The sequence below is a fragment of the Spirillospora sp. NPDC047418 genome (assembly GCF_040643275.1).
GTDB lineage: Bacteria > Actinomycetota > Actinomycetes > Streptosporangiales > Streptosporangiaceae > Spirillospora.
This window is the reverse complement of sequence record NZ_JBEYTW010000014.1, coordinates 54,814-110,758: the sequence shown is the minus strand read 5'-3', so window position 1 is coordinate 110,758 and position 55,945 is coordinate 54,814. Positions and strand designations below refer to the sequence as shown.

Annotated in this window: 55 protein-coding genes, 3 tRNA genes and 3 pseudogenes (2 of these 61 running past the window's edge); 12 read left to right on the top strand and 49 right to left on the bottom strand. The window is 72.5% G+C overall.

The annotated features are described in order from the left end of the window. Positions 1-142: the 3' portion of a type II toxin -antitoxin system TacA 1-like antitoxin gene (locus ABZ806_RS11975; protein WP_500216888.1), read on the top strand. It extends 113 nt beyond the left edge of the window; 142 of the gene's 255 nt are visible here — the last part of the coding sequence; its start codon lies off the left edge, out of view; it ends in the stop codon at positions 140-142. Positions 143-316: 174 nt separating this feature from the next. Here the strand turns inward: ABZ806_RS11975 and ABZ806_RS11970 are convergent, their stop codons facing one another. Beyond that, positions 317-754: an HIT family protein gene (locus ABZ806_RS11970; protein WP_500216887.1), complete on the bottom strand. Its 438-nt coding sequence runs from the start codon at positions 752-754 to the stop codon at positions 317-319. Positions 755-1,166: 412 nt separating this feature from the next. On the opposite strand from ABZ806_RS11970, the gene ABZ806_RS11965 reads away from it, so the two are divergent. Together ABZ806_RS11965 and ABZ806_RS11960 are read left to right on the top strand one after the other, a co-directional pair. Further along, positions 1,167-1,886 (top strand): ATP-binding cassette domain-containing protein, encoded by a 720-nt coding sequence (locus ABZ806_RS11965; protein WP_500216886.1) that lies wholly within the window; start codon positions 1,167-1,169, stop codon positions 1,884-1,886. Beyond that, positions 1,883-2,572 carry a hypothetical protein gene (locus tag ABZ806_RS11960; protein WP_500216885.1) on the top strand — a complete coding sequence of 230 codons (690 nt, stop codon included), beginning with the start codon at positions 1,883-1,885 and terminating at the stop codon, positions 2,570-2,572. The genes ABZ806_RS11965 and ABZ806_RS11960 overlap by 4 nt, the downstream gene beginning before the upstream one ends. A 195-nt stretch (positions 2,573-2,767) precedes the next feature. On the opposite strand, the gene ABZ806_RS11955 is transcribed toward ABZ806_RS11960, so the two are convergent. Genes ABZ806_RS11955 through rlmN form a run of 3 tightly spaced genes read right to left on the bottom strand, consistent with a single transcriptional unit; the run spans position 2,768 to position 5,369 of the window. Continuing rightward, positions 2,768-3,586, bottom strand: a complete 819-nt coding sequence (locus ABZ806_RS11955) for a DUF1963 domain-containing protein (RefSeq protein WP_500216884.1) — start codon at positions 3,584-3,586, stop codon at positions 2,768-2,770. Between the two features lie 59 nt (positions 3,587-3,645). Next, positions 3,646-4,149 carry a DivIVA domain-containing protein gene (locus ABZ806_RS11950; protein WP_500216883.1) on the bottom strand — a complete coding sequence of 168 codons (504 nt, stop codon included), beginning with the start codon at positions 4,147-4,149 and terminating at the stop codon, positions 3,646-3,648. A gap of 59 nt (positions 4,150-4,208) precedes the next feature. Then, positions 4,209-5,369 carry a dual-specificity RNA methyltransferase RlmN gene (rlmN, locus tag ABZ806_RS11945; protein ID WP_500216882.1) on the bottom strand — a complete coding sequence of 387 codons (1,161 nt, stop codon included), beginning with the start codon at positions 5,367-5,369 and terminating at the stop codon, positions 4,209-4,211. A gap of 114 nt (positions 5,370-5,483) precedes the next feature. Here rlmN and ABZ806_RS11940 point away from each other — a divergent pair, with 114 nt between their 5' ends. Then, on the top strand, positions 5,484-6,629 hold the full coding sequence (locus ABZ806_RS11940) for a suppressor of fused domain protein (protein ID WP_500216881.1): 1,146 nt from the start codon (positions 5,484-5,486) through the stop codon (positions 6,627-6,629). On the opposite strand, the gene ABZ806_RS11935 is transcribed toward ABZ806_RS11940, so the two are convergent. The 5 genes from ABZ806_RS11935 to rpsB form a co-directional block, all read right to left on the bottom strand. After that, positions 6,626-7,645, bottom strand: a complete 1,020-nt coding sequence (locus tag ABZ806_RS11935; RefSeq protein ID WP_500216880.1) for a phosphatidate cytidylyltransferase — start codon at positions 7,643-7,645, stop codon at positions 6,626-6,628. The two genes, ABZ806_RS11940 and ABZ806_RS11935, sit on opposite strands and share 4 nt — an antisense overlap. After that, on the bottom strand, positions 7,645-8,202 hold the full coding sequence (gene frr, locus ABZ806_RS11930; protein WP_500216879.1) for a ribosome recycling factor: 558 nt from the start codon (positions 8,200-8,202) through the stop codon (positions 7,645-7,647). Before frr ends, ABZ806_RS11935 begins: the two co-directional genes overlap by 1 nt. A gap of 74 nt (positions 8,203-8,276) precedes the next feature. Next, complete coding sequence (gene pyrH / locus ABZ806_RS11925) at positions 8,277-9,083, bottom strand: UMP kinase (RefSeq protein ID WP_500216878.1); 807 nt, start codon at positions 9,081-9,083, stop codon at positions 8,277-8,279. 55 nt (positions 9,084-9,138) lie between these two features. Further along, on the bottom strand, positions 9,139-9,975 hold the full coding sequence (gene tsf, locus ABZ806_RS11920; RefSeq protein WP_500216877.1) for a translation elongation factor Ts: 837 nt from the start codon (positions 9,973-9,975) through the stop codon (positions 9,139-9,141). A gap of 82 nt (positions 9,976-10,057) precedes the next feature. Beyond that, a complete protein-coding gene (rpsB, locus tag ABZ806_RS11915) occupies positions 10,058-11,071 on the bottom strand; it encodes a 30S ribosomal protein S2 (protein ID WP_500216876.1) in 1,014 nt (337 codons plus the stop codon). Between the two features lie 387 nt (positions 11,072-11,458). On the opposite strand from rpsB, the gene ABZ806_RS11910 reads away from it, so the two are divergent. After that, complete coding sequence (locus tag ABZ806_RS11910) at positions 11,459-12,166, top strand: murein hydrolase activator EnvC family protein (protein ID WP_500216875.1); 708 nt, start codon at positions 11,459-11,461, stop codon at positions 12,164-12,166. A 256-nt stretch (positions 12,167-12,422) separates the two neighbouring features. Here ABZ806_RS11910 and ABZ806_RS11905 read toward each other — a convergent pair whose 3' ends face one another. Beyond that, entirely contained in the window at positions 12,423-13,340 is a 918-nt protein-coding gene (locus tag ABZ806_RS11905; RefSeq protein WP_500216874.1) for a tyrosine recombinase XerC, read from the bottom strand. Between the two features lie 157 nt (positions 13,341-13,497). On the opposite strand from ABZ806_RS11905, the gene ABZ806_RS11900 reads away from it, so the two are divergent. Genes ABZ806_RS11900 through dprA form a run of 3 tightly spaced genes read left to right on the top strand, consistent with a single transcriptional unit; the run spans position 13,498 to position 16,600 of the window. Continuing rightward, positions 13,498-13,851: a YraN family protein gene (locus tag ABZ806_RS11900; RefSeq protein ID WP_500216873.1), complete on the top strand. Its 354-nt coding sequence runs from the start codon at positions 13,498-13,500 to the stop codon at positions 13,849-13,851. Continuing rightward, positions 13,851-15,404, top strand: coding sequence for a YifB family Mg chelatase-like AAA ATPase (locus ABZ806_RS11895; RefSeq protein ID WP_500216872.1), 1,554 nt, complete (start codon positions 13,851-13,853; stop codon positions 15,402-15,404). Before ABZ806_RS11900 ends, ABZ806_RS11895 begins: the two co-directional genes overlap by 1 nt. Continuing rightward, the gene (gene dprA, locus ABZ806_RS11890) at positions 15,401-16,600 is read left to right on the top strand and encodes a DNA-processing protein DprA (protein WP_500216871.1); all 1,200 of its coding nucleotides are present in this window, start codon (positions 15,401-15,403) and stop codon (positions 16,598-16,600) included. Before ABZ806_RS11895 ends, dprA begins: the two co-directional genes overlap by 4 nt. Before the next feature lie 100 nt (positions 16,601-16,700). Here the strand turns inward: dprA and ABZ806_RS11885 are convergent, their stop codons facing one another. From ABZ806_RS11885 to ABZ806_RS11755, 27 genes and pseudogenes are all read right to left on the bottom strand, one after another. Next, positions 16,701-17,015, bottom strand: a complete 315-nt coding sequence (locus ABZ806_RS11885; RefSeq protein ID WP_500216870.1) for a DUF2469 domain-containing protein — start codon at positions 17,013-17,015, stop codon at positions 16,701-16,703. Continuing rightward, on the bottom strand, positions 17,012-17,737 hold the full coding sequence (locus ABZ806_RS11880; RefSeq protein ID WP_500216869.1) for a ribonuclease HII: 726 nt from the start codon (positions 17,735-17,737) through the stop codon (positions 17,012-17,014). Before ABZ806_RS11880 ends, ABZ806_RS11885 begins: the two co-directional genes overlap by 4 nt. Before the next feature lie 548 nt (positions 17,738-18,285). Next, entirely contained in the window at positions 18,286-19,173 is an 888-nt protein-coding gene (gene lepB, locus ABZ806_RS11875) for a signal peptidase I (protein WP_500216868.1), read from the bottom strand. A gap of 168 nt (positions 19,174-19,341) precedes the next feature. After that, positions 19,342-19,692, bottom strand: coding sequence for a 50S ribosomal protein L19 (gene rplS / locus ABZ806_RS11870; protein ID WP_067632127.1), 351 nt, complete (start codon positions 19,690-19,692; stop codon positions 19,342-19,344). A gap of 118 nt (positions 19,693-19,810) precedes the next feature. Beyond that, a pseudogene (gene trmD, locus ABZ806_RS11865) lies at positions 19,811-20,473 on the bottom strand (tRNA (guanine(37)-N(1))-methyltransferase); the annotation flags it as partial. Positions 20,474-21,154: 681 nt separating this feature from the next. Continuing rightward, positions 21,155-21,409: pseudogene (locus ABZ806_RS11860) on the bottom strand (tRNA (guanosine(37)-N1)-methyltransferase TrmD); the annotation flags it as partial. Next, positions 21,406-21,918 carry a ribosome maturation factor RimM gene (gene rimM, locus ABZ806_RS11855; protein WP_500216867.1) on the bottom strand — a complete coding sequence of 171 codons (513 nt, stop codon included), beginning with the start codon at positions 21,916-21,918 and terminating at the stop codon, positions 21,406-21,408. The gene rimM and the pseudogene ABZ806_RS11860, both read right to left, overlap by 4 nt. 11 nt (positions 21,919-21,929) lie before the next feature. After that, the gene (locus ABZ806_RS11850) at positions 21,930-22,172 is read right to left on the bottom strand and encodes an RNA-binding protein (RefSeq protein WP_067632131.1); all 243 of its coding nucleotides are present in this window, start codon (positions 22,170-22,172) and stop codon (positions 21,930-21,932) included. 2 nt (positions 22,173-22,174) lie between these two features. Beyond that, positions 22,175-22,624 carry a 30S ribosomal protein S16 gene (gene rpsP / locus ABZ806_RS11845; protein WP_500216866.1) on the bottom strand — a complete coding sequence of 150 codons (450 nt, stop codon included), beginning with the start codon at positions 22,622-22,624 and terminating at the stop codon, positions 22,175-22,177. A gap of 244 nt (positions 22,625-22,868) precedes the next feature. Continuing rightward, the gene (ffh, locus tag ABZ806_RS11840; protein ID WP_500216865.1) at positions 22,869-24,437 is read right to left on the bottom strand and encodes a signal recognition particle protein; all 1,569 of its coding nucleotides are present in this window, start codon (positions 24,435-24,437) and stop codon (positions 22,869-22,871) included. 152 nt (positions 24,438-24,589) lie between these two features. Then, positions 24,590-27,103, bottom strand: coding sequence for a [protein-PII] uridylyltransferase (locus ABZ806_RS11835; protein ID WP_500216864.1), 2,514 nt, complete (start codon positions 27,101-27,103; stop codon positions 24,590-24,592). Between the two features lie 8 nt (positions 27,104-27,111). Continuing rightward, positions 27,112-27,450: a P-II family nitrogen regulator gene (locus ABZ806_RS11830; protein WP_500216863.1), complete on the bottom strand. Its 339-nt coding sequence runs from the start codon at positions 27,448-27,450 to the stop codon at positions 27,112-27,114. A gap of 2 nt (positions 27,451-27,452) precedes the next feature. Then, a complete protein-coding gene (locus tag ABZ806_RS11825; protein ID WP_500216862.1) occupies positions 27,453-28,784 on the bottom strand; it encodes an ammonium transporter in 1,332 nt (443 codons plus the stop codon). Positions 28,785-28,954: 170 nt separating this feature from the next. After that, positions 28,955-30,109, bottom strand: coding sequence for a signal recognition particle-docking protein FtsY (gene ftsY / locus ABZ806_RS11820; protein ID WP_500216861.1), 1,155 nt, complete (start codon positions 30,107-30,109; stop codon positions 28,955-28,957). 104 nt (positions 30,110-30,213) lie between these two features. After that, positions 30,214-33,867 (bottom strand): chromosome segregation protein SMC, encoded by a 3,654-nt coding sequence (gene smc / locus ABZ806_RS11815; RefSeq protein ID WP_500216860.1) that lies wholly within the window; start codon positions 33,865-33,867, stop codon positions 30,214-30,216. A gap of 493 nt (positions 33,868-34,360) precedes the next feature. Continuing rightward, positions 34,361-34,558 carry a hypothetical protein gene (locus ABZ806_RS11810; protein WP_083946295.1) on the bottom strand — a complete coding sequence of 66 codons (198 nt, stop codon included), beginning with the start codon at positions 34,556-34,558 and terminating at the stop codon, positions 34,361-34,363. 178 nt (positions 34,559-34,736) lie between these two features. After that, the gene (locus ABZ806_RS11805; RefSeq protein WP_500216859.1) at positions 34,737-35,042 is read right to left on the bottom strand and encodes an acylphosphatase; all 306 of its coding nucleotides are present in this window, start codon (positions 35,040-35,042) and stop codon (positions 34,737-34,739) included. Positions 35,043-35,053: 11 nt separating this feature from the next. After that, on the bottom strand, positions 35,054-35,932 hold the full coding sequence (gene mutM / locus ABZ806_RS11800; protein ID WP_500216858.1) for a bifunctional DNA-formamidopyrimidine glycosylase/DNA-(apurinic or apyrimidinic site) lyase: 879 nt from the start codon (positions 35,930-35,932) through the stop codon (positions 35,054-35,056). Further along, positions 35,925-36,737 (bottom strand): ribonuclease III, encoded by an 813-nt coding sequence (rnc, locus tag ABZ806_RS11795; RefSeq protein ID WP_500216922.1) that lies wholly within the window; start codon positions 36,735-36,737, stop codon positions 35,925-35,927. The genes mutM and rnc overlap by 8 nt, the downstream gene beginning before the upstream one ends. Before the next feature lie 326 nt (positions 36,738-37,063). Next, a complete protein-coding gene (gene rpmF / locus ABZ806_RS11790) occupies positions 37,064-37,243 on the bottom strand; it encodes a 50S ribosomal protein L32 (protein ID WP_067632153.1) in 180 nt (59 codons plus the stop codon). Position 37,244: 1 nt separating this feature from the next. Then, positions 37,245-37,889: a YceD family protein gene (locus ABZ806_RS11785; RefSeq protein WP_500216857.1), complete on the bottom strand. Its 645-nt coding sequence runs from the start codon at positions 37,887-37,889 to the stop codon at positions 37,245-37,247. Positions 37,890-38,047: 158 nt separating this feature from the next. After that, positions 38,048-38,530, bottom strand: a complete 483-nt coding sequence (coaD, locus tag ABZ806_RS11780) for a pantetheine-phosphate adenylyltransferase (RefSeq protein ID WP_500216856.1) — start codon at positions 38,528-38,530, stop codon at positions 38,048-38,050. A gap of 119 nt (positions 38,531-38,649) precedes the next feature. Beyond that, on the bottom strand, positions 38,650-40,107 hold the full coding sequence (locus ABZ806_RS11775; RefSeq protein ID WP_500216855.1) for a peptidoglycan D,D-transpeptidase FtsI family protein: 1,458 nt from the start codon (positions 40,105-40,107) through the stop codon (positions 38,650-38,652). A gap of 24 nt (positions 40,108-40,131) precedes the next feature. Then, positions 40,132-40,698: a 16S rRNA (guanine(966)-N(2))-methyltransferase RsmD gene (gene rsmD, locus ABZ806_RS11770; protein ID WP_500216854.1), complete on the bottom strand. Its 567-nt coding sequence runs from the start codon at positions 40,696-40,698 to the stop codon at positions 40,132-40,134. Then, a complete protein-coding gene (locus tag ABZ806_RS11765; RefSeq protein WP_500216921.1) occupies positions 40,695-42,347 on the bottom strand; it encodes a helicase-related protein in 1,653 nt (550 codons plus the stop codon). Before ABZ806_RS11765 ends, rsmD begins: the two co-directional genes overlap by 4 nt. 1,065 nt (positions 42,348-43,412) lie before the next feature. After that, positions 43,413-44,015: pseudogene (locus ABZ806_RS11760) on the bottom strand (OB-fold nucleic acid binding domain-containing protein); the annotation flags it as partial. Continuing rightward, on the bottom strand, positions 43,951-45,555 hold the full coding sequence (locus ABZ806_RS11755; protein WP_500216920.1) for a DAK2 domain-containing protein: 1,605 nt from the start codon (positions 45,553-45,555) through the stop codon (positions 43,951-43,953). The pseudogene ABZ806_RS11760 and the gene ABZ806_RS11755, both read right to left, overlap by 65 nt. Positions 45,556-45,744: 189 nt before the next feature. Between ABZ806_RS11755 and rpmB the strand changes: the two genes are divergently transcribed. Further along, entirely contained in the window at positions 45,745-45,939 is a 195-nt protein-coding gene (gene rpmB / locus ABZ806_RS11750) for a 50S ribosomal protein L28 (protein WP_395985714.1), read from the top strand. 175 nt (positions 45,940-46,114) lie between these two features. Here the strand turns inward: rpmB and thiD are convergent, their stop codons facing one another. The 3 genes from thiD to ABZ806_RS11735 all read right to left on the bottom strand — a co-directional run bounded on the left by thiD (position 46,115) and on the right by ABZ806_RS11735 (position 48,895). Further along, the gene (gene thiD, locus ABZ806_RS11745) at positions 46,115-46,927 is read right to left on the bottom strand and encodes a bifunctional hydroxymethylpyrimidine kinase/phosphomethylpyrimidine kinase (RefSeq protein ID WP_500216853.1); all 813 of its coding nucleotides are present in this window, start codon (positions 46,925-46,927) and stop codon (positions 46,115-46,117) included. 40 nt (positions 46,928-46,967) lie between these two features. Next, on the bottom strand, positions 46,968-47,879 hold the full coding sequence (locus tag ABZ806_RS11740) for a cellulose binding domain-containing protein (RefSeq protein WP_500216852.1): 912 nt from the start codon (positions 47,877-47,879) through the stop codon (positions 46,968-46,970). Positions 47,880-47,980: 101 nt separating this feature from the next. Further along, positions 47,981-48,895, bottom strand: coding sequence for a thiamine-phosphate kinase (locus ABZ806_RS11735; protein WP_500216851.1), 915 nt, complete (start codon positions 48,893-48,895; stop codon positions 47,981-47,983). 133 nt (positions 48,896-49,028) lie between these two features. On the opposite strand from ABZ806_RS11735, the gene ABZ806_RS11730 reads away from it, so the two are divergent. Beyond that, the gene (locus tag ABZ806_RS11730) at positions 49,029-49,262 is read left to right on the top strand and encodes an Lrp/AsnC ligand binding domain-containing protein (RefSeq protein WP_500216919.1); all 234 of its coding nucleotides are present in this window, start codon (positions 49,029-49,031) and stop codon (positions 49,260-49,262) included. Continuing rightward, positions 49,249-49,713, top strand: coding sequence for a DUF3515 domain-containing protein (locus tag ABZ806_RS11725; RefSeq protein ID WP_500216850.1), 465 nt, complete (start codon positions 49,249-49,251; stop codon positions 49,711-49,713). The genes ABZ806_RS11730 and ABZ806_RS11725 overlap by 14 nt, the downstream gene beginning before the upstream one ends. Here ABZ806_RS11725 and ABZ806_RS11720 read toward each other — a convergent pair whose 3' ends face one another. The 9 genes from ABZ806_RS11720 to ABZ806_RS11680 form a co-directional block, all read right to left on the bottom strand. Beyond that, positions 49,714-50,265, bottom strand: a complete 552-nt coding sequence (locus tag ABZ806_RS11720) for a hypothetical protein (RefSeq protein ID WP_500216849.1) — start codon at positions 50,263-50,265, stop codon at positions 49,714-49,716. It abuts the gene before it with no gap. Beyond that, positions 50,265-50,459, bottom strand: a complete 195-nt coding sequence (locus ABZ806_RS11715; RefSeq protein ID WP_500216848.1) for a ferredoxin — start codon at positions 50,457-50,459, stop codon at positions 50,265-50,267. The genes ABZ806_RS11720 and ABZ806_RS11715 overlap by 1 nt, the downstream gene beginning before the upstream one ends. Next, positions 50,456-51,796, bottom strand: coding sequence for a lanosterol 14-alpha demethylase (gene cyp51 / locus ABZ806_RS11710; protein ID WP_500216847.1), 1,341 nt, complete (start codon positions 51,794-51,796; stop codon positions 50,456-50,458). Before cyp51 ends, ABZ806_RS11715 begins: the two co-directional genes overlap by 4 nt. Further along, complete coding sequence (locus ABZ806_RS11705; protein ID WP_500216846.1) at positions 51,793-52,572, bottom strand: SDR family oxidoreductase; 780 nt, start codon at positions 52,570-52,572, stop codon at positions 51,793-51,795. Before ABZ806_RS11705 ends, cyp51 begins: the two co-directional genes overlap by 4 nt. Beyond that, positions 52,573-53,769 carry a cytochrome P450 gene (locus ABZ806_RS11700; RefSeq protein WP_500216845.1) on the bottom strand — a complete coding sequence of 399 codons (1,197 nt, stop codon included), beginning with the start codon at positions 53,767-53,769 and terminating at the stop codon, positions 52,573-52,575. 10 nt (positions 53,770-53,779) lie between these two features. Next, positions 53,780-54,367 (bottom strand): TetR/AcrR family transcriptional regulator, encoded by a 588-nt coding sequence (locus ABZ806_RS11695; protein WP_500216844.1) that lies wholly within the window; start codon positions 54,365-54,367, stop codon positions 53,780-53,782. 97 nt (positions 54,368-54,464) lie between these two features. Further along, positions 54,465-54,548: transfer RNA gene (locus ABZ806_RS11690), tRNA-Tyr, on the bottom strand. 38 nt (positions 54,549-54,586) lie between these two features. Then, positions 54,587-54,659, bottom strand: a tRNA-Leu gene (locus ABZ806_RS11685). Between the two features lie 5 nt (positions 54,660-54,664). Continuing rightward, positions 54,665-54,738: transfer RNA gene (locus tag ABZ806_RS11680), tRNA-Leu, on the bottom strand. 301 nt (positions 54,739-55,039) lie between these two features. On the opposite strand from ABZ806_RS11680, the gene ABZ806_RS11675 reads away from it, so the two are divergent. Then, positions 55,040-55,945, top strand: partial view of an aldehyde dehydrogenase gene (locus tag ABZ806_RS11675; protein ID WP_500216843.1) — the 5' portion only. The gene runs 534 nt beyond the window's last position; only the first 906 of its 1,440 coding nucleotides appear in the window; its start codon is at positions 55,040-55,042; its stop codon lies beyond the right edge, outside the window.

The following is a 55,945-nucleotide window of genomic DNA, read 5'->3' as shown; positions in this document are numbered from 1 at the left end:
CACCGAGTACGTCCTGTCCGCCGCCCTGGACCGCGCCGAACGCGACCTCTACGAGCACGCCGCCGCCACGGAGCCCGCCGCCGCCCCCACGGCCCCCGACCCATCCGCCCCTTTCGTCGCCCTACTAACAGCCCTGGCCTGACCGCCCCGTCAACCGCCTCGGCCACCAACCAACAGCCCCGCCCCCGCCCACCTCTTTCGCCGCCTTACTGGGGCCCCGGCCCGACCTCCCCATTCACCCCTTTCGCCGCCTTACTGGGGCCCTGGCCTGACCTCCCCGCCCACCCCTTTCGCCGCCTTACTGGGGGCCGTGGCCTTACCTCCCCGGTGGAACCGCCTCGGACAGGCGCGCGGCGTACGCGGCGGCCTCCGCGTCGGACTCGTACTTCTGCCGCGGCCAGAAGAAGCCGCGGAGCCCGTCCTTGCGGTTGCGCGGAACCACATGGACATGCAGGTGCGGGACGCTCTGGCTGATCCGGTTGTTCATGGCGACGAACGATCCGGCCGCGCCGAGCGCCGACTCCATCGCCCCGGCGAGCCGCTGAGCGTGCCCGAAGAAAGGGCCCAGGACATCGGCGGGGAGATCCGTGAGCGTCTCGTAGTGCGCCCGGGGCACCAGCAACGTATGCCCCTTGAACAACGGCCGCGCATCGAGGAAGGCCATGACATCCGGCGCATCCAGCACAACATGCGCATCCCGCTTCCCCTCGATGATCTCGCAGAACACACAAGCCCGGCCCACTGACTCACCCATCCCCTCATCCTCCCGCAACCCAACCCGACAACGAGCGCCCCCGGCCCCCTCCCCCAGCCCAACCCCGACAACGAGCCCCTCCCCCGACCCAACCCAACGACGAGCGCCCCCGGGGCTCCTCCTCCAGCCCAACCCGAGCAACGAGCCTCTCCCGGCCCCTCCCGCACCCGAGCCCCTTCCCGGCCCCTCCCGCAGCCTGGCCCGACAATGAGGCGCCGCCGGCGCGCGTCACGCTGCCGCCACGACCGATCGGCGCCGGCCGGGCGCCTCGTCGGCCTCGGTCACGGCTGGCTGCCCCCGGCGGGGTTGAAGGGCATCCCTCGGTGTAGGCCGTCTTCGCCCCAGCTTGGACACAGGCGGGTGTGGCGGATTAACGCCGGTCTTACGCCGTGGCGCTTATCGTGTGGTTTTCATGCGGCTGGAGAATGTCGCCTTCCGTTACCGGCGGCGGGATCCCTGGGTGTTCAGGGATGTCACGTTGTCCCTGGCGGTCGGCAGCGTGACCGAGGTGACGGGGCACAACGGCGCCGGCAAGTCCACGCTGCTGCGCGTGATCGCCGGTTTGCGCCTCCCGCGCGTGGGCGTCGTCAAGGATCGTCCCGCCCGGGTCGGGTACGCGCCCGAGCGGTTTCCCGTCGACCAGCCGTTCAGCGTCCGCGGGTACCTCGGGCATATGGCCGCAGTGCGCCGGGTGCCCCGGGACGCGGTCGATGCCTGGGCGGAGCGGCTCCACCTCGATCACCTCCTCGATGTGCGGCTCCCTGAGTTGTCGAAGGGCAGCGGTCAGAAGGTCGGGCTCGCCCAGGCCCTCATGGGCGACCCGGAACTCCTGATCCTGGACGAGCCTTTCGCAGGCCTGGACGCCGCCATCCGTGACGCGCTGCCGGAGCTGATCTCCGGGCTGGCGGCCGACGGCGCCACCGTCGTCGTGAGCGATCATCAGCGCTGTATAGAGACCTTGCCGGGAGTCGAGCGGCTACGGGTGGCGGACGCGGCGGTGACGCGTCTCGCCCCCGACGGGACCGCCGATGACTGGACGGTCCTGGAGGTCGAGGTGCCCGCGGACGAGGCCGCCACCCTGGAGACCAAGCTGCGCGCGGACGGTTACCGGGTGCGAAGGGCCGGACAGTGATCGCGCTCGTCCGGTTCCAGATGGCGGGCTACGTTCGTTCGCTCCGCGTCCTGCAGCCGCTCATCGTCGTGGCGCTGTTCGCGGCGCTCATCCTCTCCCAGGGACCGAGCGGGCCCGACGCCTCCACGCTCGCCGCCCGGACGTTCGCGGACGTGGCGGCCTTCATGTTCCCGGTCTGGGCCTGGGCGGCGCGCGCACTGCTCGACACGCAGCCCGACGAGCAGCGTGCGCTGACGGCCACCGCCGCCCGCGTCCCTCACACCCCCCTGTGGGCGGGACTCCTCGCGGCGTATGCCATGAATCTCTGCCTCGGCGTCGTCGCATTGGCCATTCCTCTCCTGCAGGCCCTCCAAGCCGGCTCCCCCGGCTCGGCGATCTTGACCGGCTGCGCCCTGAACCTCCTCGTCGCCGCCCCGGGCACGCTGCTCGGCGCATGGACGAGCCGCGCCGTCATCCCCGACCCCGGTGTATCGCTGCTCGCGCTCCTGGGCGGAGCCCTGGGATTTCTCCTGCTCGGCATCGGCCCCCTCGCCTGGCTCTCCGTCCCGATGATCGACTGGCTGCGCGCGGCCCACGACGGCCCCGACGCCTTCACCTCCCACTTCCCCGCCGTCGCCCTCCACCTGCTCCTCTGGTCCCTCGTCGTCGGCGCCCTCTACGCCACAACCGCCCGCCGCCGCCCCTGACCCCCACCGCCCGCCGCACGTGGGAGCCACGCGGCCTAAAGGGGCAGGCTGCCTGAAGGTCACACGGCCTGAAGGGTCACACGGCTTGAGGGCTCACGCAGACTGAGGGCTCACGCAGCCTGGAGGGATACGCGGCCTGAGGGCTCACACGGCCTGGAGGGATACGCGGCCTAAAGGGGCACGCGGCCTGGAGATTTAGGCGGCCTGGAGGGTTAGCCAGGATTCCTCCAGTGGGGTGTCCTTGCGGTTGCAGAAGTAGACGCGGCCCGGGTCGCCCCAGTACCAGCCGAGGCGGGGGTCGGAGTCGAGTTGCAGGAGGAGGCGCCACTCCTCCGCCGTGCGCTGCTCGTCGGGGGTGAGGGGCGGGGGTTTCGGGGAGTCCAGGGGGCGGCCCGTCGAGGCGTACAGGCAGTCGGGGCCCACCGGGCGCTGGACGAGGGCCGGCCAGCCGCCCAGCTGGTGGACCGGGGCGTTCTCCGGCCAGGTGTGCCGCGTCCAGGCGGCGTGGAGTTGCGCGTAGACCGGCAGGATGCCGCTGTAGATCGTCTCCACCCGCTGGACTGCGGGCTCCTGAGGCGAGGGCAGGGAGAGGAACGGGGAGGCGGTCAGCGTGGTCTCGGGGTAGGGGGCCGCCTTGGGCGTGGTGGCCTGGAGGGTGCCGGTGAACACGCGCCAGCCGTCTCGCTGTGCGGCCGAGTCGCCCCAGGGGCGCGGGGTCTCGGTCGCGTAGTAGAACGCGGCGGTCGATGTGGGCAGGCCGGGGATCTCGCCGAAGCGCACCAGGGCGGCGAAGTCGATCGCGCCGAGGAAGCGGAGAGGGCGGCCGTTCCATACGGGCCACGGCTCGTCCGGCGGGAGGAGGGGCGCCCCGCCGAGCCTGAGGGGAACCCCGTCGCCGGTGCCGAGCTTCAGTGCCGGCCTGGCCAGGGGCATCAGGACGGCCGTGATCTCGGGGTCGAGGAAGGCGTCGAGCAGGACGCGGAGCCGGCGGAACTGCGCGATGAAGTGGTCCATGCACGTAGCGTGACCCGCGCGAGGTGCCGCGCGCAGCATCCGGCGAAATTGTGGATAACTCAGCGTTCCAGGGCGCCGGCGAGCTGAACCAGGAAGCGGTCGACCTCCTGCTCGTCATAGCCGGGGCCCAGCCGCACCACGCGGAAGGCGCTTTCCCGCACGTCGCGGGCCGTCACGGCCGGGGCGGCACCGCGCAGGCCCGCGACCACCCGGTCCAGGAACGCGTCCACGTCCCGCACGTCGTAGCCGCTGCGCAGGCGGGCACCGGAGAACCGGGCGTTCTGGATCCAGTTGATCAGCCAGGCGGGTTGCGCGCGCGGCCGTCCGGGACGCTCCCCGATCGGCGCCCTCGCCTGGAGCTCCCTGATGCACTCGCGCAGCAGCTCGTCCACGGAACGGCTGTCGTAGCCGCGCAGGACGACGTCGAAGCGGGTCCCGCGCACCTCCTCCGCGGAGATCGGCGGCCCGCCGTCCAGCGCCTGCGAGACCCGCCGCAGCAGGGTGTCGACCTGCGTGCGGTCATAGCCGCGCAGGACCACCGGCAACCGCGCACCCGTCCTCACCGGTACCGTGCTCCTCCACCCGCGCCGGCGGGAGGCCAGGGGCACCGCCCGCGGCGCGCTCAGTCCTCGGTCGACGCGGCCAGCTGCCCGCAGGCCCCGTCGATCTCCCTGCCCCGAGTGTCGCGCACCGTGACCGGGACCCCGTGGGCCTCCAGGCGCCGGACGAACTCGCGCTCGTCCTCCGGCCGGGAGGCGGTCCACTTGGAACCCGGCGTCGGATTCAACGGGATCAGATTGACGTGTACGAGATTCCCGCGCAAGAGCCTGCCGAGAAGATCGGCCCGCCACGCCTGGTCGTTGATGTCCTTGATGAGGGCGTACTCGATCGAGACACGGCGCCCGCTGCGGTCGGCGTAGGCCCAGGCCGCGTCCAGGACCTCCGACACCTTCCACCGGTTGTTGATGGGCACGAGGTCGTCGCGCAGCTCGTCGTCGGGGGCGTGCAGGGAGACCGCCAGCCGCACCGACATGTCCTCGGCGGCGAGCTTCTCGATCGCCGGGACGAGTCCGACCGTGGAGACCGTCACCGAGCGCTGGGAGATGCCCAGGCCGGCGGGTGCCGGATCGGTGATGCGGCGTACCGCGCCTATGACCGCCTTGTAATTGGCCAGGGGCTCGCCCATGCCCATGAAGACGATGTTGGAGACCCGGCCGGGCCCGCCGGGGACGCGCCCACGTGCGAGTGCGCGCGCGCCGGCCGCGACCTGTTCGACTATCTCCGCGGTAGAGAGGTTACGTGTCAGCCCGGCCTGGCCGGTCGCGCAGAAGGGGCAGTTCATGCCGCACCCCGCCTGGGAGGACACGCACATCGTGGCCCGGTCCGGATACCGCATCAGCACCGACTCGAACAGGACGCCGTCGAACGCCTTCCAGACCGTCTTGAGCGTCGTCCCGCCGTCGCAGTCCAGTTCGCGGACCGGCGTCAGCAGCGACGGCAGCAGCTCCGAGGCCAGGCGCTCGCGGACGGCGGCGGGCAGGTCCGTCATCTTGGCGGGATCGTCCACCAGGCGGGCGAAGTAGTGCCGTGACAGCTGGTCGGCTCGGAAGGGCTTCTCCCCCAGCGCGGCGACCGCCTCCCGGCGCTCCGCCGCGGTCAGGTCGGCGAGATGCGTTGGCGGCTTGCCGCGCCTCGGGGCGGCGAAGACGAGCTTCGCCGGCGTCTTCTTGGGCGCGGTGCCGGTGGTTGCGGGCTGGGCGGCGGCGGGCTGGGTCGTAGACATGGTCCTCCCAGTGTCGCAAACACCGGCCCGTGCATCGTCCGTCCGCCGGTGGACGTCCTTACCGGTAAGACGACATTCCTGCACATGACCTTGTGTGCGACTAAGGTCTCGATCATGTCGGTTTTGCGTAAGGGCGGTGTCTCGCCCCGGCGATCCGCGGCCAGGGTCGTCCACGCCGCGGCGAGTCCCTACGGCAGCCGGCGGCTCGTCATCGAGACCGACGGCGACGTCACCGCGGCCTACCTGAAGGACGCCCGCGACTCGGTGGTCGGGGCCGCCTGGGTCGCGAACCACCGGAAGGCCCCGCGGGACCTGGACCAGTCCCGGCTGGACGCCGGCCGCCCGCCCCTCCTGCCCGAGTCGCACCTGCGCGATCCGGCGGGACGCAAGGCACTGGACGCCGAGTCCCTGGAGGTCGTGTGGTTCGAGGAGGGCGACGGAGTCGCCGTCCTGGAGGCCGGCGACCCGCTGTTCGTGATCCCCGGCTGGTCCGACATGGGACGCGGCATCCCCGGATACGCGCGCGACGCCACCCGCCAGAGCCCGTTCGCCTTCCCCCTGGACGAGGAGATCGCCGACTTCGGTCCGCGCATCGAACTGGCGCGCGAGCACTGGAAGCGGTGCCGGGCCGACGACTCCTGGGCGGAGTTCCAGCAGTCGGTGCTCGGCCACCTGCTGCAACGGCTCGGCCCGAGTGGCCACTACTGGCACGACGTCGGACGGCAACTGGCGAGCGGCAGGGCGGGGGTCGCCCCGACGGTAGGGGTGTCGGAGCGTCCCGCGAAGGGCGGCCGAGAATTCACCGTGTTGAGCACGGTCGGGATGAGCCGCCAGCGCATGCCCACGGTCGAACTGTACGAAGACGACGTCGCCCCTTACGGACGGATCGAACTCGCCGTCGCCAGCACGCTCCCCAGCCAGAAGGCCGGCAGCATCTTCCCCTGGCTCGCGCAGTACCCGTGGCGGTCGGTGACCTGGTTCGCTCCAGGCGACGTCGTGAAGTGGTACCACGAGGCCCGCACGTTCCCGCTGGGCAGCGGCGAGCCGTCCTGGGAAGGCGTCCTGCTCCTGGACGATCCGAACCGTCTGGCGGGCCCTGAGGCGCCCGCCCTGACCGGACACACGCTCAACGGCGACGCCGTCCGGTGGCTGTGGCTCGTGCCCATCACCGGTGAAGAGCACCGCTACGCCAAGAGCGAGGGATCGGACGCGCTCATCCGGCGCCTCGCGCAGCAGGGCCGTTCCTGGGTCATCTCCTAGGTCGGGAGGAAGAGCTCCAGGAGGAGCCACACGACGGGGGCCGTCGCGACCAGGGAGTCGAGGCGGTCCATCACTCCGCCGTGGCCGGGAAGGAGCGTTCCCATGTCCTTGATGCCGAGATCGCGCTTGACCATCGACTCGACGAGATCGCCGGCGGTCGCGGTGACCACGGCGGCGAGCCCGATGATGACGCCCTGCCAGACCTGACCGCCGTCCAGCAGCCACCACACCAGCCATCCGCCGACGGCCATGCACGTGATGGCGGAACCGGTGACGCCCTCCCACGTCTTCTTCGGGCTGATCGTGGGCGCCAGCTTGTGCCTGCCCAGGAACGACCCCGCGAAATAGCCGCCGATGTCGCTGGCGACGGTCGTGGCGATGAAGATGACGATGCGGTGGTCACCGTCGTCCGGCCGCATGAGCAGCGCGACGATTCCGCCCATCAGCACCAGGTAGCCGGCCACGAACGACCCGGCGGCGACATCCCGGACGTATCCGTCGGAGCCCTCGGTCATCCGCGTCATGAGCAGCGCGAGCACCGTCAGCGACACCGCCGCGACCGCGGCGGTCGGCCCCCACACGTACGCGACGACCGGTGTGCCCACCATGCCCGTCGCGACCGGGATGAACGGGACGCGGATGCCGCGGCTCTTGAGCGCCTCGGTCAGCTCGCGCATACCGAGGAAGAGGAACACGATCATCACGCCAAGGAAGATCTCCTTGACGGTGTAGAGCGACAGCAGGACCAGCGCGCCCAGGGCGACGCCGACGCCGACGGCGAGCGGCAGGTTGCGGCCCGTCCTGCTTTCACGCTTCCCTTCGGACGCGCCGGCGGGCGCATCCGGGGACGGAGCGGCGGTGGCGCCGGTGGGCGGCACGTCCGCGGAGGGGGCGCGCTTCGCGGAGCCGTCCTGCCCGGAGGGCGGGTCGAGTGCTTCTCCGGGGGGCGGGCCGGCCATGTCGACCTCCGGCTCATCCGGGGAACCCGAGGGCTCCCCGGCATCGTCGAGTTCCATCAGACCTCGAGCAGTTCGGCCTTCTTGTGCTCGAGCAGCTCATCGATCTGCGCCACGTAGCGGTGCGTCGTGTCGTCGAGCTCCTTCTCCGCACGCCGCACCTCGTCCTCGCCGGCCTCGCCGTCCTTGGCGAGCTTGTCGAGGGTGTCCTTGCCGCGGCGCCGGATGTTGCGGATGGAGACCCGGCTGTCCTCGGCCTTCGTCCCGGCGACCTTGATGAACTCCCTGCGGCGCTCCTCCGACAGGTCGGGGAACACGACGCGGATGACGTTGCCGTCGTTGGTGGGGTTCACGCCGAGGTCACTGTCGCGGATCGCCCGCTCCACCGCCTGCATGGACGACTTGTCGAACACCTGGACGATGACCATCCGCGGTTCCGGCAGCGTGAACGACGCGAGCTGGTTGATCGGCGTCGGCGTCCCGTAGTACTCGGCGGTGATCTTGTTGAACATCGCGGGGGTGACCCGGCCGGTGCGGATGGCCTGGAAGTCCTCCTTGGCGACCGCGACCGCCTTCTCCATCTTCTCCTCGGCCTCGAGGAGGGTCTCGTCGATCACTGTGACTCCCGTGTCATCTGGTCGGCCCTGATCGTGCGGTCCGGCGGCGCGCGGGGCACCGCCGAGGGCTGCGGTCAGCCCTGTGCCGGGCTGACCAGCGTGCCGATCTTCTCACCCCGGACGGCCCGGACGATGTTTCCCTGCCCCATGAGGTCGAAGACCACGATGGGAAGAGTGTTGTCCATGCAGAGACTGATGGCCGTGGCGTCCATGACCTTCAGACCCCGCTGTAGAACCTCACCGTAATCCAAGCGGTCGAACTTGACCGCGTCTGGATTCTTTCGTGGATCGGCGTCGTATACACCGTCCACTTGGGTGGCCTTCAGTACCGCCTCCGCACCGATCTCCAGCGCGCGCTGGGCGGCGGTGGTGTCGGTGGAGAAGAACGGCTGTCCGAGACCGGCGCCGAAGATGACCACGCGGCCCTTCTCCAGGTGCCGGATGGCGCGTCTCGGGATGTACGGCTCGGCGACCTGGCTCATGGTGATGGCGGTCTGCACCCGCGTGTCCAGCCCGAGCTTCTCCAGGAAGTCCTGCAGGGCGAGGCAGTTGATGACGGTGCCGATCATCCCCATGTAATCGGCGCGGCCGCGGTCCATGCCGCGTTCGGCCATGACGGCGCCGCGGAACATGTTGCCGCCGCCGCAGACGACCGCCACCTGCACGCCGTCCCGGACGGCCTCGGCGATGGCCTCGGCGACGTGCTGGACGACCTCCGGGTCGATGCCGAGCGGTTCGCGGCCGGCGAAGGCCTCGCCGGAGAGCTTCAGCAGCACCCGCTTCCAGCCGGCCCGCGGGGCATGCCCGCCGCCGCGCCCGCCGGACGCCGTCCGGGCGGACGACGAGGCCGCCGCCGCGCTAGTGGTCGTCTTGTCCGGCACGTCGGCGGCCTCCTCGTTCGTCGCGATATCTCGGGTCCCTGTCTCCAGAGTGCCCTTACGCCTGCCCGACCTTGAACCGGGCGAAGCGGACGACCTTCACGCCGGCCTCGTCGAGGACCTTCGCGATCGTCTTCTTGTTGTCCTTCACGAACGCCTGCTCCACGAGGACGAAGTCGCGGAAGTAGGCGTTCACCCGGCCCTCGACGATCTTCGGGATGGCCTGCTCGGGCTTGCCCTCGTCGCGAGTGAGCTGCTCGGCGAGCGCCCGCTCCTTCTCGACCGCCTCGGCGGGGATCTCCTCGCGGGTGAGGTACTTCGGCGCCATCGCCGCGATCTGCTGCGCGACGTCCTTGGCGACCTCGGCGTTCTCGATGTCCAGCTCGACCAGCACGCCGGTGGTCGGCGGCAGGGACGGGTCGGACTTGTGCAGGTAGCTGGCCACGTAGGCGCCCTGGAAGTGGGCGAAGCGGCGCAGCTCGAGCTTCTCGCCGATCTTGGCGCTGTTCTCCTCGATCAGGGCCTGGACGGTGGTGCCGGGCTCGATCTCGGCGGCCAGCACGGCCGGCGCGTCGGCGGCGCCGCTGCCGGCGGCGAACTCGACGAGGCGCTGGGCCAGCTCGATGAACTGCGCGTTCTTGGCGACGAAGTCGGTCTCGCAGTTGAGCTCCAGCAGCGCGCCGTCACCCGAGCCGGTGAAGTGCTCGGCGACCAGGCCGTTGGCGGCGGTGCGCTCGGCGCGCTTGCCGACGTCCTTGGCGCCCTTGAGGCGCAGCAGCTCCGTCGCCTTCTCGAAGTCGCCGTCCGCCTCGGTGAGGGCGTTCTTCACGGCCATCATGCCGGAGCCGGTCAGGTCGCGCAGCCGCTTGACGTCAGCGGCGGTGAAGTTGGCCATCGCTCTCTTCGCTTCTCTCGTCGTTGGTCGTGGACCCGCGACGGTCCCGGCGGCCCTGCGCGGGGCCGCCGGGACCGCGGGATCAAGCCTGCTCGGCCTCGGCGGGCTTCGGCGCCTCGGCGGCCGCGTCGGCCTCGGCCGGCACCTCGGCCTCGGCCGGCACCTCGGCCTGCTCGGCCGCGGGGGCGTCGGCCGGGGCCTCCACCGGGGCGTCGGCCGGAGTCTCCGCCGGAGCGTCGGCCGGGGTCTCCACAGCGGCTTCCGCGGGGGTCTCCGCGGGGGCCTGCGCCTCGGCGCCCTCGGCCGGCTTGTTCTCCAGCAGGTCGCGCTCCCACTCGGCCAGCGGCTCGGCGGCGCCCGCGGCCGCGGCGGCCGGCTTCTCGTCCCCGCCGGTCGCGGCGCCCGCGCGGGCGAGGAGGCCGTCGGCGACGGAGTCGGCCACCACGCGGGTCAGCAGGCTGACGCTGCGGATGGCGTCGTCGTTGCCCGGCACCGGGTAGTCGACCTCGTCCGGGTCGCAGTTGGTGTCGAGGATCGCCACGACCGGGATGCCGAGCTTCTTGGCCTCGTTGACCGCGATGTGCTCCTTCTTGGTGTCCACGATCCAGATGGCGCTCGGAACCTTCGCCATGTCGCGGATACCGCCGAGGGTGCGCTCCAGCTTGTCCTTCTCGCGGCGCAGGCCGAGCAGTTCCTTCTTGGTCATGCCGGAGCCGGCCACGTCGTCGTAGTTGATCTCCTCCAGCTCCTTGAGCCGGGTGAGCCGCTTGTGGACGGTGGAGAAGTTGGTGAGCATGCCGCCCAGCCAGCGCTGGTTCACGTAGGGCATGCCGACGCGGGCGGCCTGCTCCGCGATGGACTCCTGCGCCTGCTTCTTGGTGCCGACGAACAGGATCGTGCCGCCGTGGGCCACCGTGGCCTTGACGAACTCGAACGCGCGGTCGATGTAGGACAGCGACTGCTGCAGGTCGATGATGTAGATGCCGTTGCGCTCCGTGAGGATGAAGCGCTTCATCTTCGGGTTCCACCGACGCGTCTGGTGGCCGAAGTGGACGCCGCTCTCCAGGAGCTGCCGCATGGTGACGACGGGTGCCATTGCCCGTGTTCTCCTTCTCTGGCCCTATCGGGCCGCATTTGGTTGTCTGCCTGCATCCGGGTGCCGTCCCACCGCCGCCGAAGCGACGGACCGAGGGACTGCGCCCCACCTAGACCTGCGGTGGCATGCGGACGCGTGAGATCAGCCGCCGTGGGTGTCCCAGGCGGCTGGCCCGTTGCCGGGTCTGGGCCTGTCCGTTCCGGGAGCGGCTTCTCGCCTCCCCACCCGGAGGTGGGTCGATGACGGCCTGGCCCTGGCCGGTGTCCTTTCGGGCACGCTTACAGATTATCAGGGCGCCGACGCGTCCGGGCATCAACGGTCCGCAGGGTTATCCACAGTTCGCCGACCCCGTCGACGCGGCGGCGGGGACCCGGCAGGCTGCGCTGCATGACACTGCTCACGCTGCTGCTCACCTGCATGATCGCCGTCGGCGGACCGGGCCTGGACGCGTGGCGGTGGCCGTTAGGCCCGCCCGCGCCGCGGGTTCTGCGGGCCTTCACGCCGCCGGCCGACCCGTGGGGGCCCGGCCACCGCGGGGTGGATCTCGCGGGCCGCCCCGGGCAGGCCGTCTACGCCGCGGGGCCGGGGCGGGTCTCCTACGCCGACCGCCTGGCGGGGCGCGGTGTCGTCGCGATCGATCACGGGACGCTGCGGACGACGTACCTGCCCGTCCGTCCGAGCGTGCAGGTGGGGCGCAGGGTCGCGTCCGGTACCCGGATCGGGGTCCTGGAGAGCGGGCGGCTCCATTGTCGCCTGCCCTGTCTGCACTGGGGGCTGCGCCGCGGTGCCCTCTACCTGGACCCGCTCAGCCTGGTCCGGCGCCAGGTGCGCCTTCTCCCCCGCTGGACGAGCCCGTCCCCATCCGCGTCGCCGTCTCCGCCCCAGAGCACACCGGGCGCGCAGCCGCAGCCGCGGATGGCCCTGCGCGATGCCACCACGGCGACGGGTGGGGCGTTGACGGGCATGGTCCTGACACTGACGGCGGCCTTCGCCTGGCGGCGCAGCCGCGTCCGCTTCCGCCTCCACCGTCGCCGCCGTACGCCCCCGGGCGTCATCGACCTCGCCCACGAACGCCGTCTGCGCCGCACCCCATGACCAGCCGGGCCGCCGCTCTGCCACCCACCGGAGTGGGACGTGGCAGAGCGGCGGCCACCCCGTACCCACCGTGCTGTCTCGGGGCATAGGGGAGTCATCGTCGTCCGGTCACTCGAGCCACGGGGCCAGTCGGCGGGACAGATCCCGCGGAGAAGTGCTCACCTGCATCCCCACGGTCGGCGGAGCAGACGCCGCCGAGAAGCACTCACCTGCACCCTGAGGGGCAGATGCCGCCGAGAGGTGTTCGCCTGCATCGTCACGGTCGGTCGGGGTGGGTGCCGCGGGGGTGGGCCTGGCGGTGGACCTGTTTCAGCCGCTCGGCCGAGACGTGGGTGTAGAGCTGGGTGGTCTGCAGCGAGGCGTGGCCGAGGATCTCCTGGACGCTCCGGAGGTCGGCACCGCCTTCCAGCAGATGTGTCGCGGCGCTGTGGCGGAGTCCGTGCGGGCTCAGGTCGGGGACTTGGCCGACCTCTGATATCCGTCCATGGACGATGCGGCGTGCGGTCGTCGGGTGGAGTCGTCCTCCGCGAACCCCGAGGAAGAGTGCCGGGCCGCTGTCCTCGTTCGCGAAGGAAGGGCGCCCCGCGCGCAGCCAGTCCTGGACAGCGCGGACGGCCGGCTCCCCGACCGGGACGGTGCGTTCTCGTCCTCCCTTGCCCAGGACGCGAACCGTCCTGCGCCCGGTGTCCAGGTCGTCGATATCGAGCCCGCACAGCTCACTGACGCGGACACCCGTCCCGTAGAGGACCTCCAGGACGGCCAGGTCGCGGAGCCCGATGGGGCCTTGGGCGTCCATGGTGTCCAGTAGTCGCGCCGCGTCGTCCCGCGTGAGGACGTCGGGGAGGTCCTGCTGCCGCTTGGGCGTGCCCAGCAGGAGCCCCGGGTCGTCCTGCAGGAGGCCGCGCCGGTGCAGGTGCCGGGTGAACGCGCGGGCGGCGGCCGTCCGGCGGGCCAGGGTGGCGCGGGAGCGGCCGAGAGCATGCTGGCGGGCGAGCCATGCCCGCAGCAGCGAGACGTCCAGGTGCGCGGGTTCGGTAACACCGGTGGCAGCGGCATAGGCGGACAGATCAGCCAGATCGCCCAGATAGGCGCGCAGCGTGTGCGGGGACACGTCGCGTTCGGCCCTGAGATGCCGCCCGAAATCGGCTACGGCGCCCTCAAACGCATTCGTCACAGCGGTCACGCTGCGCCAACGGCACGTCCGGCGCAAGCACCGGCCGGGAGCGCCACGGAATCGCCGCCGACCTCCAGCCGGGTTATCCACAGAATGCGATTCCACTATTACGCATGGTCATGCTGCGGCAGCGTCGGAGGCCGGAGGTGAGGCACCCATGAAAGCTCACATCAGACTCGGCCGGCGCGGCGAGGACGCGGCGGCCGACTACCTGGTCGGCCTCGGCTGGACGATCCTCGACCGCAACTGGCGATGCCGTGAGGGCGAACTCGACATCGTCGCCCACGACGGGCGGAGGCACATCGTGTGCGAGGTGAAGACCCGCCGCTCCGCCCGGTTCGGCGACCCCCTCGAAGCGATCACCGCCGAGAAGGCGGCCCGGTTACGGCGACTGGCCTGGCGGTGGGCCGCCGCCCACGGGGTCGGCGGCGCGGCCATGCGCGTCGACGTCCTCGGCCTGACCGGCGACGGCGACGGCTTCTCGATCGATCACCTGCGGGAGGTGTGCTGATGACGCTCGCGAAGACCCGCTCGGTGTCCCTGGTCGGGGTGGACGGCTTCGTCGTGGACGTGGAGGCGGCCATCACCAGCGGCGTCCCGGGCCTGCATCTGGTCGGCCTCCCCGACACGGCGCTCAGCGAGGCCCGCGACCGCGTCCGCGCCGCGATCTTCAACTCCGGCGAGGACTGGCCCAACCGCCACGTGACCGTGTCGCTGTTCCCGGCGAGCATGCCGAAGAAGGGGTCCACGTTCGATCTGGCCATAGCCATCTCCCTCCTCGCGGCGGCGGAGGTCGTGCCCCCGCGCAGCTGCGCGGGCCTGGTGCTGATCGGCGAGCTCGGCCTGGACGGCCGCCTGCGCCCGATCCAGGGCATCCTGCCCGCCGTGCTGGCCGCCGCCAACCGGGGCTGCCGCACCGTCGTCGTGCCCCGCGCGAACGCCGCCGAGGCGGAACTCGTCCCCGGCATGGAAGTCGTGTCCGCGAGGACGCTGCGCGGGCTGCTGTGCCGCCTGCGCGACGAGCCGCCGCCCATCGACGAGGACGAGGAGGACGACTTCGCCCTCCCCGCGGACGGGTACGCCATCAGGCAGCAGGAGATCCCGCCCGATCTGGACCTGGCCGACGTCCGGGGGCAGGCCGAGGCGCGCCGCGCACTCGAGATCGGCGCGGCGGGAGGGCACCACCTCTTCTTCGCCGGGCCCCCGGGCTGCGGCAAGACGATGCTCGCGGAGCGGCTGCCGACGCTGATGCCGGCGCTGGAGCCGGAGATCGCACTGGAGGTCACCGCGATCCACTCGGTCGCCGGGACGCTCCGGCCGGGGCAGCCGCTGATCACCCAGCCGCCGTTCTACGCCCCGCACCACACGGCCTCGCGTGCGTCGATGGTCGGCGGCGGCTCCGGCCGCGTGCTCCACCCGGGCGCGGTGTCCCTCGCCCACCGCGGGATCCTCTTCCTGGACGAGGCCCCCGAGTTCTTGGGAGGGACGCTCGACGCGCTGCGCCAGCCTCTCGAAGAGGGCGTGGTGCGCATCACCCGCATCGAGGGCATCGCCCACTTTCCTGCGCGGTTCACGCTCGTCCTCGCGGCGAACCCGTGCCCGTGCGCCGCCGCGAAGCAGATCGACTGCTCCTGCGCCCCGGGCGTCCGCCGCAAGTACGCCAGCCGCGTCACCGGTCCGCTCCTCGACCGCATCGACCTCAAGCTGGAGCTGACACCCGCCAGCCGGGCCGAACTCCGTTACGACCTGGAGTTCGCCGAATCCAGCAAGGTGGTGGCCGAACGCGTCCAGCTCGCCAGGGAACGGACGCTCCACCGCCTCGCCGACACTCCCTGGCGTTCCAACTCCGAAGTGCCCGGCCCGGAGCTGCGCAGACGCTTCACGCCTTCCGCCGAGGCGATGCGAGGAGCCGACGAGGCCCTCCAGCGGGGCACGCTCAGCGCGCGGGGGCTCGACCGGATCCTGCGGGTCGCCTGGACCATCGCCGACCTGGCCGGCCACGACGAGCCCGGCCCGGACGACGTCGGCGGCGCACTCGCTCTGTGGTCTGCGGGGCGCCAATGAGCGACGAGCGCACCGCCCGCGCGACCCTCACCGCCGTCGCCGAGCCCGGCGACGCCTTCCTCAACCGGATCATCGACCGCTACGGTCCCGAGGAGGCGCTCGAAACGATCCGCACCGGCCGCCTCCCCGGGGCCGTGGACGCCACTCAGAAGGAGGTTCAGCGCCTCGGCCAGTGGCGGATCCGCCTGATCGCCGCCGAACCCGACCAGGACATGGCCGTCTGCGCCCGGTTCCGCGGCCGCCTCGTCTGCCCCGGAGACCCCGAATGGCCGACGACCCTCGACGACCTCGGCTCCGGACGCCCCTACGCCCTGTGGCTGCGCGGCCCCGGCGACCTGCGCTACTGCTGTCTGCGCTCGGTCTCCGTCGTCGGTTCCCGCGCCGCGTCCCCCTACGGCCTGCGCGCCGCCGCCGACTTCGCCTCCGACCTGGCCGACGACGGCTGGACGGTGATCTCCGGCGGCGCCCTCGGCATCGACGCGGCGGCCCACCGCGGTGCGCTGGCCGCCGACGGCCCCACGGTCGCCGTCCTCGCCAACGGGGTCGACGTCCCCTACCCGGCGTCCAACGAGGGGCTGTTCGCGGAGATGGCACGGCGGTCCCTGCTGGTCAGCGAGTCACCACCGGGCACCCATCCGCACCGGCTCCGCTTCCTCGTCCGCAACCGGGTGATCGCGGCACTGTCCCGGGGGACGGTCATCGTCGAGGCGGAGGCCCGCAGCGGTGCCCTGAACACCGCCGGGTGGGCGTCCAAGCTCGGCCGCGTGGTCATGGCCGTACCCGGCCCGATCACCTCCCGCAGCTCGGTCGGCTGCCACCGGCTCCTGCGCGAGGAGGGCGCGACGCTGGTGACCCGCCCAGCGGAGATCATCGAGGCCGTGGGCCGCATCGGTGCCGACCTGGCACCGCCGCCCAACACCCCCGTCCTCCCCCGCGACCGCCTCGAACCGGTCACCCGGTCCGTCCTCGAAGCCTTCCCCGCCCGCGGCGCGGCCGGCCCGGCACAGCTCGCCGTCAAGGCGGGCGTGGATCTGACCACGGTCAACGCGAAGCTGGGCCTGCTGTCCGCGTCCGGCTTCATCGAGCGCGCCCCATCCGGCTGGCGCCTGACGAAATCCGGAAAGTCCCCCAAAGGCCCCGCTGGAGAACACGAGAGACCTCAGCCGCCGCCCGTCCCGCCTGAGGCTCCGCAATGACCGGAGCAACCAGACCGCCGCCGCCCACCCGACCAGGCCCGCCAACACCCTGGAACAAGGAGCAGCCCAGGGCACCCGCAAGCACCGACCGGCCCGCGAATCAGTCGTTCGAAGGGAGTTCGAAGTCGCTCTTGGCGAGTTCCTCGACGTTCACGTCCTTGAACGTGACAACACGCACGTTCTTGACGAAACGAGCAGGGCGGTACATGTCCCACACCCATGCGTCCTGCATCGTGACCTCGAAGAACACATCACCGGTGTCGGCGCCGCGCACCTGCAGGTCGACGGAGTTCGTGAGGTAGAACCTGCGCTCGGTCTCGACGACATAGCTGAACAGACCGAGGACGTCGCGATACTCCCGATAGAGCTGCAACTCCATCTCGGTCTCGTACTTCTCGAGATCCTCGGCGCTCACGCTCGTGCCCCTTCCGCGCGGCCCCCGCCGGAGACCTCCCCTTCGGTCTCCTCCCCCACGGCCACCTCTCCATTGTTGCGCAAGGCACGCCCAACGTTGACGTAGGAGAACCGATGTTCCGGACACGGACCGTGCACGGCGAGCGCCTCACCGTGCGCCCGCGTCACATAGCCCTTGTGGACGTCGAAACCGTACTCGGGATACCGCTCGTGGAGCCCGACCATGATCCGGTCTCGGGTGACCTTCGCGACGATGGAGGCCGCGGCCACGCACGCCGCGGCCTGGTCGCCTTTGATCATCCCAAGGCCGGGAACGTCCAGTCCCGGCACCGGGAAGCCGTCGCTCAGCACATAGGCGGGCCGCTCGTCCAGGGCGGCCAGAGCGCGCCGCATCCCGGTGATGTTGCACCGGTGAAGGCCGATCCGGTCGATGTCGTAGCACGGGATGACGATCGCGCTCCACGCGTACGCGCGCTCGGTGATCTCCGCGTACAGCTCTTCGCGGCGTCCCGGAGACAGCAGTTTGGAGTCGGTGAGGCCGTCGATCCGGCCACGTCCGCCCTGGAGGATCACCGCGCCGACCACCAACGGCCCCGCGCAGGCCCCCCGCCCGGCCTCATCGACGCCGGCCACGGGGCTGAACCCGCCATGCGCCAAGGCCCGCTCGTACGCGAACAGCCCCGCGTCCCGGCGCGGAGTGAAGCGGAGTGGACGTCCCTTCATGCTCCGAAGCGTACGTCCCCGCCCCCCGGCCCCGCTCCCCGAATCCCCCCGATCGCCCGCCAAGCCCCAAGGCACCCACAAAGCAGCAGGGGCCCCGGCGTCAAACAAATCCCACGACCACCCAGAAACATGCAGCCGCCAGGCAAAACGCGCACGACGGCAGAACGCAGCGCCGGGCCGTCAACCGAAGCCCAAACCAGCGGCAGGTGGCACGCCGTCAGACATCACACGCCACGGGTCTGTCCAGTTAACGGCTCTGTCGCTCAGTTATAACTGCGACAGAGCCGAAAACCGCACAGTTCCTCCCGGCGGCAACGCTCCTGGCGCCCGCCGTGAGGGACTGTACGGTTTAACAACTGGACAGACCCCGCCGTGACTGCATCAGCCCGGACGGCCTGGGGCCTGCGGCCATGCGTGTGGCATGCGGTGTCCGTGGCCGTGCTGGAGGGCACGCGCTTCGAGCGAGGCGGGCGTGGGTGGCCGTGTGCGGGCGGCGCGGTGAAGGGGGCTGCGCGCTGCGGCGGGGCGGTGGTGGGTGTGCGGGCGGGTCAGCGGGCTCTGAGGTGGTGACGGCGGCGGAAGTAGGCGAGCGGGAGCGTGCAGAGCACGGCCATGGCGTACGGGGCGGCGGGGACGGCGGCGGCGGCCGACTTCTCTAGGCCGCGCTGCTTGAAAGTGCCGGGAATCGGGAGGGTGCTGATGCGGTCGAGGGGCCACACGATGACGAAGGCGCGGCCGATGACGCGGTCGATCGGGATGGTGCCGCCGCCGGGGTCGCCGCGGTGGGAGCGGGAGTCGTAGGAGAGTTCGCGGTGGTCGCCCATGACCCAGAGCTGGCCCGGCTTCACCGTGACGTCGAACGGGTCGTTGGACGGCTTGTTCTGCTCGTGCGTGATCGGGTCGGTGAAGATGTAGGACTTCTCGTCCAGCGGGACGCCGTTGACGGTGACCCGCCCCTTGGCATCGCAGCATTTCACGTGGTCGCCGGGGATGCCGATGACGCGCTTGATGTAGTCCTTCTCGTTGGGCGCCACACCGAACGCGGTGCCGACGGCGCGCAGCGCCTTGGAGATCGGGTTACCGGGCTCGTCCACCTGGACCTCGGGGTCCCAGGAGTCCAGGCCGTTGAAGACGATCACGTCACCGCGGGCGATGTCCCGGGTGTGGTAGACGATCTTGTTCACGAGGACGCGGTCGCCGACCTGGAGGGTGTTCTCCATGGAGCCGGACGGGATGTAGAAGGCCTGGACCGCGAACGCCTTGATAACGAGTGCGAGTACGACGGCGACGACGATGAGGACCGGGAGCTCTTTCCAGAACGATCCCTGTTTCTTCTTCTTGCCCTTGCCGCCGTCTTCGGAGTCGTCGGCCGTCTCCTCGGCCGAGTCCACGGGCTCCTTCTCTTCGGGCACCGCGCCCTCGGCTTCGGATCGCACGTCTCTCCGATCGTCCTCTTCAGTCATCAGAGCGAAAGCCTAGCGCCGCAAAGCCTGCGGGACCCCGCCCACGGGCGTGTCGCGGGCGGACGAGCCGGTCGTACCAGTCCGGAACGGGCAACGCCCCGGGCACCGTCGCGGGTTCCCGGGGCGTCGAGGTCCATCGGCTCAGTGCTCGCGCTTCTCCTTGATGCGCGCGGCCTTGCCGCGGAGGTTGCGCAGGTAGTACAGCTTGGCGCGGCGCACGTCGCCGCGGGTCACAACTTCGATCTTGTCGATCGACGGGCTGTTGAGCGGGAACGTCCGCTCGACGCCGACGCTGTAGCTGACCTTGCGGACGGTGAACGTCTCCCGGGCGCCGCCGCCCTGCCGCCGGATCACCACGCCCTGGAAGATCTGGATACGGCTACGGTTGCCCTCAGTGACGCGCACGTGCACCTTAAGCGTGTCGCCCGGACGGAAGTCCGGGACGTCGGCGCGCATCGCGGCCTTCTCGATCTCCTGGATCAGGGTGTGCATCGCAGCGTTTCCTCGTGGTCGAACGCGGGCGTCGAGAGGCCCCGGTGGGACTTTCGTGGGGGCGTCGCGCCGCGGGAAGTGGTATTCGGGTGCCGTGCGCTCTGGAGGCACGGACGCTCTAGTCTGCCACACCTTCGCCGTCAACCGGAAAACCGGCCTCGTGCAGGACGGCGCGGTCCCGCTTGTCGAGATCCTCCGGCGCGAGGCGGGCGAGCAGTTCGGGACGGTGCCGGGCCGTCCGCCGGAGCGCCTCGTCCCGCCGCCAGCGGGCGATCGCCCCATGGTGCCCGGAGAGGAGGACGTCCGGAACCGGCCGCTCCCGCCATACGGGGGGCTTGGTGTAGACGGGGCCCTCCAGGAGCGACTCCATGGCGCCCGGGGCGAAGGAGTCGTCGGTGACCGACTGGGCGTTGCCGAGGACACCGGGCACGAGCCGCGCGATCGCCTCGATCATCACCATGACTGCCACCTCACCGCCGGCGAGGACGAAGTCGCCGAGGCTGACCTCGTCCACGGGCATGCGGGTGCGGGCCTCCTCGGCGACGCGGGAGTCGATGCCCTCGTAACGCCCGCAGGCGAACACGAGCCAGGGCTCGGCCGCGTACCGCACCGCGTCGGCCTGCGTGAACGGCCGCCCGCTCGGCGTCGGAATGATCAGCCGCGGCACGGCCCCCGCACCGGGCGAAGACGATTCCCCGGATCCGGGTAGCACGTCCTCGCCAGTCGGTGCGCCTTCGCCGGTCGGCGCCCCGCCAGGTGACACGGATCCGCCAGATGGTGTGATCTGAGCGGCTGACATGGTCTCGGCGAATCGCGTACCGCCGGCAGGCAGTGCCCCACCGCGCAACACCGGTCCGCCAACTGACGCGCCCCCACCTGCCGATGGGACCTCACCTGAGGCCGCCCCGCCAGGTGACACCGAGCCATCGGACGGCGCGCCCTCACCAGTCGGCACACCACCCGCCGGGGCGATGCCCTCGCCCGGCATGGTGCCGTCAACTGACGCCGCCCCGCCGGGTGACAGCGAGCCGCCGGTCGACGCGCCGCCGGCCGGGGCGAGGCCCTTGCCCGGCTTGGTGTCGTCGGCTGACGCCGGTCGGTCGGGCGGCAAGGATTCGTCGTGTTGTACGGCCTCACCAGGCGACACGATCCCGCCGGAGGGCGCGCCGCTGGCCGGGGGGAGGCGCTCGTCCGGCGTGGTGTCGTCGGCTGACGCCGGTCCGCCGGGCGGCAAGGATTCGTCGTGTTGTACGGCCTCACCAGGCGACACGATCCCGCCGGAGGGCGCGCCGCCGGCTGAGGGGAGGCGCTCGTCCGGCGTGGTGTCGTCGGTTGACGCCGGTCCGCCGGGCGGCACGGGTTCGTCGTGTTGTACGGCTCCACCAGTCGGCACGGTCCCGCCGGGCGGCGTGATGGCGTCGGCTGGGGCTGCCTCGCCAGGGGACACGGGGGCGTCGGGTCTGGGAGTCGGCGTGGTGTCGGCGGGGGGTGGGGGGATCAGGGTGTCGAGGGCTTCGCCCCACGGGTCCGGCTTCATGACCATGCCGGGGCCGCCGCCGTAGGGGGTGTCGTCGACGGTGCGGTGCCGGTCGTGGGTCCAGGCGCGCAGGTCGTGGACGTTGACGTCCAGCAGGCCGGCGCGGCGGGCCTTGCCCAGGAGGGAGATCTCCAGGGGGGCGAAGTACTCGGGGAAGATCGTGACGATGTCGATTTTCATGATTCGTCGAGCAGACCAGGGGGCGGGTCGATGACGAGCCGCCCCCCGGGAACGTCCACCTCGGGGACGAGCGCGGCCACGAAGGGCACGAGCTTCTCCCCGCCGGGCCCGCGTACGACCAGCAGGTCCTGGCCGTGGTGCAGGACCTCCGCGACCTCACCGACGGCGGCGCCGTCCGCGGTGACCACGGCGAGGCCGACCAGTTCCTGGTCGTGGAAGTCGTCCGGGTCGGCGGACGGGGGAATGTCACCGGGGTCGACGACGAGCCACGTACCGCGCAGTTCCTCGGCGGCGTCGCGGTCGCCGACCCCGGCGAAGCGCACGAGCAGGCGTCCCGAATGCCAGCGGATCCGCTCGATGGTGAGCGGGCCGGCGGCGCCGGGGTCGGTGGCGATCTCCGCGCCCGCGGCGAACCGGGTGTCCGGCTCGTCCGTGCGGACGTCGATGGTGACCTCGCCACGGACCCCGTGAGGCCGCCCGACACGTCCCACTACGAGCGGTTCGCTCATCGGAACGCCACTCAGCGGACCTCGTTGACGTCGAGCAGGTCAACGCGCACGTAGCGGCCCCCGGAGAGGGCGCTGATCACCGTGCGGAGGGCCTTGGCGGTGCGGCCGCCGCGGCCGATGACCTTCCCGAGGTCCTCGGGGTGCACGCGCACCTCCAGGACCCGGCCGCCCCTGATCCGCCGGGCGCGGACCCGGACGTCGTCCGGGTTCTCCACGATCCCGCGGACCAGGTGCTCGAGCGCTTCTTCGAGCACTGTCAGCCCTCGCTCTTGGCTTCGTCGGTCTCAGCGGCCTTGGCCTCGGACTTCTTCGGCTCGGCCTTCTTCTTGGCGCGGGAGGCGGTGCCGGCGGCCTCCTCGTCGCCCAGGGACTCCTTGACGGCGGCCTCGAAGGCGGCCTTCCGGTCGGCCTTGGGCTCGGCGACCTTGAGGGTGCCCTCGGCGCCCGGCTCGCCCTTGAACTTCTGCCAGTCGCCGGTGATCTTCAGCAGGTTCAGGACGGGCTCGGTCGGCTGCGCGCCGACGCCGAGCCAGTACTGCGCCCGCTCAGAGTCGATCTTGATGAGCGACGGCTCCTGCTTGGGCTGGTAGAGGCCGATCTCCTCGATGGCGCGCCCGTCCCGCTTGGTGCGGGCGTCGGCGACGACGATCCGGTACTGCGGGTTCCGGATCTTCCCCAGGCGCTTGAGCTTGATCTTGACTGCCACGGGTGTGGTGTACTCCGATTTCGTTACTGGGTGGACGGGCCCGTGCCAGGTGGGGAACACCGGCTCACGGCCGTCCGATGGACTCCGGCCGCGCAGGACGAGAGAGGGCGCCTCGCGATTCCGGGTTTCCAGCCTGTCATTCTGCCAGACGTTCGGTGTAAAGGTGCAATCGCGCGGCGCCGTGTCCCCGAGCCCGTCCGGGTTCGGACGGGCTCGGGGACACGGCGCCGCGGCGGCCGTGCGGTCACTTCTTCTTGCGGCCCTGGAGTTTGCCGAGGTCCGGCATCTGGAAGCCGGGCGGCAGCTGGCCGCCCAGGCCGGGCGGGAGCCCGCCCGGGCCGCCGCCGAGGCCCGGCGGGAGGCCCTGGGGCGGAGCGTCGGCGGCGGGCTGCCGGTCCTTGCCGGCGGCGCGCTTGCGCGGGTCGCCGCTGCGCTGCTTGCCCTTCTTGCTCTTCTTGGCGGCCGCCTTCGCGGCCTTCCGGCGTCCGCCCGGCATACCGGGCAGGCCCATGCCGCCGGCCATCTGCCGCATCATCTTCTGCGCGTCGAAGAACCGGGTGACGAGGCTGCTGACCTCGCCCACGCCGACGCCCGAGCCCTTGGCGATGCGGGCCCGCCGCGAGCCGTTGATGATCTTCGGCTCGGAGCGCTCCTGCGGGGTCATCGAGCGGATGATCGCGGCGATGCGGTCCAGGTCCTTGTCGTCGATCTGGCTGATCTGGTCGCGGACCTGCCCCATGCCCGGCATCATCCCGAGCAGGTTGCCGATCGGGCCGAGCTTGCGGATCATCATCATCTGCTCGAGGAAGTCCTCGAGGGTGAAGTCCTCGCCCGACGCGAACTTGGTGGACATCTTCTCGGCCTGCTCGGCGTCGAACGCCTGCTCGGCCTGCTCGATCAGGGTGAGGATGTCGCCCATGTCGAGGATCCGGCCCGCCATGCGGTCCGGGTGGAAGACGCTGAAGTCCTCCAGCTTCTCGCCCGTCGAGGCGAACATGATCGGACGCCCGGTGATGTGCCGGACCGAGAGCGCCGCACCGCCGCGCGCGTCGCCGTCGAGCTTGGTGAGGACGACGCCGTCGAAGCCGACGCCGTCCATGAACGCCTGGGCGGTGTTGACCGCGTCCTGGCCGACCATGGCGTCGACGACGAACAGGATGTCGTCGGGCTGGACGGCGTCGCGGATGTCGATGGCCTGCTGCATCATCTCCGCGTCGACGCCGAGGCGTCCCGCGGTGTCGATGACGACGACGTCGTGCAGGGCGTGCCGGGCCTGGTCGAGCGAGCGGCGCGCCACGTCCACCGGGTCGCCGACGCCGCTGCCCGGCTCGGGTGCGAACACCGGCACTCCGGCCCGCTCGCCGACGACCTGGAGCTGCTGGACGGCGTTGGGCCGCTGCAGGTCGGCGGCCACCAGCATCGGGGTGTGGCCCTCCTGCCTGAGCCACCGGGCGAGCTTGCCGGCGAGGGTGGTCTTACCGGCGCCCTGCAGGCCGGCGAGCATGATCACGGTGGGCGGCGTCTTGGCCAGCCGGATCCGGCGGGTCTCGCCGCCGAGGATCTCGACGAGCTCCTCATTGACGATCTTGACGACCTGCTGCGCCGGGTTCAGCGCCTGCGAGACCTCCGCGCCGGCGGCCCGCTCCTTGACCCGCGCGATGAAGTCCTTGACGACGGGCAGCGCGACGTCGGCCTCGAGGAGCGCGATCCGGATCTCGCGGGCCGTCGCGTTGATGTCGGCCTCGGAGAGCCGGCCCTTGCTGCGCAGGGACGAGAAGACCGTCGTCAACCGGTCGGAGAGCGTCTCGAACACGTGTCTGGACCGTCCTTGGAAAGCTTTTGGGATCGACTATCAGCGTATCGGGTCACCCTGTTGGTTGCGCCGACCTCACCGCCGCACCCGGGAGAGCTGTGCCCGCACGCGGTGAGGCGACACGGTGGCAGGGGTCCGCGCGGGGGGCGGGGTCAGGGGAGGGCTGTGGTGATCTTTGCTTGGACGGTGTCGAGGGTGGACGGGTCGTGCGGGGGGCGTCCCTCGTCGTCCACCACGTAGAAGACGTCGACGGCCTCGGCGCCGAGGGTGTCGATCTGGGCGGCGCGGATCTGCAGGCCGCATGCGCCGAGCGCCTGCCCGACCCTCCACAGCAGGCCGGGACGGTCGTGGGCGCGCACCTCGATGACGGCCGCCGTCCGCGACGCGTCCTCGATGATCATGACGCGCGGGGGCGGCACGGTCGCCCCGGGGCGTGTCCGCATCGACCGCGCCCGCCGCTCCAGGCGGTCGGCGACGTCGAGGCGCCCGGCGAGCATGCGCCGCAGGTCCGCCTCCAGGCCGGCCGGGTCCGGTGGCGTGCCGAACTCCGGCACCGCCGTGAAGTCCAGGACCGCCGTCTCCCCCGCCCGGCCGCCGACCGCCCCGGAGGTGGTGCGGGCGGTCTTCACGGCCAGGCGGTGCAGGGCCAGGACACCGGCGGCGCGCCACAGGAGGCCCGGACGGTCGGGGGCGGCGACGGTGATCCGGGAGCCGGCGACGCGGACGGCCGCGCCGTCGTGGCGGGCCAGGGCCAGGTGGGCGGGGTCGGGGACGGGCGGGGGCGGCGGCGTCCCGCCGGTCAGGGCGGCGGCCGCGCGGCGGGCCAGTTCGGCGACGAGGCCGGCCTTCCACGCGCCCCAGGCGGCGGGGCCGGTGGCGGTGCCGTCGGCGATCGCGAGGGCGGCGAGGAGGTCGAGGACCTCGCGTTCGCGTCCCGGCACCCCGGATACGGCGTCGATGACGGTCTGGACGGTCACGGGGTCGTCGATGTCGCGGCGGGTGGCGGTGTCGGGGAGCAGCAGATGGTGGCGGACGAGCGCCTCGAGGACGCGGACGTCGTCCTCCGGAAGGCCCAGGCGGGTGCCGATGCCGCGGACGGCGGCGGCGCCGGCGGTGGAGTGGTCACCGGGCCGGCCCTTGCCGATGTCGTGGAACAGGGCACCGATGAGCAGCAGGTCGGGGCGGGCGACCGCACGGGTGAGGGCGGCGGCGCCGGCGGCGGTCTCCACGAGGTGGCGGTCGACGGTGAAGCGGTGGACGGGGTTGCGCTGCGGCCGGTTCCGGACATGTTCCCAGTCGGGCAGCAGCCGGACGATCAGCCCGGCCCGGTCCAGTGCCTCCCAGACGGCGATGGCGGCGGGACCGGCGCCGAGCAGGGAGACGAGCGCGTCGCGGGCGCTCGGGGGCCACGGCACCGGCGGCAGGGCCGCGCGTTCGGCGAGCCGGGCCGCGGTCGCGGGAGCGAGCGGCAGGCCGGCCTGCGCCGCGGCGGCGGCGACGCGCAGGACGAGGGCCGGATCGCCGAGATCGGCGTTCCGCGCGAGCACGACCTCGCCCCCGTGCTCGACGGCGCCGTCACCGACGGGGCGCCGCTCGACCGGCTGCCGCCGTCCGGCGTCCGCGGGCCGCCTGCCCGGCCGTCCAGCGGCCGGTCGACCGGCCGTCCCATGGCGCGCCGCCGGCGAGTCGGGATGGTCGGGCAGGTCACGGGTGGAGCGGGCCGCCCTGGACCGCGTGACGCGGTCGACGCGGCGCCACAGGTTGGAGCCCGCGTAGGTGATCGTGCGGGCCGCGTCGACGATGGAGCGCTGCAGGACGTCCGCGCCGGGCAGGGCGAGGGCGCGGGCGACGGCGTCCTGCTCCTGGAGGACGAGGCGGTCGGCGGAGCGCCCGGTGACCTCGTGCAGGGCGTGCCGCACGTCGAGGAGCAGGTCGTGGGCGGCCCTGACCCGGCCGTCCGGGGCGGACGCCACCCAGGACGCGGCGACGGCGTGCATCACGTGGACGTCGCGCAGCCCGCCGTGGGCCTCCTTGATGTCGGGTTCGAGGAGGAAGGCCAGCTCGCCGCGGGTCTCCCAGCGTTCCCTGCACATCGCGGACAGTTCGGGCAGCCGGGCGGCGGCGTCGGCCCGCCAGTCGGCGAGGACGGCGGCGCGCAGCTCGTCCACCAGCGTGCGGTCGCCCGCGACGCGGCGCGCGGACAGCAGCCCGAGCGCGGCCTTCATGTCGGTGCGCGCGACGGCACGGGCCTCGTGGACGGTGCGGACGGAGTGGTCGAGGCGTGTCCCGGAGTCCCAGAGCGGGTACCAGACCCGGTCGGCGATCCCGGCGACGTCGGCCCGCCCCCGGTGCAGGAGGACGAGGTCGAGGTCCCCGCCGGGCGTCAGTTCGCGGCGCGCGTGGCTGCCGACCGCGACGAGCGCGATCCCCTCCGCCGCCGCCGGGCCCGCGCCTCCGCCCCCGCGGGCCGTGGTCAGAAGGGCGGTCAGGTCCCGGTCCAGGTCGGCGGCGCGGGCGGCCCGCGCCGCCGCCAGGGCAGCGCGGGCCGTGTCGGGCGTGTCGGGCGCCGCGCCGGAGGGCTCGGGCCGGCCGGGCGGCCGAGCGCGGTCGCGCTCGGCCGCGGTGGGGCCGTCGTCCGGGGCGGCGGGCCGGCGGGTGCGGGGCACGGGGCGGCCTAGAGGGCTTCCGTGCCGGTCTCGCCGGTGCGGACGCGGACGACCGTGTCGACGGGGACCGCCCACACCTTGCCGTCGCCGATCTTGTCGGTGCGGGCGGCGCGGACGATCACGTCGATGATGTCGTCGGCGTCGGCGGCGTCGACCAGGACCTCGATCCGGAGCTTGGGCACCAGGTCGACCTGGTACTCGGCGCCCCGGTACACCTCGGTGTGCCCCTTCTGCCGTCCGTAGCCGCTGGCCTCGCTGACGGTCATCCCCCTGACCCCGAAGGTCTCCAGGGCCTTCTTGACCTCGTCCAGCTTGAACGGCTTGATGACCGCCGTGATGAGCTTCATCCCTACGCCTCAACCTTCTTCGCCGGGGCGGCGGGCGCCGCCGCGGTCGCCCCGGAGCCGATGCCCGCGCGGATGGTGCCGAAGTCGTAGGCGGTCTCCGCGTGCGCCGTGCTGTCGATGCCGGCGGCCTCGTCGTCCGCGCTGATCCGGAAGCCCATCGTCAGGTCGATGACCTTCGCGATCAGGAAGGTCACGGTGAACGAGTAGGCGAGCGTCGCGAGGACGGCGACGGCCTGCTTGCCGAGCAGCGCGAACCCGCCGCCGGCGAGCAGCCCGTCGGCGCCCGCGTCGTTGACCGCCGTGGTGGCCAGGAAGCCGATCAGCAGCGCGCCGACGATGCCGCCGACCATGTGGACGCCGACCACGTCGAGCGAGTCGTCGTACCCGAGCCTGTACTTGAGCCCGACCGCGAACGCGCACACCGCGCCGGCGATGAGGCCGAGGACGATGGCGCCGAGCGGGGTGACGAACGCGCAGGCCGGGGTGACGGCGACCAGCCCGGCGACGACGCCGGAGGCGATGCCGAGCGTGGTGGACGCGCCGTCCCGCAGCTTCTCGACGACGATCCAGGCGAACGCGGCGGCGCAGGTCGCGGCGAGCGTGTTGATGAACGCGACGGCCGCGGTGGCGCCGGCGGACAGGGCGGATCCGGCGTTGAACCCGAACCACCCGAACCACAGCAGGCCCGCCCCGAGCAGGACGAACGGCAGGTTGTGCGGGCGCATCGGCTCCTTCGGCCAGCCCCTGCGCTTGCCGAGGACGAGCACGAGCGCCAGCGCCGCGACACCGGCGTTGATGTGGACGACCGTGCCGCCCGCGAAGTCGAGCGCGCCGAGGTCGAACAGCCAGCCGGACTTGCCGCCGTCCTGGCCGTCGGACCACCACACCCAGTGCGCGATCGGGAAGTACACGAGCGTCGCCCAGACCAGGGTGAACACGACCCAGGCGCCGAACTTCGCGCGGTCGGCGACGGCGCCGCTGATCAGCGCGACGGTGATGATGGCGAACGTCGCCTGGAAGGCCACGAACACCAGTTGCGGGATGCCCGTGCCGTCGCCGGCCGTGGCGGCCTTCTCCAGGCCGACGAGCCCCCAGTCGCCGAACCCGCCGATGACCGGGCTGAGCGCGCCGCCGTCGCCGAACGTGAGGGAGTAGCCGTAGACGACCCACGCCATGCCCACCACGGCGATGCTGACGAAGCTCATCATCATCATGTTGAGCACGCTCTTCGCGCGGCTCATGCCTCCGTAGAAGAAGGCAAGCCCGGGTGTCATCAGCAGGACGAGCGCGGTGCTCGTCAGCATCCAGGCGGTACTACCGCTATCGATCTTCATCTCTGAGACAGTCCCTCCTCGCCAGGGAACTTCGAACTGCTCAGAGACTCGACCTCGGCGGTTTCGCGCGCGGGGCCCCTGCGTTTCACCGGTGTGAAAACCCACCCCCGGGTGTTTCCCCGGTGTTTCTAAGTCCTCACATGCCGCCTTTAGCCGTTAATAGGGGAATTTCAGTCGCCCAGGATCGCGTCGACGAACGCCTCGGGCTCGAACGGAGCGAGGTCGTCCGGGCCCTCGCCCAGCCCGACCAGCTTCACCGGGACGCCGAGCTCCCGCTGCACCTGGACGACGATGCCGCCCTTCGCGGTGCCGTCCAGCTTCGTCAGCACCACGCCCGTCACGTTCACGACCTCGGCGAACACGCGCGCCTGCTGCATGCCGTTCTGGCCGGTCGTCGCGTCCAGGACGAGCAGCACCTCGTCCACCGTCGCCTGCTTCTCCACGACGCGCTTGACCTTGCCCAGCTCGTCCATCAGCCCGGTCTTGGTGTGCAGCCGGCCCGCGGTGTCGATGATCACCACGTTGACCTTGGACTCGATGCCCTGCTTCACCGCGTCGAACGCGACGCTCGCCGGGTCGGCGCCCTCGTCCCTGCGGACGACCTGCGCCCCGACCCGCGTCCCCCACGTCTCCAGCTGGTCGGCGGCGGCGGCGCGGAAGGTGTCGGCCGCGCCCAGCAGGACCGTGTCGCCGTCGCCGACGAGGACGCGGCCGAGCTTGCCGCAGGTGGTGGTCTTGCCGGTGCCGTTGACGCCGACGACCATCAGCACCGCCGGGCGGTCGCCGTGCCCCTCGGTGCGCAGCGAGCGGTCCAGGTCGGGGCCGATCTGCTTGACCAGCTCCTCCTTCAGCAGCGCCCGGACCTCCCCCGGGCCGCGGGTGCCGAGCACCTGGACGCGGGTCCGCAGGTCGTCGGTGACCTGGCGGGCCACGGCGGTGCCCATGTCGGCGGTGATCAGGGTGTCCTCGATCTCCTCCCAGGCGTCGTCGTCGAGCGTGTCGCGCGACAGGAGGCCGAGCAGGGTCTTGCCGAACGTGTTCTGGGAGCGCGCGAGCCGCGCCCGCAGCCGGACCAGCCGGCCCGCGCCCGGCGGCGGCTTCTCGATCTCGACCGTGGGCCGCGGCGCCGGCACCTCCGTCGGCGGCGCCCGCTCGATCGTGGGGGCCCCGGCCTCCGCCTCGTCGACGGCGGTCGCGCCACCGGTCCGTTCCGACGGCCGCTCCACCGGCGGGCGCGGACGTGTACGGCGTGGCCGCAGCAAGGTGATGCCGCCGACGATCAGTGCGACGGCGGCCAGCGCGGCGATGACGATCAGATATTCCATAGCCCCCTCAGCTTTTCATGTCCGTCCGGGGATGTGCGTCTACCCATGGGGCGACCCCCTGGAACCCCCGCCGGCGGCGCGGGCGGCCCTCGCTCCGCGCGAGGCTAGGTCAGCCGCTGGCTGACCACCTGGGTGACGCCGTCGCCGCGCATGCTGACGCCGTAGAGGGCGTCGGCGCCCTCCATCGTGCGCTTCTGGTGGGTGATGACGATCAGCTGGGACGACTCGCGCAGCTCCTCGAAGACGGTGATGAGCCGCTGCGTGTTGGTGTCGTCCAGCGCGGCCTCGACCTCGTCCAGGACGTAGAACGGCGACGGGCGCGCCTTGAACACGGCGACGAGGAAGGCGATGGCGACCAGGGAGCGCTCGCCGCCGGACAGCAGCGACAGCCGCTTGACCTTCTTGCCCGGCGGGCGGGCCGCGACCTCGACGCCGGTCGTGAGGATGTCGTCGGGCTCGGTCAGCGAGAGGCTGCCCTCGCCGCCGGGGAACAGCCGCGCGAAGATCCGCTCGAACTCGCGGGCGGTGTCCTCGTAGGCGGTGCCGAACACCTCCTGGACGCGGTCGTCGACCTCCTTGACGAGGCCGAGCAGCTCCCGCTGGGTCTTCTTGAGGTCCTCCAGCTGCGAGGTGAGGAACGCGTGCCGCTCCTCCAGCGCCGCGAACTCCTCCAGGGCGAGCGGGTTGACCTTGCCGAGCTGGTTGAGCTGCCGCTCGGCGGCCTTGGCGCGCTTCTCCTGGACCGTCCGGTCGTAGGGGACGGGCCGCGCGTCCTCCCCTTTCTCCGGGTCGGGCGGGACGAGCTGGTCCGGGCCGTACTCGGCGACGAGCGACTCGACCTCCAGCCCGAACTCCTCCAGGGCGCGCTGCTCGTACTGCTCCAGCCGGAGCCGCTGCTCGGCGCGGGCGACCTCGTTGCCGTGGACGACGTTGACGAGCCGCTCCAGGGTCGCCGACAGCTCGCGGACCTGCGTCCGGACGACCTTCAGCTCGGCCTCGCGGGCGGCCTTGGCCTGCTCGGCGGCCTCGCGGCGGCGAACGGCTGCGGCGAGGGAGTGCTCGATGCGGCCGAGGGCCGTCCGGGCGCCCCGGTGGACGGCCTTGGCGACCCTCGCCTGCTCCTCGCGACGGGCGCGGCGCTGGGCGGCGCGGGCGCGCTCCTCGCGCTCGCGGCGGGCGCCGCGCTCCAGGGCGTCGGCGCGGCCGGAGATGGCCTGGACGCGCTCCTCGGCGGTGCGGACCGACAGCCGCGCCTCCATCTCGGCGGAGCGCAGCTCCTGGCAGCGGGCGTTCAGCTCGTCGCGGGCCTCGGTGTCGTCGCCGGCCTCGTCGGCGACCTCGGCGGCCTCCTCCGACTCGGCGAGCCGCATCGCCAGCTCCTCGGCCGCCTCGGTGTCGCGCTCCAGCGACTCGTTCGCGGCGTCGAGGGCCTTGGTGAGCCGCTCCACCTCGCCGCGCGCACCGCGGGCGTCGGCCTCCAGCCGCGCGGCGCGCTTGGCCTCCTGCGCGGCGTGCGCGTCGAACTCGCGCACGCGCGCCCGGACGCGGTCCAGCTCGGCCTGGGCCTGGTTGACGCTCGACTGCGCCCCGGTGGCCGCGGCCTCGGCCGCCTCCAGCGCCGTCTGGGCGGACTGCTCGCGCTCCGTCGACGCGCCGAGCCCGTCGGCGGCGGCACCGGCGGCGGTCTCCGCGGCGGCGAGGTCCTCGGTGGCCTCGTCGAGCGTCGCGCGCATCCGCAGGAGGCTCTGGCCGCCGCCGGCCGCGCCGCCCTGGGCCCAGTGCGCGCCGACGAGGTCGCCTTCGCGGGTCACGGCGCGCAGGGACGGCTCCCGGCGGACGAGCGACGCGGCGGACGGCACGTCGTCCACCACGGCCACGTCCCGCAGGAGGTGCTCCAGGGCCGGGCGAACGGTGCCCGGGACGGTCACCGCGTCGATCGCGTAGTCGACGCCCGGCACCCGGCCGGACGGTGCCGCCGCTCCCCCGCCGACGAGCAGCCCGGCGCGCCCGGCGTCGCGGGAGCGCAGCAGCGCCAGCGCGGCCTCGGCCGTGTCCAGGGAGCCGACGGCGATGGCCTCGGCGGCGTTGCCGAGCGCGGCGGCGACCGCCGTCTCGTAGCCGGGGCGGACGTTCAGCAGGGACGCGACCGTCCCCAGCACCCCGTCGAGCGTCCCGTCCGCACCCGCCGACAGCAGCGCCTCGCCGCCGTCGGCGGCGCTGGCGAGCGTCAGGTTCAGGGCCTCGATCCGCGCCTGCAGCGCCGCGACCCTCTTCTGCGCGGCCTGGTCGGCGGACCGCGCCGCCCCCACCGCGCCGCGCGCCTCCTTCAGCGCCCGGCGCGGGCCGTCCACGGCCGAACGCGCGGCCTCGGCGGCGTCCTTGGCGGTGGCGAGGGCCTCCTGCGCGACCTCGTGCTCGGCGGCGAGCGCCGGGTCCTCGACGACCTCGGCCTCGAACGCCTCGAACTCCATCCGGGCGTCCTCGGCGCGCTGCTCGGCCTCCGCGCGGGCCTCGGTGAGCCGCCCGATCTCCGACCGCCCGGCCTGCGCCCTGCTGCGCAGCGCCTCGACCCGGCCGCGGGTCCGCGCCAGCTCCTCGCGGCGGTCGGCGGCGGCGCGCGCGGCGGCCTGCAGGCGGCGCTCCTCGGCGGCGAGGGCCTCCTCGACGCCGGTCCGCTCCTGGACGGCGTCGGCCAGCCCGTCCTGCGCCTCGTCCAGCGCGGCGCGGAGCATCTCCTCCTGCTCGCGGATCTCGGCGGCCTCGCGCTCCATCTCCTCGGGGTCGCGGCCGCGGCGCTCCTCCTCGCGCGCCTCGGCGGCGTTGCGGTGCCGCTCGGCGGCGAGGTCGGCGACGCCGTTCAGCCGCTCCTTCAGCGCCGACAGCCGGAACCAGGTGTCCTGGACCTGCGCGAGCCGCGGCGCCTGCTCGGCCTCCTCGGCCTCCAGCACCGCCTCGCGCCGCTGCGCCTCGGCCAGCGCCCGCTCGGTCTCGGTGCGGCGCTCGCGGATCGCGGCCTCGTCGGCGGCCTCCTGCTCCAGCCTCGTCCCGAGCGTGACCAGGTCGTCGGCCAGCAGCCGCAGCTTCGCGTCCCGCAGATCGGCCTGGATCACCGCGGCCCGCCGCGCGATCTCGGCCTGCTTGCCGAGCGGCTTCAGCTGCCGCCGCAGCTCGCCGGTGAGGTCCTGGACGCGGGTGAGGTTGCCCTGCATCGCGTCCAGCTTCCGGAGCGCCTTCTCCTTGCGCTTGCGGTGCTTGAGGACGCCGGCCGCCTCCTCGATCACCGCGCGGCGCCCCTCGGGGCCCGAGTGCAGGACGCGGTCGAGCTGCCCCTGCCCGATGATGACGTGCATCTCGCGGCCGATGCCGGAGTCCGACAGGAGCTCCTGGATGTCCAGCAGCCGGCACCCGTCGCCGTTGATCGCGTACTCGCTCGACCCGGACCGGAACATCAGCCGGCTGATCGTCACCTCGGTGTAGTCGATCGGCAGCGCCCCGTCGGAGTTGTCGATCGTCAGCACGACCTCGGCGCGGCCGAGCGGCGCCCGGTTCGCCGTCCCGGCGAAGATGACGTCCTCCATCTTGCCGCCGCGCAGCGACTTGGCGCCCTGCTCGCCCATGACCCAGGCCAGCGCGTCCACGACGTTGGACTTGCCCGACCCGTTCGGCCCGACGACGGCCGTGATCCCCGGCTCGAACTTCAGCGTGGTGGAGGACGCGAAGGACTTGAAGCCGCGCAACGTCAAGGTCTTCAGGTACAAACCCTCGCCATCCTCCCTGCTCCGCGCCGGTGCCGGACTCCGGGCGGCACCGCCGGCCGCCCGGCCGCAACGGTAGAGGCTATCGCGTGGCCGCGCCCGCGATCCCGGCGTCGGCCGCACCGGCCGCCGCACCCGGCAGATGCCGCAATTCCACAGATCAACACGGAACGGCCATATTCGGTCAGACCGAAAGAGGGAGAACCTTTACCGTCTCTTGCCCCGATGCGACGGTGCGCCGCCGTTCCGCACCGCGGCACCGCCGAGTGCGGGCACGCGGTGGGCCCGGCATTGCGATCATCCGATGCCGGGCGGCCGCCGCACCGCGCCGGGCAGGGCCGGGCGCGCGCGGTTCGGGGATCGAAGATTCAGAGGCCCAGCGCCGCCGGTCCGGCGGCGTCTGGGCCAGGAGTCCGCTGCTCGGCCCCGCGACGACCTCGGCGTCGCGACCGCGTCCGAAGACGCGTTCGAGCAGTGAATGAGTACGGCGCCGATATCAGGTCAGCGCGGGTTCGCGGTCCTTGACCGCAAGGGACATCACATCGTCGTCCGGCGCCGTCGCGAGCGCGTCGTTCTCTGCCTGAAGCCGTACGAGCTCGGCTTCCAGATCACGTACGCGCTGCTGCAGGCGCCGCATCTCCGCGACCATCCGGGGGTCGGGACCGCCGACGTGGCCGAGTAGAGCCTTCGCCATGACTAAGGGTCCTCCACGCTGAGTAACCAGCAGGGATCGCGCACGAGAATCAACTGAAGTCGGTGCGCGTATCGTCTAGAGTCGCACCGGCCGGTGTCCTGGTCAAGACGCACATCACAGGCCGGTAACAACCTTCCTCTACTAGTTTAGCAGGTACGAACCGGAACGCCCTACCCGGTCACCGCTCCAGAAAACCGGCGGCCTCCCCGCGCGGCCCGCTCCAGCGCTCGGTCACGCCCGTGACCCTGCCCGGACGCCCGGCACCGTCCCCCGCACCGTCACCGCCCAGCAGGCCGAGCAGGCGCAGGCACTTCCCGCGCGGGCCCTCCGCCACGACCTCGACGCGCCCGTCGCGCAGGTTCGTCGCGCTGCCGGCCAGGCCGAGCTCCAGCGCCCGCGACCGCACCCACCAGCGGAACCCGACGCCCTGCACGCGCCCGCGCACCCAGGCGGTGAGCCGCACGATCTCCTCGTCGTCCATCACGCTCCGGAACCCTAGTCGCGCGCCCGCCGGGGGCGCGGCTGGCACACCGGGCAGCTGTAGGACGAGCGGTTCATGAACTCGTCGCGGCGGATCGGCGCGCCGCAGCGGCGGCACGGCTCGTCGCGGCGGCCGTAGGCGTCCAGGGAGCGCTCGAAGTAGCCGCTCTCGCCGTTCACGTTGACGTACAGGCTGTCGAAGGACGTCCCGCCGACGGCGAGGGCGGCCCCCATGACGTCCCGTGCGGCCGCCAGGACGCGCGCGGCCTCGGCCCGCGTCATCGTGTCGGTGGGCCGCGCCCAGTGCAGCCTCGCGCGCCACAGCGCCTCGTCGGCGTAGATGTTGCCGACCCCGCTGATCAGCGACTGGTCGAGCAGTGCCCGTTTGATCCCGGTCTTGCGGCGGCGCAGCGCGTGGAAGAACGCCTCGGCGTCGAACACCTCCTCCAGGGGGTCGGCCGCGATGTGCACGATCGGCTCCGGGACGAGCGCGCCGGCGCCGAACGCGTCCGGGACGAGGTCGGCGAGCATGAGGTGCCCGAACGTCCGCTGGTCGACGAAGCGCAGGTCGTGGCCGCCGTCCTCGAACAGGACCCGGACCCGCAGGTGCTTCTCCCGTTCCCGGCCCGGCTCCCCGACGAGCAGCTGCCCGCTCATGCCGAGATGCGCCAGCACCGCCTCGGACTCGTCGTCCAGCGGGATCCACAGGTACTTGCCGCGGCGGCGCGGCGCCCGCATCGTGCGGCCGGCGAGGCGCGCGGCGAAGTCCGCCGGGCCCGCCGCGTGGCGGCGCACCGAGCGGGGGTGCAGGACCTCGGCGGACGCGACCGCCCGGCCGGTCGTCCAGCGCTCCAGGCCCCGCCGGACGACCTCGACCTCGGGCAGCTCAGGCACCGGCCTGGGCCTCCTGCGCCGCCTGCCCGCCCTGCGCGTCCTGCCCGCCCTGCGCCGCCTGCGCGTCCTGCGCGTCCTGCGCGTCCTGCGCGTCCTGCGCCTGCTCGGCCTGCTCGCCCCGCGCCTCGGCCTCCCGCCGCACGACGATCGCGCGGATCTCGTTCCAGGCGGCCTCGGCGGCGTGCTGCTCGGCCTCCTTCTTGCTGCGGCCCTCGCCCGACCCGTAGGTGCTGCCGCCGACCCGCACCGACGCGCGGAACGTCTTCTGGTGGTCGGGGCCGCTCTCGGCGACGTGGTACTCGGGGACGCCGAGCTCCTCCACGGCCGTGAGCTCCTGCAGCGAGGTCTTCCAGTCGAGCCCGGCGCCGAGCCCGGCCGACCGGGCGATCAGCGAGTCGAACAGCCGGTGCACGAGCGCGGACGCCTCGTCCAGGCCGCGGTCCAGGTAGACGGCGCCGATCAGCGCCTCCAGGGTGTCGGCCAGTATCGAGGCCTTGTCGCGGCCGCCGGTGCCCTCCTCGCCGCGGCCGAGCCGGATGTGGGCGCCGACGCCGAGGCCGCGGGCGACGCCCGCGAGGGCGCGCATGTTCACCACGGCGGCGCGCAGCTTCGCCAGCTGGCCCTCGGGCAGGTCGGGGTGGCCCCGGAACAGGGTGTCGGTGACGACGAGCCCGAGCACCGAGTCGCCGAGGAACTCCAGGCGCTCGTTGGTGGGCAGGCCGCCGTTCTCGTAGGCGTACGAACGGTGCGTCAGCGCCCGTTCGAGCAGGTCGGGGGTCACTTCGACGCCGAGCGCCGCGGTCAGTTCCGCGGGGTCCGGCGTGGGTGCGCTCTTCTTGGCGCTCACGGGCCCTCCTCGCAGGCCGTGCACCGCGCATGGCGCGGTCGCTGGAGCGGCGCGCCGGCCGCAGCGGCCGGGACGGCGAGGACGCGCGGCGAGGAGGATGTCCGCGAAGACGAGGTGCGCGCCGGTCTGCTGATCCCGGCGTGCACCACGGCTCCGGGCGCGAACTCCGCGCCGGTCACCACGCCGACGTCGCGCGCCGGGGTGGTCGGGGTGGGAAGTCCGTCCCGCACCGTGGGGGGCGGGCCGCGCCGCGCGCGGATCCGCCCCCCAGGATGCGAGAAGACTCAGGCCGACGGGGCGATGACCTGCCGCCGGTCGTAGGTGCCGCATGTCGCGCACGCGGTGTGCGGCAGCTTGTGGTCGCGGCACGTCGGGCACTCGACCAGGTTCGGCGCCGCGGTCTTCCACTGCGAGCGCCGGTGCCGCGTGTTGCTGCGCGACTTCTTCCGCTTGGGGACGGCCACGTCAGCCCTCCTGCTTTCCTTCTCGTCGGTCGGATCCACGGAAGCCGGAGCTTCCGTTCCCCCTTTCGGGGGCGTCCGGCGCCATGTCGCCGGCAAGGTCCCGCAGCGCCGCCCACCTGGGGTCGGCGACGTCGTGTTGGTGCCCGGGCTCGACGTCCGCGAGCCGCGCACCGCAGTCCGGGCACAGGCCCGGGCAGTCGTCCCGGCACAGCGGGGACAGCGGCAGTGCGAGCAGCACCGCGTCCCGCAGGACCGGTTCGAGGTCGATGAGGTCGCCCTCGAGGCGGAGCTCATCGTCGCCGGCGTTCCCGCCCGAGCGGGTGTCGTCGTAGACGAACAGCTCCTGGAAGTCCGCCTCAAAGGTCGAGGCGATCGGGTCGAGGCAGCGGGAGCACTCCCCCTCCAGGGGGACCGTCGCCGTGCCGGTGACGAGCACCCCCTCCAGGACCGCTTCGAGCCGGAGGTCCAGCTCGATCGCGGCGCCCTCGGGGACGCCCACCATCTCGACGCCGAAATCCTCCGGTGCCGGCACGGTCAGGCGCTCCTCCCGCGACGACCCGGGTTGCCTGCTCAGAGCTCGGGTGTCGAGCACGAGGGGGGCATGGGGATCGAGGCGAGTCAGCGGATTCCTGCTTCCATGAGGCATGGTGAACGGCGGCCGCCTGTGATGGCCGATGTCCCAGGGTACCGTCCCCGGGGCAGTGCCCCAACTCGCGGCCCCGACTCGCGGCCCCGCCGACCTGGCCCGTCCACCGGATCCGCCCGCCGGATCGGCCCGCCGGACGCGTCCCGCGGGCCGGGCGGTCAGCCCTGCTGCCGGAGGCGTTCCACCAGCCGGTCGTGGACGCTGTCGGGGACCAGCCCGGAGATGTCCCCGCCGAACTTCACGACCTCCTTCATGAGGCTGGACGACAGGAACGCGTACTCCGGGTTCGTCGCCATGAACAGCGTCTCCACGCCGGCGATCCGGTGGTTCATCTGGGCCATCTGCAACTCGTACTCGTAGTCGCTGACGGCCCGCAGACCCCGGACGATGACCGGGATGTCCTGTTCCCTGCAGTAGTCGACGGTGAGCCCGTAGAACTTGTCCACCTTGACGTTGCCGTACTCCCGAGTGACCTCCTCGATCATGTCGGCGCGCTCGTCCACGGTGAACAGGCTCTTCTTGCTCTTGTTGATCAGCACCGCCACGACCACCTCGTCGTACAGACGGGAGGCGCGGCTGATGATGTCGAGATGCCCGTTGGTGACGGGGTCGAACGATCCCGGACAGACGACACGGCGCACGACGCGAACCCCTTCGGTCCCGGTTTCTGACCTGCGGCGTGAACGTACCAAATCCCATTCGGCCCGGTTTCACCCGGGACCGGCACACCGTCCCCGGACGGTGCCCGCCCGCCGCCCGTTCAGTCGCCGAGCGCGTCGATGATCTTCGCGGCGATCGGGCCGGACTCGATGCCGTAGCCGGGCGCCTCGGTCATCACCGCGACCGCGTACTTCGGGTCGCGGCGCGGCCCGAAGCCGATGAACCAGCGGTCGTTGTAGGAGGCGCCCCCGACGTCGGCGGTCCCGGTCTTGCCGCCGAGGATGGAGGTGCCCTTCAGCGTCTTGCCCGTGCCCCGCTGGACGACGGCCTCCATCATGTCCCGCATCTGCTTGGCCTGGTCGGCGGTCAGCGCGCGCGACATCCGCTTCGGCGCGATGGTGTCGACCGTGGAGCCGCTGGGGGCGCGCAGCTTGTCGACGAGGTGCGGCTGCATGACCTCGCCGTCGTTCAGGACGGCGCCGGCGACCATCGCCATCTGCAGCGGCGTCGCGACCGTACTGCCCTGCCCGATGGAGCCGAGCGCGCTGAGCACCGGCTGGTCGGTCGTGGGGAACGAACTGGCGGCGCTCAGCAGCCCGTCGGCGTACTCGATGCGGTCGCCGAACCCGAACCCGGCCGCCTCCTTGTGGACGGCGCCGTTGCCGGGCTCCTCAGCGCCCATGTAGGCGAACGTGGTGTTGCAGGACTGCGCGTACGCCTCGATCAGCGGGATCTGGGGCAGGTCGCAGGAGCCGCCGATGTCGCCCGCGTCGTTGCTGATCGGCTGGCCGCCGCGCGGCGGCTGGTAGCTGCGTCCGGCCCTGACCCTCGTGTTCCCGCTCGCCCCGGCCTCCAGCGCCGACGCGGCGACGACGGTCTTGAACGTGGAGCCGGGCGGGAACAGCTCCCGGGTGGCCTTGTCGAGCAGCGGCTTGAGCTTCTCGGCGTTGAGCCGCTCGAAGGCGCTCTCCGCCTTGTCGCCGTCGAGCGTCGAGACGTCGTTGGGGTCGTAGGACGGCGTCGACGCCATCACCAGCACCGCGCCGGTGTCGGCGTCCAGGACGACGGCCGCCGCGCGGCGCACGCCGGCGGACCGCAGCGCCTTGTAGGCGACGCGCTGCGCCTTGACGTCGACGGTGGCCTCGACCGTCCCGCCGGGGACGGGATTGCCGATGATCTTGTCGACGAGGTTCCGGGTGGCGAGGCGGTCGTCGGTGCCGTCGAGGAAGTGGTTCTGGGCCTCCTCGACGCCGGTCTGGGAGAACACCGAGAAGTAGCCGGTGATCGGCGCGAACACCGGGCCGTCCGCGTAGTGGCGCTGGTAGCGGTCGCCGCCGGTCTTCTCCGACCAGGCGAGCCGCTCGCCGTCCGCGGTGATCGGCCCCCGGTCGATCTTGAAGCGGTCCTGCAGCCGACGGGCGTTGAGGGAGTCGTCGCGCAGGTCCTGCGCCTCGAAGCCCTGGACGTAGGTGATGTTCGCCATCAGCGCGACGGCCATCACCAGAGCGACGACCCAGGTGCGCCCCACCGCGCGGTCGATCCCGGGCTTCATGGGCATGCCTTTACCCGATCCCCTCCCGTGTCAACGGCCGATCGCACGGCCGTACCAGAAAATCGCCTCGCCGTAGCGCCGGTCGCGCTCGGCCTCGTAGCCGTCCGGCCAGCGCAACGCGGGCCCGCGCGCGGCGCGCTCCACGGCGACCAGCGCGTCCGGTGCCGCCCAGCCGTGGTCGCGGAGGTCCTCCAGCAGGCCGGTGACGGCCGCGTCGGCGAGCGCGTACGGCGGGTCGGCGAAGATCAGATCGTAGGGCTCGGCGGGCTTCTGCCGGACGAGCCGCTCGACCTTGTCGGCGCACGGGACGGCGCCGGGCAGCCCGAGCGCCTCGGTGTTCTGCCGGATCACCCGCATCGCGCGCGGATGCGACTCGACGAGCAGCGCGTGCGCCGCGCCCCGCGACAGCGCCTCGAACCCGACCGCGCCCGACCCGGCGTACAGGTCGGCGACGCGGAGGCCGTCCAGCGGGCCGAGGAGCGCGAGGACGGTGGAGAACAGGCCCTCCCTCGCGCGATCGCTGGTCGGCCGGGTGTCGCGGCCCGGCGGGGCGGCGAGCCGCCGGCCGCCCGCGCTGCCGGCGATGATCCGTGTCATGCCTTCTCCAGGAAGTCGGCGCGGTCCTCGTCCAGGAGCGAGGCGAGGACGGTGGCGAGGCCCGGATGGTCCGCGAGGTCGGGATCAGTCCCGACCAGGGCCGCCGCCTCGTCGCGGGCATCGCGGATCACGTCCTCGTCCCGCTGGAGGGTGAGCAGCCGCAGGCTGGACGCGCGGCCGGCCTGGGCGGCGCCCAGCACGTCGCCCTCGCGGCGCTGCTCCAGGTCGAGGCGCGAGAGCTTGAACCCGTCGGTGGTGGACGCGACGGCGTCGAGCCGCTCGCGGGCCTTCCCGCCGGGTTCGGCGTCGGTCACGAGCAGGCAGAGGCCGTGCAGGGAGCCGCGTCCGACGCGTCCGCGCAGCTGGTGGAGCTGGGAGACGCCGAACCGGTCGGCGTCCATGATGACCATGACGGTGGCGTTGGGGACGTCCACGCCGACCTCGATGACCGTGGTGGCGAGCAGGACGTCCAGGTCCCGCTCGGTGAAGCGGCGCATGACCGCGTCCTTCTCGTCGGGGTGCAGCTTGCCGTGCAGCACGCCGATGCGCAGGCCGGAGAGGAGTTCCTCCAGCTTCGGCAGCACCTCCATGATGCCGAGCGGCGACCTGCGCTCGCCCTCCTCCGCGGCCACGGCGTCGCCCTCGTCGCCCTCGCCGCCCTCCTGCTCGCCGATGCGCGGGCAGACGATGTAGATCTGCCGCCCCTTCGTGGCCTCCTCCTTGATCCGCTCCCAGATGCGGGCGAAGAACGCGGGCTTCTCGGGCGGCACCACGTGGGTCTGGATCTCCGACCGCCCCGCCGGGAGCTGCCCGAGGACCGACGTCTCCAGGTCGCCGAAGACGGTCATCGCGACCGTGCGCGGGATCGGCGTCGCCGTCATGACCAGGACGTGGGGGCGCCCGCCGCCGACCTTCTCGCGCAGCGCGTCCCGCTGCTCGACGCCGAAGCGGTGCTGCTCGTCCACGACGACGAGGCCGAGGTCGGCGAACTGGACGCTCTCCTGCAGCAGGGCGTGGGTGCCGACGACGATCCCGGCGCCGCCGGAGGCCGCGTCCAGCAGCGCCTCCTTGCGCGCCTTGGCTCCCTGGGACCCGGTGAGCAGCGCGACGCGGGTGGCGTGCTCGGCGCCGCCGATCTGCCCGGCCAGGGCCAGGTCGCCGAGCATCCCGGTGATCGACCGGTAGTGCTGCTGGGCGAGGACCTCGGTGGGCGCCAGCAGCGCCGCCTGCCCGCCCCCGTCCACGACCTGCAGCATCGCCCGCAGCGCAACGACCGTGTTGTGGGTGGGAGTCCAGCCGTCCGTCACATAGAGACGCTCAGGATGAGCTACGGAAATGCATCGAACCTCTTTGCGCCCGACATACTCGATTGCGCGGATTCCTTTGCGGCGACGTTCGTACTTCGTGCGTGGCTGAAACCTGTCGGCCTTACGCGACAGTCTGAAAGGCGGGTAGTCGTTCGGCAGCGCAATGCTGGTCATCCAGTAATGGTTGCCGACCTTCCGGATCCGTCGGCACCGCGCGTACCCGCCGAGGGAACGGGTCAGCCAGGCAGTGGCTTCGGCCAGTTCCCTGGACGCGGAGACCAAGCTGACGTCCCTGCCGTCGGCCCTCAGCGTCCCGTCCGTGTCCAGCAGACCCTGCAGCATCGCATGGCGTTGTTTGATCGGAGCATTCAAATAGGCGGGCGGAACGAACTTGTCATGAGCGCCCTTGCCATAGACGCCGAGTTCTCGGAGGGCCGCGATCAGCGGATTCCCAGCGCCGCGGCGCTCTCCCAGGATCAACCAGTCGAGCGGACGATCCCGCCGGCGGCGCAGCCTGCACCCGCTCGGAAGGAGTTCGGCGACCGCATCGATGATCTCCTGGTCCTGGCTCGAGATCTCAACCCGCCCGTACTTCATGTATCCGTCCCCGAGCAGCAGTCCCAGGAGATATGGGGCGACCGGCCGCTCCGCAGGCGAGTCCAGTTCGGGCGCTTCGATGAGAGGCACATACCACTTACTGGTTCCGGACTTGCGGAGCAGATCGTTGCGTAGATCGCGAGTGCTCAACACCTTTAGCGCACTCCCCCGGTACCAACCTGTGTCCGTCTTGACCGCCCAGAGATGCTCGTCATCGCATTCAGTGGACGTACCATCAGAAAAGACGATCCTGTATACATCACGTTCGCCTTGGGGAAAGACACCGGTCACCGCCGTGACCTCGCCTCGGGGCGTGGTCACGTGGTCCCCTACCACCAGATCCCCCATCCGGCGGAAGCCTTCGGGTGTCAGCACCTCAGAATCCAATGGCTGTGCTTTGCCCGATCCGACGTCGCCTTGAAGGAGGCGGTGCATGGGGTGTTCTACGGCCAGGTCTGCGGCGATTTCATCGCCTACTTCACGCTGGCCCCTGGTGAGCTCGAAGGGCAGGCGCGCGTCGAACTCCGCCTGGATGCCGCCGAACACCGGCGGGCGCGGCTTGGCCGGAAGAGCCGCGGCGGCGAGGCGGCGCTGGGCCAGGGCGATCTGGACGACGAACGCCTCGTCCCACTTGAGGCGCTTCTTGGCGCGGCCGAGTTCGTCCCAGCTCTTGGGGCGGTGGATGCCCTCGTACGCCTCCCGCAGGCCGATCAGGCCGCGGCGCCTGAGCAGGGTCTCGGGCACCGGATCGGCCGGCAGGTCCAGCGACGTCAGGACGGTCCCGACGGACGTGCCGATCGTCTCGATGGGCAGCGCCTTCGTGGACGGGTAGATCGGGATGATCTCGTCCGCCCACTCCTGCGCGGCCTGCTCGGCGCTCCGCTCGTGGACGACCTTGTACTGCGGGTGGGTGAGCTGCCGGACGGCGTTCCCGCTGCGCGGCCGGTAGGTGCTGATCTTCCCGGCGAACAGCCCGCGGGTGCCGGGCGACAGCTCCTTCTCCGCCTTGTAGGAGCCCTTGCGGCCGAAGAAGCTCAGCTTCAGCTCCCCCGTGCCGTCGGTCACGGTGATCTCCAGGACGTAGCCGGGGTTGCGGGTCAGGGTGCGCCCCTGGACCTTCACGACCTCGGCCATGACCGTGACGTGCTCGCCGTCCTCCAGCCCGTTCAGCTGGGTCAGCTCGCCGCGGTGGGCGTACCGGCGCGGGTAGTGGTGCAGCAGGTCGCCGACCGTGCTCAGGTCGAGGCCCTTCTCCAGCGCCTTGGCCGTCTTGTCGCCGAGGACCTTGCGCAACGGCTCGTCGAGATTCGCCACGCACTCTTTTCTAGCCCATGGGAACGACGGGGCATCACTCAACGCCGATGAGCAAGGGATATCGTTCCTGGCCGCCGCCGTAGACGCCGACCTCCACATCGGGGTGGGCCCGGCGGAGGTGCTCTTCGAGGGCCTCGGCCAGGCCGGGCGCGGCCCGGGCGCCGGTGATCAGCGTGACGAGTTCGCCGCCGCCCGACAGCATCCGGTCCAGGAGGTTCTGGGCCACCTCCGCGACGCCGGCGCCGATCGTGGCGACGTCGCCCTCGATCAGGCCGAGGACGTCGCCCGGCCGGCACAGCCCGACGCTCGTCACCGCCTCCTGCCCGGCGACCTCCAGATGGCCGAACCGCGTCGCGCCGGCGGCCCGGGTCATCTCGATGACGTCCTCGCCGAAGCGGCGCAGCGGGTCGTGCACCGCCAGCGCCGCCATCCCCTGGACGGACGCCTTGGCCGGCACCACCGCGATCCGCGCGCCGGCGTCCCGCGCGCGCTCCGCGGCGGCCTCGGCGAGCGCCAGGACCTCGGGGTCGTTCGGCAGGACGGCGACCTCGTCGCCCGCCGCGAGGATCGCCTCCGCCAGCACCGCGAGCGGCGGCATCGTCCCCGGCTCCCGGCGGACGACCCGCGCGCCGCTCTCCTCGAACAGCGCGGCGAGCCCGTCGGCGGCGGTCACGGCGATCACCGCGCGGCCGGTGTGCGGCGCGTGCGGCTCCCCCTCGCCCGCGTGCAGGCAGCCGATCCGGACCCGGTGCGGGCGCCCGGCCGCCATGCCCGCCTCGATCGCGGCCCCGGCGTCGTCCACGTGGACGTGGACGTTCCACAGGCCGTCGCCGCCCACCACGACGAGCGAGTCGCCGAGGACGTCGAGCCTCGCGCGCAGGGCGCCGACGGCGTCGTCCGGCGCGTCCAGGAGGTACATGACCTCGAAGCCGGGCCCCCGCGGTTCCCCGCGCCCGGGGAGGACCGGCGGCGTCCCGGCGGCGCGGGCGGGCACCTCGTACCGCTCGGGGTACTCCTCGGTGACCACGGCGGCCAGCACGTCGAGGACCACGCACAGCCCGGCGGCGCCCGCGTCGACCACGCCGCTGCGGGCGAGGACGTCCAGCTGGCCGGTGGTCCGGCGCAGCGCCCGGCGGGCTCCCCCGGCGGCGGCCCGGCACGCCTCCGCGAGCCCGTTCCCGCACCCGGCACCGGACGCCGCACAGGACGCGGCACAGGACGCGGCGGCCTCGGCGAGGACGCTCAGGATCGTCCCCTCCACGGGGTGCTCGACGGCGCCGCGCGCCAGCCCGGACGCGTGCCCCAGCGCCCCCGCGAACGCGGCGCCGTCCGGCGGCGTCCGCAGCGGGCCGAGGACGTCCGCGAGGCCGCGGAGCACCTGGCTGAGGATCACGCCGGAGTTGCCCCGCGCGCCGAGCAGCGCGCCCCGCGCCAGCGCCCGCCACGTCTCGGCGGGGCCGGCGGCGTCCGGCAGCCCGTCCAGCGCCTCCGCCGCCGCGATCACGGTCAGGTGCAGGTTGGTGCCGGTGTCGCCGTCCGGGACGGGGAACACGTTGAGCGCGTCGATCTCGCCCCTGGCGCGCCCGAGCGCCTCCGCCGCCAGCCGGCACCAGCGGCGCACCGCCGCCGCGTCGAGCACCTCGCCCAAGGACCCGCCCCCCTGCTCGTCCGGCCGCCGGCGATTCGCCTACCGGCGGGGTGTCGGCTAGTCTGGTCCGCGCACCTCTTTCCGAGGCGCCCATCAGTGAGCACCCATGATGCCCGGCCCGCTCGTCGGCGGCACCGGGCGGCGCTCCGGCCAGAGCTTCTACACCACTTGGAGTTTCCCGTGGCTTCCGTCTGCGACGTCTGCGGCAAGGGACCCGGTTTCGGCATGCGCGTCTCCCACTCGCACCGCCGCACCCCGCGCCGCTGGAACCCCAACATCCAGCGCGTGCGCGCCGTCGTGAACGGCAGCACCAAGCGCGTCAACGCCTGCACGTCCTGCATCAAGGCCGGCAAGATCGTCAAGCCCACGGTCTGACCCCGGCCGGGGGCGGCACACCCGCACGACCTTCAAGTCGGCTCATCGGAAACCCGATGAGCCGACTTTTGCATGCCCGGCCCACACCGCCGGTCCCACCCGATGGGCCCGAACGTCGAGCGCGGTCCCGCACGAGACGCATCCCGCGCCCCAGGTGCGGGGTGTGGCGGACGAGTCAGTGGCGCTGGCGCCAGGCGTGGTCCACCGGGCCGATGCCGGCGCCCAGGGGGAAGCCCGCCGCGATCGCGCCCGTGACGTACTCCTTGGCCTTCGCCACGGCCGCGGGGACGTCCTCGCCCAGGGCCAGGTTGGAGGCGATGGCGGAGGCGAGGGTGCAGCCGGTGCCGTGGGTGTGGCGGTTGTCGTGCCGGGGAGCGGTGAAGCGGTGCTCGTGCTCCCCGTCGAAGAGCAGGTCGGCGGGCTCGCCCGGCAGGTGGCCGCCCTTGATCAGGACCCAGTCGGGGCCGAGTGCCTTGACGGCCTCGGCGGCCTCGCGCAGCCCGGACTCGTCCACGACCTTGATACCGGTCAGCTGCTCCACCTCGTAGAGGTTGGGGGTCACGACGGTCGCGGCCGGGAGCAGGGCCGTGCGGACGGCGTCGACCGCGTCGGGGGCGAGCAGCGCGTCGCCGTGCTTGGAGACGCCCACCGGGTCGACGACGGCGGGCGCGTCGGAGGCCGCGATGGCCTCGGCGACGGTCTCGACCAGCACCGTGGACGCCAGCATCCCGGTCTTGAGCGCGTGCACGCCGATGTCGGACAGGACGGAGTCGAGCTGCGCGCGCACCGCCTCGGGAGGCAGCTCCCAGTAGCCCTGGACGCCGAGCGAGTTCTGCGCGGTGACGGCGGCGATGACGCTCATCCCGTGGACGCCGTGGGCGAGCATGGTCTTCAGGTCCGCCTGGATCCCGGCGCCGCCGCCGGAGTCCGAGCCCGCGATGGTCAGCACGAGCGGCGGGGTCCGGGGCGAGGGCGGGATACGCGACATACCGCCCACCCTATGGCGCTCTGACCGGTTCGGCGATTCCTCAGACCAGGGCGCAGGGCAGCTTGTTCAGGACACAGCTGGACGGCTTGGCGGCCGTGCCCCGCGCCGTGAACACGATCCGGACCTTGGCGCCGGGCGCGATCGCCTCACGGCTCCGGACGAACGGGACGCTGCCGGTCCGGACGGCGGTGGCGCCGCTGATCGCGGTGACCGAGGCACCCTTGATCTTGAAGGCGAGCGCCCACCCGGTGACGGGCTGCGCGCCCTCGTTGGCGATGGTGGCGGTGGCCTTGAAGCCGCCGGGCGTCTCGGCGACGGCGCGGAAAGCGATCACCAGGCCGTCGGCGCGGGCCGCGCCGCGGCCGGCGCGCTCGCCCGGGCCGCGCTGGGAGACCTGGCTGTCACGCGGGTTGGTCACGGTGTCGCGGGGGGCGCCGCCCGCGAAGTTGAGCGATATCTGCTGCGTGCTCAGCGCGTAGGAGACGATGCCGACCGCGATGACGAGCGCGACGATCGGCAGCAGCGGGAGCGGCAGCATGGAGACGAACTTCGTGAGGCCGCGGCCGCGGGGAGGGTCGGACAGCGGCGCTCGCCGCCGGTCCGGCGGTTCCAGGGGCACGTCGGAGGCGGGGGCGCCGGGGTAGTCGCCCGGGTAGTCGCCGGGGAGCGGATCGAACCGGTACCCGCCGGGTGGGCCGTGCTGGCGCTCGGCGTCGGGCGGCGGTGTGCCCGGCCGGGGCCGCTCGTACGACGACACGAACACCCGGTCGTCGGTCGGCCCGGAGAACGCCTCGTAGGAGGGGTCGTAGCCCGGACCGTCGTAGCCCGGACCGTCATGGGAGGGACCGTCGTAGGAGGGATCGGAGGGAGCCCCGTAGTACGGCCCGCGGGACGCCGGGGCGCCCGGAGCGGGTTCGCCGTCCGGTTGCTCGTTCCTCGTGTGTCGTCCCATCCCATCCTTCTTCGATCACAGGATGTATACCAAACCCGTACCAAACCTGCCTACCGGATGCGGCAACGCACACGGCTGTACGCGGTGCGTGCGCGGGCCGTTCAGACGGCGAAGTGGTCCCACCCGCCGGAGGGCGGTTCGCCTCCGTCCACGCGCACTCCCGATCCCGTCGTCACGACGCCGATCCGCGACCAGGACGGCGGCGGCGGGCCGGGGAAGACCCCGGCGAACGCGTGGTCCTCGCCGCCGGTGAGCGCGTGCCGCAGCCCGTCCGGCCCTAGGATCTCCGGGACCGGCACGGACGCGGAGTCGATCTCGATCCGGACGCCGCTCGCGTCCGCGATGTGCCCGAGGTCCTGGACGAGCCCGTCGCTCACGTCCAGCAGCGCGGTGGCGCCGTACTCCCGCGCCTCGCCGCCGGCGCCGTAGGGCGGTTCGGGACGCCGGTGCGCCGCGATCAGCTCCGCCGCCCCCGCGCGCCCCCCGGTGAGCAGTTCCAGCCCGGCGGAGGCGAACCCGAGCCTGCCCCGGACGGCCACGACGTCACCCGGGCACGCGCCGGACCGGGTCAGCGGCGCAGCGCCGCCGAGGTCGCCGAGCGCGGTGACCGCGAGCGTGATCTGCGGCGCGGAGACGACGTCGCCGCCCGCGACGGACGCCCCGGCGGCGCCGCACTCGTCCGCGAACCCGTCGTAGAGCCGCTCGGCCCATGCGGTCTCGGTGCCGGCCGGTGCCGCGAAGCCGATCAGGAGGGCGGTCGGCCGGGCGCCCATCGCGACGACGTCGGCGAGGTTCTGCGCGGCGGCCTTGCGCCCGATGTCGTAGGGGCCGGACCAGTCGCGGCGGAAGTGCCGCCCGTCCACCAGCAGGTCGGTGGTGGCGACGACGCGCCCGTCCGGCGCGGCGACGACCGCCGCGTCGTCGCCGGGGCCGAGCCGGACCGCCGGGCCCTGCGGCAGCCGCCGCGTCAGCCGGCCGATCAACCCGAACTCGCCCAGCTCACCGATCGTGCCCATCCGCGCCCGTCCCCCGTGTTCCGCCTGCTCGGCCCGCTACCGCGCGGCACCCGGCACCCCGGGCCCCCGTGGCGGCGCGTAACACGATACGGTGAACCGTCCGACGGTCGATTCTCCGCTTGGGGAGGACGTGATGGTGCAGGCCTACATCCTCATCCAGACAGAAGTCGGTAAGGCCGCCGAAGTCGCGGGCCACATTTCCGGCGTGACGGGTGTCACCCTGGCGGAGGACGTCACGGGACCCTACGACGTGATCGTCCGGGCGGAGGCGCGCAATGTCGACGAGCTGGGCAAGCTCGTCGTGGCGCAGATCCAGTCGGTGGACGGCATCACCCGCACCCTCACCTGCCCGATTGTCCACATCTAAAGGGCCGTTGGCGGCGGGGCTCGCCGCGGTGGCGGTGCTGGCGGCGGCCTGCGGCGGCGGTGCCGTGCAGGTGCCCGTGCCGAGCCCGGACGCGGCCGGCTCCCGGCTGTGCCAGGGCCTGCGGCTGCCCGAGAAGGTGCACGGGCAGGAGCGCCGCGACACCTCCCCGAACTCGCCGCTGACCGCCGCGTGGGGGTCGCCCGCGATCGCGCTGCGCTGCGGCGTGCCCCGGCCGGCCGCGCTCCGGCCCACGTCGCAGCTCGTGACGATCAACGGGATCGACTGGTTCGGCACGCCCACCGACCGCCCGGTCACGTGGACGGCGGTGGGCCGCCAGGCCTACGTCGAGGTCACGGTGCCGCCGAAGTACGACCCGGCCGGGGACGTGCTGATCGAGCTGGGCCCGTCGATCACGTCGACGATCCCGGCGAAGCCCGAGGGCCAGATCTGATCACCAGATCGGGACCGGGCTCTGCCCGCGCGGGTAGTAGCCGGGGATCGGCTCACCGGACGCGGCCCGCTCCAGGCGCCGCTTCATCCCGTCCGACAGCACGTCCGCCTTCATCATCTCGACGAACACGGACGTGACGTTGCCGAGGTCGAACCAGTCGCGCTGCCACGACCACTGCCGGTTCCCGGCGTACCGGAACCAGGACCCGCCGATGCCGAGCACCTCGTAGGGCGTCCCGTCGGGGCGGCTCGCGTCGGCGACCTGCTTCCAGAACCCGACGACCTCGCCCTTGGCCTCGTCGACGAGGATGCTCTGGTACGGGTAGGTCCAGCCGTCGAGGCCGCCCATCTCCAGGCCGAGCGCGATGTCGCGGATCTCGCCGCGGCCGACGGCCATGAAGTCCTGGTTCGGGCCGATGTTCCAGCCGTAGGTGGCGTCCTCGGTGTAGAGGTCGGCCAGCGGACGCCAGTCGCCGGCCTCCTCGCAGCGGCGGTTCTCGGCCAGCCAGTGCTCGACCATCGCGTCGAGTTCTGCACGGGGGAACGCGGGCATCATGTCTCCAGCAGTGTGAGGGCCCGGGTCGGGCAGTAGCGGACGGCGGAGGTCACCTCGGCGCGCCTGTCCTCGGACGGCTCGGCGTCCAGGACGCGCACCTTGCCCCGGTTCGGGACTTCGAAGACGTCGGGGGCCTCCAGCTCGCACATGGCGTGCCCCTGGCACAGGTCCAGGTCGGCCTCGATCCTCACCGGCGCCTCCTGCGGTACCGGACGGCGCACGGCTGGGCGAGCTGGACGACCATCTTGGAGTGGTCGTTGCGGTAGGTCTCGGGCGGCTGGGCGAGGTCGAACTCCCAGTCCCGCAGCAGTACGGAGAAGATGGCCTTGAGCTGCATCATCGCGAAGTTCGCGCCGACGCAGCGGTGCCGTCCGGCGCCGAACGGCACCCACGTCCAGCGGTTGAGCAGGTCCTCCTCGCGGGGCGCGATGTAGCGTTCGGGGACGAACGCGTCCGGGTCGGGGAAGTCGGTGCCGATCCGGTTGGAGACGGCGAGGCTGCAGCCGACCATCGTCCCGGCGGGGATCCGGTGGCCGCACACCTCCTGGTCGGACTGCGCGACCCGCAGCAGCAGGATCAGCGGCGGGTGCAGCCGCAGCGCCTCCTTGACCGCCGACTCCAGCCGCGGGATGGCGCGCAGCGCCTGGAACGACACCTCGCTGCCGTCGTCGTACAGCTCGTCCAGCTCCCGGACGACGCCGTCGAGCACGCCGGGGTGGCGGAGCAGCTCGATGAGCGTCCAGGCGGCGGTGCCGGACGTGGTGTGGTGCCCGGCGAACATCATCGAGATGAACATGCCGGTGACCTGGTCGGCGTCGAACTTGAGCGTGCCGTCGGCGTCCTTGATGGACATCAGGACGTCGAGGAGGTCGCGGTCCTCCTTCGGCGGCTTCGGCGGGCGGCCGTCCATGATCCCCTGGACGAGCGCGACGAGCCCGGCCCGGGCCGCGTCGCGCTTGCGGAAGCTCTCGATGTCGGCGTACGGGTCGACGTAGGCGATCGCGTCGGTGCCGCGCTCCAGGTCGTGGTACAGGTCGGCGAACCGGCGGTCGAGCTGCTCGCGGAACTTGCGCCCGATCAGGCACGCCGACGAGGTGTAGATCGTCAGCTCGGCGAAGAAGTCGAGCAGGTCGATCTCGCCCTCGTCGCCCCATCCGGCGACCATCCGGTCGACCTCGGCGGAGATCGTCGCGGCGTGGCCCTTCATGAACGAGCCCTTGAGCGCCTGGTTGTGCAGGGCCTCGCGGCGCTGCTCGGGGGTGGCGTCGAAGACCACGCCCTCCCCGAAGATCGGCGTCATGAACGGGTACGCCTCGGCCTGGTCGAGTTCCTCGTCGGGGGCGCGGAAGAAGAACTCGTTGGCCTCGGCGCCCGACAGGAGCACGACGCGGCGCCCGGCGAGGACGAACTCGCCGACGTCGCCGCACTCGTCCCGGACGCGGCGCATCAGCCCGATCGGGTCGGTGCGCAGCTCCTCCAGATGGTCGGGACCGCCCGACACGACGCGCGGCTCCACCAAAGCGGTCATGATTCCTCCAGGGGGGCTTCGGGCTGCACTTCGACGAGCCGGAGATGGGCGCCGCGCGGTGTCGCGACGATCGCGGCGACGGCGGCGGCGACGTCGGACGGGCGCAGGAAGTAGGGGTGGCGGGCGTGGCCCCACTTCGCCCAGTCCGCCAGGACGGCGCCGGTGGTGTCGGCGTCCCAGGTCATGCCCATGCCGGTCGCGGTGGGGCCGGGCCTGACGATGGACGCGCGCACGCCCGTCCCCTCCAGTTCCATCTGCATGGTGCGGGCCATGCCCTCGACGCCGTTCTTGGCGGCGACGTAGGCGCCCGTCCAGGAGCGCGGGATGGGGACGGTGTCGGACGAGATGAACACGATGTCGCCGCGCGTCCGCGCCACCATCCGCGGGACGAAGTGCGACACGAGCCGGTGCGCGCCGACGAGGTGGACCTGCAGCTGCGCGAGGAAGTCGTCCGGGTCGAGTTCGTGGAGCCGTTTGGCGGACAGGTCGCCGGCGCTGGAGACGACGACCTCGATCGGGCCGAGCGCGTCGCCCGCGGCCACCGCGAACGCCTTCACGGAGTCGGAGTCGGCGACGTCGAGGGGGTGCGCGAACGCCTCTCCCCCGCCGGCCCGGATCGTCGCGGCCAGCTCCTCGCACTTCTCGGCGCGCCGCGCACCGAGCGCGACCGGGTGCCCGGCCATCGCCAGCGCCGTTGCCGTGGCCGCGCCGATGCCGGACGACGCGCCGGTCACCACCGCCGGGCGCCGCTCCGGATGGGGGTCGAACCGGGGCATCTACCGCACCTCCACACGGACGGGCAGCGCCGCGAACCCGCGGACGTTCACCGAATGCACCCGCTCGGCCTTCGCGAAGTCGACCTCGTAGGACGCGACGTTCCGCACGAACTCGGTCAGCGCGATGCGCGCCTCCAGGCGGGCCAGGTTCGCGCCGAGGCAGAAGTGCCGCCCGCCGCCGAAGCTGACGAGCTGGGAGGTGTCGCGGTCGAGGTCGTAGGTGTCGGAGTCCTGGAACACGCGCGGGTCGCGGTTGGCCGATCCGACCAGCAGCAGCAGCCGGTCGCCCTCGGGGACGCGCCGCCCGTGCAGCTCGACGTCCTGCGCGACCTGCCGGGCCAGCATCTGGCTGGAGGTGTCGTAGCGGAGCGTCTCCTCCACCCAGTCGTCGACCCGCGCGGGGTCGTTCAGCGGCTTCGCCGCCTCGGCGGGGTTGCGCGCGCCCCAGTACAGGGCGTTGGCGAGCAGCTTCGTCGTGGTCTCGTTGCCGGCGACGACCATCAGGAACAGGAACGCGATGATCTCGGTGTCGTCCAGCCGGTCGCCGTCGATCTCGGCGTCCAGCAGCGCGGACGTCAGGTCTTCGGACGGCTTGCGGCGCCGCTCGGCGACCATGTCCTGGTAGTAGCCGACGAGGGTGAGGGCGGCGTCCATCCCGGCGGGCGGAACGTCGTTGAGGCCCTCGTCCCGGTGGACGACCGTGTCCGCGAGGCGGCGCACCTCCACGCGGTCGGCCTCGGGGACGCCCATCATCTCGGAGATGACGTCCATGGGCAGCAGGCCCGCGAAGTCGGCGACGAAGTCGAACTCGCCCTTCTCCAGGGCGGGCTCCAGATGGCGCAGGGTCAGCGCCCTGATGCCGTCCGCCATCTCCTTGACGCGCCGCGGCGTGAAGCCCTTCGACACGAGCGCGCGCATCCGCGTGTGCCGTGGCGGGTCGAGCGCGAGGAACGACATCGTCCGGTGCGCGTGCGGGCCCCAGGCGCTCGGTTCCAGCGAGACGCCGTGCGAGCTGGAGAACGTCGCGTGGTCGCGGAAGGCCGCCGCGACGTCGGCGTGCCGGGACAGCGCCCAGAAGCCGAGTTCGTCGTTGCGGTAGAGGGGCGCCTCCTCGCGGAGGCGCTCGTAGACGGGGTAGGGGTCCTCATGGACGGCGTAGTCGAACGGGCTGTAGGAGACCTGCGCGGCAGGGTCCACGGCCGTCACCTCACTCCGGGGGGTCGGGCAGGATGAGCTCTGCCATCTCGGCGAGCCGGTCGGCCATGCGGGCGTAGGACGTGTAGCCCATGCCCGCATGCACGAGCGCGCCGGTGTAGGCCAGTTCCAGCGCGCCCAGGATCTTGGGGTCGTCCTGGTCGCGGAGCGCGGCCCGCAGCCGCTCGCGGATCGCGACGCCGATCCGCACCCGCAGCTCGCGGACGTCGGGGTCGGTGCCGAGCAGCGCGGTGGTGCACGCCGCCGCCAGCTCCGGCTCGTCCGACACCAGCAGGGCGATCTCGCGCAGCGTCTCCACGACGCGTTCGAGCAGCGTGCCGTCCGCCTCCACCGGCGGCAGCGCGCTGAGCCGCCGCCAGAACACCTCCGTGATCAGATGGTTCTTGGAGGCGAAGTAGGTGTAGGCGGTCGCCGGGGCGACCCCGGCGCGCTTGGCCACGTTGCGGACGGTCAGCCCCTCGTAGCCGGTCTCGCCGACCTCGGCCACGGCGGCGTCGGTCAGCCGCCGCACCGTGTCGGCCTGCCGCTCGGTGAGGCGGCGGCGGGTGGGCTCGGTCGTCAGCTGCTCGTTACCGGACACGTGTCCAGACATTAGTTCAGAAAGACGCCCCGCGCAACGGCGCCGCGCCGCCGGGCCCGCCGGCCGAGCAGGTGGGCGGAGTGGCGGGGCGGACGGGTGGGGCGGGTGGGATTCGAACCCACTCAGCGCGAGGCACTTGGTTTACAGCCAAGCCCGACTCTCCGAGCGTCGGCGCCGCCCCTCATGACCGGCCTGCAATACGCGGGATGACCCGCGTCGTACCTCCGGAGGGATTCGAACCCCCATCGCACAGCACCTCATGCTGCCGTCTCTGCCGTTGGACTACGGAGGCGTGCGTGCGGCTCCCGGGATTCGAACCCGGAGCGTCCACTTCCTGAGAGTGGCCCCTCTGCCGGTTGGGGTAGAGCCGCATGGATCGCGAGGGAGGCGTCACTCGCGGCGGCTCGGCCGGGGGTCTCGCTACGAGGCGGGATACCGGCCGGGGCGGGCGTGCGACGCCGAGGGCAGTCGTAGTCGGTACTGCTCCAGAGCCATGGCCGGTCCTCCTCTCCACCGTCGCCGACGGGCTGACACCGCCTACGGTGCCAGCCCCGGCGCACGGCCCGCAACGGGTTTTCCGGCGGGATTGCGGCAGGATTGCGGCGGCGGGGGCCTTGCGCTCCGGCGCGGGCTGAACTGTAGTCTGGACAAGTGTCCAGAACAATCGATCGCTTGCTTCTGCTGGACGGGCGGCTCGTCCCCGGGGCGGGCGGCGCCTTCGAGACGGTCAACCCCGCGACCGAGGAGGTGCTCGGCACCGCCGCCGACGCCACCGCCGACGACATGGACCGCGCGATCGGCGCCGCCCGGCGCGCGTTCGACGAGACGTCCTGGTCCACCGACCACGCGTTCCGCGTGCGCTGCCTGCGGCAGCTCAGGGAGGGTCTGCGGCGCCGCGCCGACGAGCTGCGCGAACTGACGATCAAGGAGGTGGGCGCGCCACGGTTCCTGACCTTCGGGGCGCAGCTGGACGCGCCCGTCGACGATCTCGGGTGGTTCGCCGACCTCGTCGAGTCCTACGCGTGGGAACGCGACCTCGGCCGGGCCGAGCCGATGGGGATGCCCAGCCACCGCCGGGTGCGCCGCGAGGCGGCGGGCGTCGTCGGCGCCATCACCCCGTGGAACTTCCCGCACCAGATCAACCTGGCCAAGCTCGGCCCGGCGCTGGCGGCCGGGAACACGGTGGTGCTGAAGCCGGCGCCCGACACGCCCTGGTGCGCGGCGGTGCTCGGCGAGGTCATAGCCGAGGAGACCGACATCCCGGCCGGCGTCGTGAACGTGGTGACGTCGTCCGACCACGGGCTCGGTGCCCAGCTGACGCAGGACCCGCGCGTCGATCTGGTGTCGTTCACCGGGTCCACGGCGACGGGCCGGAACGTGATGACGAGTGCGGCCGCCACGCTCAAGCGGGTCTTCCTGGAACTGGGCGGGAAGTCGGCGTTCGTGGTGCTGGACGACGCCGATCTGCGGGCCGCGTGCTCGTACGCGGCGTTCTCCGGGATCGCGCACGCCGGGCAGGGCTGCGCGATCACGACGCGGATCCTCGTCCCGCGCGACCGCTACGACGAGGCCGCCGAG

Coding starts and splice junctions, on each gene's coding strand:
- ABZ806_RS11970 (WP_500216887.1), bottom strand. CDS start 754: ATGGGTGAGTCAGTGGGCCGGGCTTGTGTGTTCTGCGAGATCATCGAG.
- ABZ806_RS11965 (WP_500216886.1), top strand. CDS start 1,167: ATGCGGCTGGAGAATGTCGCCTTCCGTTACCGGCGGCGGGATCCCTGG.
- ABZ806_RS11955 (WP_500216884.1), bottom strand. CDS start 3,586: ATGGACCACTTCATCGCGCAGTTCCGCCGGCTCCGCGTCCTGCTCGAC.
- rlmN (WP_500216882.1), bottom strand. CDS start 5,369: ATGTCTACGACCCAGCCCGCCGCCGCCCAGCCCGCAACCACCGGCACC.
- ABZ806_RS11940 (WP_500216881.1), top strand. CDS start 5,484: ATGTCGGTTTTGCGTAAGGGCGGTGTCTCGCCCCGGCGATCCGCGGCC.
- ABZ806_RS11935 (WP_500216880.1), bottom strand. CDS start 7,645: ATGGAACTCGACGATGCCGGGGAGCCCTCGGGTTCCCCGGATGAGCCG.
- tsf (WP_500216877.1), bottom strand. CDS start 9,975: ATGGCCAACTTCACCGCCGCTGACGTCAAGCGGCTGCGCGACCTGACC.
- rpsB (WP_500216876.1), bottom strand. CDS start 11,071: ATGGCACCCGTCGTCACCATGCGGCAGCTCCTGGAGAGCGGCGTCCAC.
- ABZ806_RS11910 (WP_500216875.1), top strand. CDS start 11,459: ATGACACTGCTCACGCTGCTGCTCACCTGCATGATCGCCGTCGGCGGA.
- ABZ806_RS11900 (WP_500216873.1), top strand. CDS start 13,498: ATGAAAGCTCACATCAGACTCGGCCGGCGCGGCGAGGACGCGGCGGCC.
- ABZ806_RS11895 (WP_500216872.1), top strand. CDS start 13,851: ATGACGCTCGCGAAGACCCGCTCGGTGTCCCTGGTCGGGGTGGACGGC.
- dprA (WP_500216871.1), top strand. CDS start 15,401: ATGAGCGACGAGCGCACCGCCCGCGCGACCCTCACCGCCGTCGCCGAG.
- ABZ806_RS11880 (WP_500216869.1), bottom strand. CDS start 17,737: ATGAAGGGACGTCCACTCCGCTTCACTCCGCGCCGGGACGCGGGGCTG.
- rplS (WP_067632127.1), bottom strand. CDS start 19,692: ATGCACACCCTGATCCAGGAGATCGAGAAGGCCGCGATGCGCGCCGAC.
- rimM (WP_500216867.1), bottom strand. CDS start 21,918: ATGAGCGAACCGCTCGTAGTGGGACGTGTCGGGCGGCCTCACGGGGTC.
- ABZ806_RS11830 (WP_500216863.1), bottom strand. CDS start 27,450: ATGAAGCTCATCACGGCGGTCATCAAGCCGTTCAAGCTGGACGAGGTC.
- ABZ806_RS11825 (WP_500216862.1), bottom strand. CDS start 28,784: ATGAAGATCGATAGCGGTAGTACCGCCTGGATGCTGACGAGCACCGCG.
- ftsY (WP_500216861.1), bottom strand. CDS start 30,109: ATGGAATATCTGATCGTCATCGCCGCGCTGGCCGCCGTCGCACTGATC.
- ABZ806_RS11810 (WP_083946295.1), bottom strand. CDS start 34,558: ATGGCGAAGGCTCTACTCGGCCACGTCGGCGGTCCCGACCCCCGGATG.
- ABZ806_RS11785 (WP_500216857.1), bottom strand. CDS start 37,889: ATGCCTCATGGAAGCAGGAATCCGCTGACTCGCCTCGATCCCCATGCC.
- ABZ806_RS11775 (WP_500216855.1), bottom strand. CDS start 40,107: ATGCCCATGAAGCCCGGGATCGACCGCGCGGTGGGGCGCACCTGGGTC.
- rsmD (WP_500216854.1), bottom strand. CDS start 40,698: ATGACACGGATCATCGCCGGCAGCGCGGGCGGCCGGCGGCTCGCCGCC.
- ABZ806_RS11765 (WP_500216921.1), bottom strand. CDS start 42,347: ATGCTGCAGGGTCTGCTGGACACGGACGGGACGCTGAGGGCCGACGGC.
- thiD (WP_500216853.1), bottom strand. CDS start 46,927: ATGTCGCGTATCCCGCCCTCGCCCCGGACCCCGCCGCTCGTGCTGACC.
- ABZ806_RS11740 (WP_500216852.1), bottom strand. CDS start 47,879: ATGGGACGACACACGAGGAACGAGCAACCGGACGGCGAACCCGCTCCG.
- ABZ806_RS11735 (WP_500216851.1), bottom strand. CDS start 48,895: ATGGGCACGATCGGTGAGCTGGGCGAGTTCGGGTTGATCGGCCGGCTG.
- ABZ806_RS11730 (WP_500216919.1), top strand. CDS start 49,029: ATGGTGCAGGCCTACATCCTCATCCAGACAGAAGTCGGTAAGGCCGCC.
- ABZ806_RS11720 (WP_500216849.1), bottom strand. CDS start 50,265: ATGCCCGCGTTCCCCCGTGCAGAACTCGACGCGATGGTCGAGCACTGG.
- cyp51 (WP_500216847.1), bottom strand. CDS start 51,796: ATGACCGCTTTGGTGGAGCCGCGCGTCGTGTCGGGCGGTCCCGACCAT.
- ABZ806_RS11705 (WP_500216846.1), bottom strand. CDS start 52,572: ATGCCCCGGTTCGACCCCCATCCGGAGCGGCGCCCGGCGGTGGTGACC.